This window comes from Rhodococcus sp. W8901, assembly GCF_013348805.1.
Lineage (GTDB): Bacteria > Actinomycetota > Actinomycetes > Mycobacteriales > Mycobacteriaceae > Prescottella.
On record NZ_CP054690.1, the window covers coordinates 3,998,873 to 4,056,543 of the forward strand.

The following is a 57,671-nucleotide window of genomic DNA, read 5'->3' on the forward strand; positions in this document are numbered from 1 at the left end:
CGGCGGCGACGCGAAGTTCGAGGGTCGGCAGTGGGTGATCGACCCGATCGACGGCACCAAGAACTTCGTGCGCGGTGTCCCGGTGTGGGCCAGCCTGATCGCACTGCTCGAGGACGGCGTCCCCGTCGTCGGCGTGGTGAGCGCCCCAGCACTGAACCGTCGCTGGTGGGCGTCGGCCGGTGAGGGCGCGTGGGCGTCGTACGACGGCGGCGACGCCCGACGGCTGTCGGTGTCGGCGGTGGGCGACCTGGCGTCGTCGAGCCTGGCGTTCTCGTCGCTGTCCGGGTGGAAGGAACGCGGCATCCGCGACCGCTTCGTCGACCTCACCGACGAGGTGTGGCGCATCCGCGGCTACGGCGACTTCTTCTCCTACTGCCTGTTGGCCGAGGGCACGCTCGAGATCGCGGCCGAGCCCGAGGTGTCGCTGTGGGACCTCGCGCCCCTGGACCTGCTGGTCCGCGAGGCGGGTGGCCGCTTCACCAGCCTCGAGGGCGCCGACGGCCCCCACGGCGGCAGCGCGGTGGCCACCAACGGCCTGCTACACGACGAGGTCCTGGCCCGCCTCCGCTGATTCCCCCGCGATTTGCGCACTAATCGGTGTGATTCGGGCTCCGCCGACACCGATAAGTGCGCGAATCAAGGGAAGGCAGGTCCAGCACAGACACGAGTAGCGACGGGAGTGACCGGGATGGACGCGGACGAGGTCGACTTCGCCCACACTGATCAGGCGAGCCGCAAGCGTCGGGAGAAGGCGCTGGAACTGGCGCGGTTCGTGTGGGACCGCTCGATCACCGGCGCCGAACTGCTCGACCTGCCCGACGATCGGCTCCGCAAGCTGGCACGGGCGGCCGGCGCGAACCCGCCGAGTACCCGCGAGACGTGGACGGTGGCCGCGGAGTTGGTCGACGAGAAGACCCGGTGGGCCCAGGCCCATCCCGACGATCCGCGCGCCGTACCCGCGCACGCCGACGAGAAGATCATGTGGGTCAAGCCGCCCATCGTTCCCTGGCACTGACGTCCGCCCTCACCAGGACCCGTGGGTACACGCCATCACCGGCCGGTCCCGCAGGATCTCCCGTGCCCGCGATCGGGCCGCGTTGTACTCGAACCACGCCGTACCGCCACCGACGTCGATGCCGGACAGCGCGCACGAGCGCACAGGTTCGGCGAGCCGGTCGAGCGCGGGCACGGCGTCGACGGACAACCCGCCCAGGTACGCGACGTCGATGTCGCCGGTCGCGGCGTACCGCTGCACGTTCCGTTCGGCGATGTAGCCGTCCGGGTTCAGCGCCGCGAACCCGAGCAAGCCGATCGCGGCCGACGCCAGCACCGCCCGGGGCAGCCACCGCGCCGACATCCGGATTCCCGCCAGGAGCAGCAGCACGAACACGACGCCGAGCCAAGCTCGGTCGCCATCACGCTCAGCCGCAGCCGGGTGAATCCGAACTCGTTCTCGTACAGCGACATCCGGTGCACCGCCGACGCCACGACGACGAGCCCGAGACCACAGAGCAGGCCCAGCAGCACCCGGGCGAGCGCCCGGTCCCCCGCGCTGCGGCGGTCCACTTTGCGCACCGCGACGGCGACGACGACCAACGTGAGAACGGTGACCGCCGCGAGCTGCCAGAAGCCCTGCCGCGCGTAGTTCGCGTAGGTCAGTCCGACGGTGTCCCGGACGTGCCGGTCCCCGCCGAACAGCACCCGCACCTGCACCGCGACGAAGCCCACGAACAGTGCGTCGAGCAGCGCGAGCGGCACCGCCCACTCCCACCGCGCGAGCGGGTGGCCGGGTCCGGGTGCGAGGGCATCGAATCGCGGCGTCCGCCTCCGCAGGTACGCCGACGCCGACGCCACGCCCACGACGAAGAGACCGAGGAGCACGCGCCCGGCGGGATTGCCGACCCGGACGTCGGGCAACGCGGCGTCGAACAGTCTGCCGAACTCCGGGTCCGCGCTGACGAACAGCGATCCGAACACCGCCAACAGTGCCACGCTGATCGCGGCCACGACGAAGACCCGAACCGGCTCGACCCTGCGCCCGGGCCGCAGCCGGGCACGACCGCGGCGCACCCAACCGGTCACCCGGACCGGGGTGAGCCACAGCGCGACGGACGCGAGCGCAAGCCCGGTCCACGTCCAGCCCCCCACCAGCGCAACCGATCCCACCACCCAACTCGCCACCACACACAGCGCCACCAGCCAGTCGGCGCCGCGGAGCGCCGCGACCGCGAGCAGGGCGAGCGCACCGACGACCACCACGAGCTGCAGCGGCGTCGGGCGCGGGCGCACGGTGACGAAGGCTGTCGCCGCCACCGCCGCTCCGGTGAGGAGGTACGCGATGCTCACCACCGTCACCTGCAGCGTCAGGGTCGCGATCGTGCCGGCGGTCAGCGCGGCCACCAGGGCCCCGCGGGGCGCCATCGATGTCCGGTCGCGCCGCCACACGTCGCGGCGCCAGCGCCACAGACCGTCGGGCGGGACGAACTCCGGCGGGATCGTCGTCGGTGCGGTCATGATGTCCTCCTCGTCTGTGCCCGGCCGTGGGCGGGCAGGCGTCATCGCGGGACCGGAAAGGTCCGGTCCCGAGCGGATGTCGATCGTGAGTGGGGTCTAGCCCTGGGGCAGTGTCACCCGGATACAGCAGCCGGACGCGGTGTCGAGGACCTCGATCCGGCCCGCGTGCAGATCCACCGCCCAGCGGGCGATCGCGAGGCCCAGCCCGGTTCCGCCGTCCTGGGCACCGCCGCGCGCGAAGCGTTCGAACACCCGGGAACAGTCCGCCGCGGGGATTCCGGGGCCGTCGTCGTGGACGTCGAGGATCAGCTCGCCGGCGTGAGGGTCGGCGCGGACCCGGATCCGGATCCGCACGGGCACGTCCTGCGAACCGTGCCGGGCCGCGTTGTCGACGAGGTTCGCGATCACCTGGTGCAGCCGGGCGGTGTCGGCCACGGCCCGCAGTCCGGTCGGCGAGACGTCCACATCCACCAGCAGCGGTCGTGCCGGGCTCGACGCCTGCCGGATCACCTCGCCCAGGAACGGCTCGACCTCGAAGGCGCTCTGCTGCAGCGGAACCGCACCTCCCTCGATCCTCGACAGATCCAGGAGGTCGGCCACCAGGCTGCCGAGCCGCTCGGTCTGCGCGAGCGCCGACCGCATCGTCGACTCGTCGGGCGACTCGACCCCGTCGACGACGTTCTCGAGCACCGCCTGCAGCGCCGCTATCGGCGTGCGCAGTTCGTGCGAGACGTTGCCGATCAGTTCACGGCGGTACCGGTCCTCGGCCTCGAGGTCCTCGGCCATCTGGTTGAACGCCGTGGCCAGTTGCCCGATCTCGTCCCGCGACGTGGACCGCACCCGGCGCGAATAGTCGCCGGTCGCCATCGCTTTCGCCGCGGCGGTCATCTCCCGCAGCGGCGAGGTCATGCCGTGCGCGAGGACCTGCGTCACCACCAGCGCCGCGACGAGCGCCGACAGGAGCGCGAACCGGAACTGCCACTGCGACGTGGCCCAGAACGTCAGCGAGGCGAGCAGCAGCGAGGCGACCACGAGCAGGCCGGTCTTGGCCTTGAACGAGCGCAGCGGGTCGAGGGGACGGGGCCAGTTCATCTCGGGACCTCGAGCGCGTAGCCCACCCCGTGCACGGTGCGGATCACGTCGCCACCGAGCTTGCGGCGCAACGCCTTCACATGACTGTCGACGGTGCGACTGCTCGCGGCGTCGCCCCAGCCCCACACCTGCTCGAGCAGGGTCTCGCGGGCGATCGCGGCGCGCGGCCGCGACGCCAGGTGCGCCAACAGGTCGAATTCGGTGCGGGTGAGGTGCACCTCGACGCCCGCCGCGCGGACCGAGCGGGCACTGAGGTCGATCGCCACGTCGCCGAGCACCAGCAGGTCCGACTCCGCCGCGCGGTCGGCCCGGCGCAGCAGCGCGGCGACCCGGGCGACCAGCACCCGCATGCTGAACGGCTTGCTCAGGTAGTCGTCGGCGCCCACCCCGAGCCCGATCACCATGTCCGTTTCGTCGGCCCGCGCGGTCAGCATCAGCACCGGAACCGCCCGAGACGCCTGGATGCGGCGGCACACCTCGAGCCCGTCGAAACCGGGCAGCATGACGTCCAGCACGACGACGTCGGGACCGAATGCCTCGCACTCCGACACAGCGGTCGGTCCGTCGTATGCGGCCCGCACCTCGTAACCCTCGGCGCGCAGCCGCGCAGCGATCGATTCGGAGATCGTGCGTTCGTCGTCGACGACGAGCACTCTCCGCCGGTTCGCCCCATCTCGGTTCGTCACGATCTCGACTGTATTGGGCGGTTGTGGGGATGCCCGGCAGGAGTTGTGAAGGTTGTGTGCAGGTTCTCGGCCGCAGCGCGAAATGCCCGACTCATGACACTCATCACTTTCGGGATTCGCTCGACTTCATATCTTACTCCGGAGTAAGGTGGTGAATCGTCCAAGACCGAACACCGAGAAATGGTGACCATGAGCAAGCAAGACGTTGTGAAGACGAACGGCGCCAAGCGTGAGCCCCGCGACACCTCGGCGGTCGGCTTGAACCCGGTCAAGCGCGATGCCATGGGCGCCGCGATGCGCGTGCTGACCCGGATCACGGGTTCCGACCTGGCCGAGAAGTACAACCTGCGCCAGACCATCGATCGCGTCACCTACGAGGGCACCAAGACCGGCTTCAAGACCCTCGGGGCCGCGACCCGCACGTTCAACCGGGTCTCCGGCGGCGGCGCACCCAAGCGCCTGCCCGACGGTGCCACCAAGAACGCCGGCTACTTCGACCTGACGCCCGACGACGACCAGAAGATGATCGTCGAGACGGTGCGCGAGTTCTCGGCCGAGATCCTGCGCCCGGCCGCGCACGACGCCGACGAGGCCGCCGCCGCACCCGCGGATCTGCTCAAGCGCTCCGCCGAACTCGGCATCACCCTCATCAACATCCCCGAGGAGTTCGAGGGTGTCGCCTCCGAGCGCGGCGCGGTCACCAACTCGCTCGTCGCCGAGGCCCTCGCGCACGGCGACATGGGCCTGGCGCTGCCGATCCTCGCCCCCAGCGGCGTAGCCGTCGCCCTCACCCAGTGGGGCACCGACGAGCAGCAGAAGACGTATCTGCCCGCGTTCGCCGGCGAGAACGTGCCCGCCGCCGCGGTCGTGGTGAGCGAACCGCGCGCGCTGTTCGACCCGTTCGCGCTGCAGACCAAGGCCGTCCGCTCCCCCAGCGGCTACCGGCTCAACGGTGTCAAGTCGCTGGTGCCCGCGGCCGGGTCGGCGGAACTGTTCGTCGTGGCCGCCGAACTCGATGGCCGCCCGGCGTTCTTCCTCATCGAGTCCGACACCGAGGGCCTGGTGGTGGAGGCGGATCCGAGCATGGGCCTGCGCGCCGCGGGCCTGGGCCGGCTGATCCTCACCGATGTCGCGGTGCCCGAGTCCGCGATCCTCGGCGACGGCGACGCCGACCAGCGTGCGCGCGAGTACGCCGACGCGATCCGTCTCGCCCGCCTGGGCTGGGCGTCGCTCGCGGTGGGCACCAGCCAGGCCGTGCTCGACTACGTGATCCCCTACGCCAACGAGCGGGAGGCGTTCGGCGAGCCGATCAGCCACCGCCAGGCCGTCGCGTTCATGATCTCGAACATCGCGATCGAGCTCGACAGCATGCGCCTGGTGACCCTGCGCGGCGCGTCCCGCGCGGAGCAAGGCCTCTCGTTCGCCCGCGAGGCGGCGCTGGCCCGCAAGCTCGCATCCGACAAGGGCATGCAGATCGGCCTGGACGGCGTCCAGCTGCTCGGCGGGCACGGCTACACCAAGGAACACCCGGTGGAGCGCTGGTACCGCGACCTGCGAGCCATCGGCGTTGCCGAAGGCATCGTCCTCATCTGACGCCGAACCGATCTGTCGAATCTTTCGACTAGGAGACCTTTTCGATGATCAATCTCGAACTTCCCAAGAAGCTGAAGGCCTCTGCGAACCAGGCGCATCAGGTCGCAGCGGAAATCTTCCGGCCCATCTCCCGCAAGTACGACCTGTCCGAGCACGAGTACCCCAAGGAACTCGACACCATGGCCGCCATGGTCGAGGGCCTGAACGACTCGGGCCAGGGCGCGTCCGGTGCGGCACTGGGTCGTACCAGCGACCAGAACGGTGACGAGCCCAAGGTCATCGGCAACGCCAACGGCGGCAACATGGCGTCGCTGATGAACGTGATCGAGACCTGTTGGGGCGACGTCGGTCTGACGCTGTCGATCCCCTACCAGGGCCTCGGCAACTCGGCGATCGCCGCGGTCGCGACCGACGAGCAGCTCGAGCGCTTCGGCAAGGTGTGGGCCTCGATGGCCATCACCGAGCCCAGCTTCGGCTCCGACTCCGCCGCCGTCACCGCCACCGCGGTGCTCGACGGCGACGAGTGGGTCCTCAACGGCGAGAAGATCTTCGTCACCGCCGGTGAGCGCTCCTCGCACATCGTGGTGTGGGCGAGCGTCGACAAGAGCAAGGGCCGCGCGGCGATCAAGTCGTTCGTCGTGCCGCGCGAGGCGCCGGGTCTGAGCGTGGCCCGCCTCGAGCACAAACTCGGCATCAAGGCGTCCGACACCGCGGTGCTGCTCCTGCAGGACTGCCGGATCCCGAAGGACAACCTGCTCGGCAGCCCGGAAGTGAACGTGGAGAAGGGTTTCGCGGGCGTCATGCAGACGTTCGACAACACCCGTCCCATCGTCGCCGGTATGGCCGTGGGCCTGGGCCGGGCGGTGCTCGAGGAGTTGCGCAGCGTCCTGGAGGAGGCCGGCGTCGAGATCTCGTACGACACCCCCGCCTACAACCAGCACGCCGCCGCCGCCGAGTTCCTGGCGCTCGAGGCCGACTGGGAGGCGTCGTACCTGCTGGCGCTGCGGGCGGCGTGGATGGCCGACAACAAGAAGCCCAACTCGCTCGAGGCGTCGATGTCGAAGGCGAAGGCCGGGCGCACCGGAACCGCGGTGTCGCTCAAGGCCGTCGAGCTCGCCGGCAGCTACGGGTACTCGCAGCGCCCGCTGCTCGAGAAGTGGGCCCGCGACAGCAAGATCCTCGACATCTTCGAGGGCACCCAGCAGATCCAGCAGCTCATCATCGCCCGACGACTGCTCGGCAAGAGCTCGGCCGAGCTCAAGTAGTCTGCGCGAGAACAACTCTCAACCGCAACGGTGCCCCCGCCGATCCCAGATCGGCGGGGGCACGGTTGCATTCACCGTGGACGGAAGAGGAACGCCGCCGCGCTGATGCTCAGCGCCGTCAGGATTGTCACCACGGCAGCGTCGAGAATCGTTCCGTAGACACGGAACGAGACGAGTCCGGGCAGCACCGACAGTGAGACGAAAAGCAGCGGAACCTTCAGTCGCCGTAGTCGGCGGCGCAGATTCGGACGGCGGCTGTCGCGGGCTGAGCTGTACAACGAATCAGGCATATCTCCCCTTGGCCTCCCCGCCGCAGGCTAACACGACGGTTCACCGCACAGGCTGATCCCCGCTGCCGAGTCGAGGAATCGGCGACGGCCCCCGCCGGCCCGTCAACGGCCGCGGAACACCTCGGCCAACTGCGCCACCGTCGGCACACCCGCGAGCCCGGACTCGGTCCGGTACACCCGGCACGCCAGGTCCGCGACCCGCTCCGCCGGGAACGGATCCACCCCGTCGACCAGGATCGTCGGAGAACCCGCGAACTGCGATGCCGCGGCCTCCGCGCTCGTGGCCAGTACCCGGTACTCGATCTCCACGTCCGCCCGGCCCACGCTGGCCAGCGCCGCCAGGACGCGCTCGCCCGCCTCCCGCGAGTTCGGGCACGCATCGACATACAGGATCTCGACCTTCACATACTCATTGTGACCCGTGTGCGCCGGATGTCCACGACCGAATCCGCGTACCGGCTCCGGAGCTGCACTCGGCATGTCATGATCCACCCGTTCCGATCCGGCGCTGGGGGCGCGTTACGGAATCGGTGGGGTACACGGCTGGGTAGACGCAAGACCCCGTCCGGGGTGTGGGCGTCACGAGGAGGGGGAATCCGCATGACTGAAGGACAGATCACGAACATCGGCGCACGGGTCGCGCTGGCCGACGGGCGGTACGCGTGGGAGGTACCGGTGTCGGCATTCTCCGGCTTCGACGCACTCGTCACGGATGTGGCCAGCGAACTGTTCCCGGCAGCGACTCTCGCTGCCGCACATACGCACGGCGACCTACCGACCGCAGGGACTGTCACCGCCACCTTGTCACCACACCTGGGCGGGGCCTCGGTGCAGGTGCACTGCCGGCCGGGCACGAGCGCCGAGTTCCGTACCAACGCAGCAGGGTTTGCCCTGCTGTTCGAGGCCGTCATCGCGTCGGGCGACGTGGTTCCGGCACCGATCATCACCGAACCGGCTCCGCCGCAATCCAGTTCGCCGATGGAGGAGCTTCCCGAGGTTGTCGAGACGTTCGGTGACCGGTGGGATCCGAGCAGCTCGCAGTCCCTCGAGGATCGGTTGACGATCATCGTCGCGGAGTCGATGGGTTACGCGCCGGAGGACCTGCCGGGGGAGATTCCGCTGGTGGAACTGGGTCTGGACTCGCTGATGGCGGTGCGGATCAAGAACCGGGTCGAGTACGAGTTCGACATTCCGCAGTTGCAGCTGGCGGCCGTGAAGGACGCGAGCATGCAGGACGTCGCGAAGTACCTGCACTACGCGGTCGAGAACCGCGAGGAGGTCGCGGCCCTGGCCGCGCAGCAGCAGGCCGAGCGCGAGGCTGCCGCGACCGAGGGCGACACGACCGAAGCTGACGCGCCGGAGGTTCCCGAGGCCGAGGTCGAGGATGCTCCGGCCGGGTCCGGCGATGTCGATGTGCCGCCGCGTGATGCGGCCGAGCGTCTGACGTTCGCGTCGTGGGCGGTGGTGACGGGCAAGTCGGCGAAGAGCATCTTCGCGACGTTGCCGATCCTGGACGACGAGTCTGCCGAGAAGTTGGCGGCCCGTCTGAGCGAGCGGTCCGGTGGCGAGATCACCGTCGACGACGTCCTCGACGCCGAGACCATCGAGCAGTTGGCCGAGACGGTGCGTCAGCATCTCGAGGACGGTCTGAAGATCGACGGTCTGGTGCGCACGTTGCGTCCTCGCGCCGAGGGTTCGGATGCGGTGCCGGTGTTCGTGTTCCATCCGGCGGGTGGTTCGACGGTGGCGTACGAGCCGCTGCTCAAGCGTCTGCCCGCGGACACCCCGATGTTCGGCCTGGAGCGGGTCGAGGGCCCGCTCGAGGAGCGCGCCAAGGTGTATGCGCCACTCCTCAGGCAGATGCAGGGCGACGGCCCGTACGTGCTGTACGGCTGGTCCTTCGGCGGAGCACTGGCGTATGCCGTGGCGAAACAGCTTCGACAGGATGGCGCCGACGTGCGGATCGTCGGACTGATCGACACCGTCATGCCCGGCGAGAAGGTCGAGAACACTCCCGACGAGATCCGGGCCCGCTGGCAGCGCTACGCCGCGTTCGCGAAGAAGACCTACAACCTCGACGCGCCGTTGCCCTACGACAAGCTGGCCGCCGCCGGCAGCGACGAGGAACAGATCGGGATCCTCATGGACCTGCTCAAGCTGAGCGGCACCACGATCCCCAGCGGCATCATCGAACACCAGCGCACGTCGTGGCTCGACAACCGGGCCGTTCCCAGCACCGACTTCGAAACCTACGACGGCGACGTGGTGCTCTACATGGCCAACACCTATCTCGATGACCAGATCGCACTCGAGCCCGCCTTCCGGACGCGGCGACCCGACGGCGGCTGGGGCGAGGCCGTGCAGAACCTCGAGATCGTCCACGTCGACTGCGACCACATCCAGATCGTCGACGAACCGTACATAGCGAAGGTCGGTGCGGACCTGAGCAAGAAACTCGCGGCCATCGCGGGCACGCAGTCGCCCCGCCCTGAGCCGGCCGGCAGCAGATCGGCCGAGTCGGAGTAGCCACGCCCGGTTGGTGTTTCGATCCCCCGCCGCCTGGGCGGCGGGGGATCTCTGCCGTTCGGGCCGGTGCTACGACCCCTCGGCCCCGAACAGCGCGGACCCCATGTACGCAAGCCCGAGGGCGGACTCCACCGACCCCAACGAACCGGTCAGAAGATTGACGATCATGCGAGAGTTCCTTTCAGACAACCACAGTCGGGGAGATCACGGATCATCGGAACATACCGAGGGCACTGGCCGTGCGCAGCCGATCCGGCTCTACGCACCGACGTACTCCCGTAGACACGACCCTGTTTCCGCCTGTTCGTTGTCGTCCCCGAAGACCCACGCCATGAACTCGGTCGCCCCGGCGTCGTGGAAGGCACGCAACCGATCGGAAACCTCACCGCGCGAACCGATCAGCGCGACGTCGGCCGGATCAGCGGCGCCCTCCTTGTCGAGCATCGCCCGGTACGACGGGGTGTTCGTGTAGGCGGCGAACTCCTCCCGGCACCGCTGCCGCGCCGCATCGACGTCGGCCGTCACGCAGATCGGCAGGCCCACCACGATCCGCGGCGCGGGTCGGCCCGCGGCGGCCGCGGCCACGCTGATGGTCGGCACGATGTGCTCGGCCACGGTGCGGATCCCGGTCATCAGCGTCACCGTCCCGTCGGCGTGTTCGCCGGCCAGTCGCAGCATCGCCGGGCCGAGCGCCGCGAGCAGCACCGGCGGCGCCGGGGTGTCGAAAGTGTCCAGCGGGCGCGGCAACTCGGCCCGGAGCCGGACACCGTCGAACTGCGTCCGTTCGCCGCGCAGTGACGGGATCAGCGCCGACGCGGCCAGCAGCAGCGGATGCGTCGGATGCGTGGGCAGCACCGCGGTGCCCAACCGGATCGACGACGTCCGCTCCCCCGCCAGCGCCAGGACGGTCAGCGCATCCCACCCGAAGATCTGCGGCACCCACGCCGCCGCCAGCCCGTCGGCCTCCACTCGCGCCACCCGCTCGACCACCTCGTCGAGCCGCACCGATGGCCACACCATCCGACCGATCTCCATCACCGATCACCTCGCCTTCCGACGCCGGGTCCGCAGCTGCAGTGTCCCAGCTCGAGGTCCGATCAGGAGTGGTTCCGGCACAACGAAAGCGCGGACCCCGCCGCCCGACGGCGACGGGGTCCGCGCTTTCACTCACCGCTCCAGCAGGTTGCTCCGTCCGGCCACCACCGGAATCCACAGCACCGCCAGCACCGCCATCGCTGCCCACTCGACGAGCAGGCCGTAGCCGAGGCTGCCGGTGTGGGCGTCGCGGACGCTGTGCTGCGACCAGTACATCAACACCCCCAGGGCGGTCCCGACCGTCACGCCGGCCATCGCGACCCACGCGAAGACCCAGCGACGGGTCCACGCCGCCAGCGCGGACACCCCGATCCCGAACACCACCACGAACCAGGTGAACAGCCGAGCCAGCGCCGCGACCTCGTCATGCCCGCCGGCGAGCACGTTCCACGCCCGCAATCCGTCGACCTGCGGCGCGGCGAGCGCAATCAGCAGGATCATCACGGCGGCCGCGATGAACGGTCCGCGCCCGCGCGGATCGACCTCGCGCGCGACCCGCGCCTCGATCATGGACAACTCACGCCGCAGCAGCGACAGATCCTCGCTCATTCGGTCACGCCGGTCGATGCTCGTCTGCGTTGAAACACGACGACGACGATATCGACGGCCACGAATCCGATCAGGCTCAGCCCCAGCAGCGGCACGAACCATCCGACGAGTACGGTGCACGCCACCAGCGCGGCCGCGGCTGCCGGATGCAGGCCGCGGACGGCGCCACGGGTCGGCGGCCGACCCCACCGCTGCGCACCTCGCGTCGGTCGGCGCCGCCACCACATCGTGTACCCGAGCACGATCATCACGAGCAGCGCCGCCGCCAACGCCACCAGCACGATCTGATTCAGCAGCCCGAACAGGATGCCCATGTGCACCCCGATGCCCCAGAAGGTGAGCTTCGCGGCCAAGGGCCAGTCGGCGAACCGGGAGGTGTCGGTGATCTGGCCGGTGGCACCATCGACGGCCACCACGTCGGTGGCGAACTGCCACGGCTGCCGCGTCTGCGCGACGGTGAACGCGGTGTCCGGCGCGGACGGGATGGACGCCTCCACCGCGCCCGTCACGCCCGCGCCCGCGGCGACCGCGAGCACGTCGTCGAGCCGTCCGACGTTGGCGTCCAGCATGCCGCTCCCCGCAGCGGGGGCCTCGTGCCCGCCATGGCCGTCGTGCCCACCTGCCGGCGCAGTGTCGGTGGCGCCCAGCTTCTTCGACACCGACGGAGTGGTCCAACCGAGCGAGGTGCGCAGGTCGGTGACGTGCTCACCGGCGTACTTCGACCAGGTCAGACCGGTCGCGGACAGGAACACCAGGCCCACCGCGATCCACAACCCGATCGCGCCGTGCCAGCCGAGTGCGCGATTGCGGCCGCGTGCACCGTGTTTCACCGTCCACAGCCGGGGTGTGGCCGCGCCGGCTCGCGCCCGCGCCGTCCGGTACCGCCGCACCCACAGGTAGACCCCGCCGAGGGCGATCACCCACAGCCACGACGCCGCCAGTTCGCTGTAGATGCGACCCGGCTCACCGAGGTGCAGGTGCCGGTGCAGCTGCGAGATCCACGTCCGCATCGGCAGGGCGCTACTGCTGCCGTAGACGACTAGTTCGCCGACCGGCCGCGCGGTGACCGGATCCACGAAGACCGCCAGCCGCTCCGACTCGCCCAGCGTGGGATCGGTGAACAACACCCGGGTGGTGTCCCCTGACTCGACGGCCGGGCGGACCGCCGACACCGCCAGATCGGGCCGCTGCGCCCGGGCCGCCTCGACTTGGTCGCTGACCGGTGCGGCCGGTCCGGTCGTCTCGACGTGCAGGTAGTCGCGGTAGACGAACTGCTCGAGAGTGGGAGCGACGGCGTACAGACCACCGCTGACGGCGGCGACGATCAGGAACGGCGCCACCAGGATGCCGGCGTAGAAGTGCAGCCGCAGGACCAGCCGGCGCAGCGCACCCGGCGGCGACGAGTCCTTCGAGTCGGACTCGGCGGACGGATCGTTCGGAAGATGCGCAGGGGTGATCCCCACGCTCTCGGGAGCATTCATCACAAAGGCTCTTTCCCTGAAGAGGTTTCGGTTCGGCGCACGCGGACCACGCGGTTCACGCGGGTCTCCGGAGGTGGCGCCGAGAAAGACACGCCGATCACGCCCGGCACGAGAGGTGACCGGGCGTGGACAGCGGTGAAGGTGAGAGCCGACGCGGGCACGCGAGGGTGCGGGCGGCGGCTACCGGGAAAGAGTCGGAGGTCCCCGTGTGCCGCCGGCCGACCGGGTGATCCAACCGATCGTGGGGTCGAGACGACGGACGACGGTGGGTGTCCACCGTCGGACGTCCGGGACGGGCGGCGCCGACAGCACCGCGACGACGATGCGCAGCACCGACGTGATCACGCCCAGCAGCGCGCGCTCGGCGGCCCGGATCGGCATTGCGCCGACCACCGTGGCCGCCGCGTGCGCGGCGAGCATCTGCGGCGTCAGGTGCAGACCGTGACCGTGGTCGGATGCCAGGGTGAGCGTGAGGTGCCCGATGCCCTGACCGGCCGCGAGCACAGCACCGAGGAACAGCAACGGATGTCCCACGGTTCGTGCCGACGCGGTGATCGCACCCACCACGGCGCTGCCGGCCAGGAGTAGCACCACTGCCTGCTCACTGGGGACGGCGACCCCGCCGCCGAGTCCGTGCGCGGCGATACTGACCGCGCCGGACGCCGATCCGACGAACATGCCGCGCGTGCGCGCGACAGCATCGGTCCGGGAATTCACCCCGAGAGATTAGCGCCTACTACAGCGGCTAGTACACACGTCGGGAGCAGCGCACCGGACCAATCACCCCACTGTGACGTGCATCACCATTAGGCTGGGGCTGCCCGCAGGTAGACCGACGTCGCTCTTTGGGGGTAACCATGCAGGACGCACTGACGAAGATCACCGACACACTCAGCGCGGTGCGGGTGATGGCGCGCTCCGGCCTTATCCCGTTCCCACGCGTCGACGAGGGCGTCGGAGTGCTGTTGGCCGTCAGCAAGTACGGGCCGTTCGCGGGATCCGTCCACGCCCGCGCCGCCCACGGCCACGGTCGCGTCGCGATCATCGACGAACGCGGTCCACTTACGTACCGGCAACTCGAGGAACAGTCCAACGCGCTGGTTCGGGCATGGCAGGCCGAGGGCATCGGCGTCGGCTCCTGCGTCGGCGCCATGTGCCGCAACCACCGCGGCCTCATCCTCACGATGCTCGCCGCCGCGAAGAGCGGGGTGCGTCTGGTCATGATGAACACCGGCTTCGCCCGCCCCCGACTGGTCGACGTCGCGGCGAGGGAGGGCGTGCACCACTTCGTCTTCGACAGCGAGTTCGCCGACATCGCCGACGCGCTGCCCTCCGACGTCACCCCATTCCTGTCGTGGGTGGACCAGGCGCCGCCCACTCCCCCGGCCGAGACACCGCTGCGCGCCCTCGACGCCCTCATCGCCGGGCAGTCCACCGAACCGGTGCCCGCGCCGAAGGACCACGGCGTCTTCATCCTGCTCACCAGCGGAACAACGGGCACCCCCAAGGGCGCGCCCCGCGGGCGCACGTCACCGTTCGTCACCGCACAGTTCCTCGATCGAATCCCGTTGCGCCCCAAGCAGACCATGCTGATGACCGCGCCCGCATTCCACGGCACCGGCATCTCGCAACTGGGCCTGGGCCTGGCACTCGAGAACACCGTCGTCATGCAGCGTCGCTTCGACCCCGAGACCACCGTCCGCCTGCTCGCCGAACACCACGCCGACACCATGGTGCTGGTGCCGACCATGCTGCAGCGGATCATCGATCTCGGCCCTGAGGTGCTCTCGAAGTACGACACCTCCTCACTGAAGGTGATCTTCGCGGCCGGTTCGGCCATCGCCCCCGACCTGTCCATCCGCACCCAACAGGCGTTCGGGAAGGTGCTCTACAACTTCTACGGCTCCACCGAGGTCGCCGCCGTCACCATCGCCACCCCCGACGACCTCGAGCGCGCGCCCGGCACCGCCGGACGCGTGCCGGCCACCTGCCACATCGCGCTGATCGACGACGACGGCAACAAGATCACCGAACCCGACGTCGTCGGCCGCATCTTCGCCAAGAGCGGACTGAGCTTCGAGGGCTACACCGACGGCCGCGACAAGCAGCGGATCGACGGCATGCTCTCCACCGGAGACGTCGGGCACTTCGACCGCGACGGCCTGCTGTTCGTCGACGGCCGCGACGACGACATGATCGTCTCCGGCGGCGAGAACGTGTACCCGCTCGAGGTGGAGAACCTCATCACCGAACGCCCCGACGTCCTCGAGGCCGCGGTGATCGGCGTCGAGGACGACGAGTTCGGCCACCGCCTACGCGCATTCGTCGTGCCCGCGGCGTCGTCGGCGCGGGACGCGAGCGAGATCCGCACGCACGTGAAGTCGAACCTGGCCCGCTACAAGGTGCCGCGCGACGTCATCTTCATCGAGGAGCTGCCCCGCAACGCCACCGGCAAGCTTCTGCGCCGGGTGCTGATCGAGATGGAAGTCGAGCCCGAGTAACACTCCGGGACACACAAAAGCGAAGAACCCCCGTCCAGAATCCGGACGGGGGTTCTCCATTGGTAGCGGGGACAGGATTTGAACCTGCGACCTCTGGGTTATGAGCCCAGCGAGCTACCGAGCTGCTCCACCCCGCGTTGCATGAACGAAGTTACACGAGCCGGGGAACGGAAGGCAAATCGCCTGCGGCAGGACCGAATCGAGTGTCCGGCAATCCGAGATTGCACCCGCGGTCGTGACGCAGTTCACGAAAACCCGGTAATCCATCTCACATAACGCGCATGTAACGCTCCGGCCGCGATACGACAACGGGCCGTCACGACCTGCGGAAACGCGCCGACCGCCGGCCGGGAAACGGGTCGACCGGCCCGTTTCATCGAGGTGACCGGCCGCGGATCACTAACGTACGTTCGTGATCAGCTCGTGATGTTCGAGTGGAGGACCGACCCGCCGCTGCCAGCTCTGCCCCCGCGGGATCGGACACAACCAAACCCTTCGAGGGGCAGGGACGCGAAAGATCGCACGCCCGGGAAGACGACCACGTCGCCCGCAGGCCGCTCGCGTCGGCGCAGGAGAGGATCCACCCCGCATGACCAACGTCAGCTTCAGTAAGCGCGCCCTCGGCTGGGCCGCCATGACCGGCGCCCTCGTCGCCGTCCCGTTCGGCCTGTCGACCGGCACCGCCTCCGCCGCCACCCACAACTGGGACGGCGTCGCGCAGTGCGAGAGCGGCGGCAACTGGGCCATCCACACCGGCAACGGCTACTCCGGCGGCCTGCAGTTCTCGCAGAGCACCTGGACCGCCAACGGCGGCACCGGCTCACCGCACAACGCGTCCAAGGAAGAGCAGATCCGCGTCGCCGAGAACACCCTCGCCTCGCAGGGCCCCGGCGCCTGGCCCACCTGCGGCCAGTACCTGACCGAGGCCGCCCCCGAGCCCGCTCCGGCACCCGCACCCGCACCGATCGCCGAGCCCGTCCCGGCCCCCGCCGTCGTCGGCCAGGTGCCCGCGGAGTGGCGCGTCGCCGCCGCCGGATACGTGGACCAGGCCCTGCAGGTCGCCGGCGACACCGCCGCCCAGCACGGCTACGCCGACCAGTTCCAGCAGCTCCTCGATCAGCACGGCAGCACCATCGCCGACGTGAAGGCCGCGCTCACCAACTAGGCCCGCAAGCTGAAGGGACCCTTCGCGCGCTCGCAGCGCACGAAGGGTCCCTTCAGCTCGTCTCGGGTCGGGATCTACCGATCAGCGACCGGCCGTCTGGTAGTCCTGAACAGCCTTCTGCAGCCGGTCGAGCGCGTCACCGTAGGCCTTGAAGTCGCCGCCCTGCTGCGCAGTCTGCAGATTCTTCAGCGCCGCATCCAGTTCCGCGACCGCGGCCTCCTTGTTCGGGGCCTGGCCGCCCTGCGGCGGTGCCGGCGTCGGCGTGGTCGGGGCAGTCTGCCCGTTCTGTTCCGGCTGGGACGGACCCTGTTCGCCGCTCGGCGCCGTGGCCACGTTCCCGGTCCCGGAGCCGAACACCTGATCCAGGGCCTCCGCCAGCGTCGGCGCGTAGCCGACCCGGATGCCCGTCGTGTCGGTGAAACTGACCAGGACGCGCGCCAACTGCGGGAAGGCATTGGCCGAGTTGCGCTGCGTGTACAGCGGTTCGACGTACAGGATGCCGCCGTCCGCGATCGGCAGCGTCAGCAGGTTGCCGTAGATGAGCTTGTTGGACTGCTTGAGCAGCGACAGTTCGCTCGCCACTCGCGGATCCGACGTCATCGCCGACTGCGCCTGCTGTGGGCCCTGTGTCTGGGTGTTCGTCGGCAACTGCAACACCCGGAACTTGCCGTAGTTCTCCGGGTCCGACTGCACCGAGATATAGGCGGACAGCAACTCACGCTGGTAGCCCACCATCGGGCTGGTCAGCACGAACTGCGGCTTCGCGGTATCCGGGTTGCCGGACAGCACGTAGTACGGCGGCTGGTTCTTGTCGGTATCCACCGTCGGATCACTCGGCACCGACCAGAACGCGTTGTTACTGAAGAACTCGCCCGGATCGTCCACGTGGTACTTCGCGAGCATCTCGCGCTGGACCTTGAACAGATCCTCGGGGTAGCGGAAGTGCGCACGCAGGTCGTCGGTGACCGCGGACTTGGGCTGCACCGAGTCCGGGAACACCCCCATCCACGCCTTGAGCACCGGGTCCTGGTCGTCCACCTGGTACAGCGTGACGGTGCCGTCGTACGCGTCGACGGTCGCCTTCACCGAGTTCCGGATGTACGAGACCTCCTTCTTCGGCAGCATCCGTCCCGTTGCCTGGTTGGTGCTGTCCTGCACCAATCCCTCGAGCGACGAACGCTGCGCGTACGGGTAGTTGTCGAGCGTGGTGTACCCGTCGACGATCCACTGCATGCGCCCGTTCACCACGGCCGGGTACACGGTGCCGTCCGTGGTGAGCCACGGCGCCACCTTGTTGACGCGCTCCGCCGGGTCGCGGTTGTAGATGATCTTCGAATCCGACCCGATTGCACCGGAGAACAGGATGTTGCGCTCGGTGTACTTGGCAGCGAAGGCAAGCCGGTTGAACCAGTTACCGATCCCGACGCCGCCCTCACCGGTGTAGGTGTACTTCTGCGAGTCGGTGTCGTATTCGCGCGGCGCGCTGCCGGGCGCGCCACCGACGATCGCGTAGTCCGCATCCGACGACGCGATGACCGGGCCGTAATAGGTGCGAGGGTTCTCGACCTCGAGCGCCGGGTCCGCCGGCTTGGTCTCCAGGTCGCTGACACTGTAGATCGGGTAGCCGCCGGTGTTGTTCTGGGTGTCGCCGCTGACCGCCGTCACCTGGTTGGCGTAGGCCGCGACGAAGCCGTTGCCGTGTGTGTAGACGGTGTGCTTGTTGATCCAGTCCGTCTGGTTGCCCTGCAGGCTCGACGGGGACAGCTCACGCGCCGCGACCACGAAGTCACGCAGCTCACCGTTCATCTCGTAGCGGTCGATGTTGAGGGACTTCGGGAATCCGTAGAAGTTCTTCAACTGCTGCTGCGCGGTGAACGTGGGCGAGAGGACGTTGGGGTCGAGCAGACGCGTGTTCGCGATCGTCGTGACGTCCGCCGGCACGTCCTTGGGTTGCTTCTTCGTCGAGCCCGGGTAGGGCACGTATTCGACGGTCTCGTCGGTGATCCCGTACGCCTGCCGGGTGGCCGCGATGTTCCGTTCGATATACGCGCGTTCCTTGTCGGCCGCGTTCGGCTTGACCGAGAACTGCTCGACGATCAGCGGGTACACCGCACCGACCAGGATCGACGAGAACACCAGCAACACCACTGCCATCGCCGGGATGCGCAGGTCACGCAGGAAGATCGCCGCGAAGAACGCGATGGCACAGATGATCGCGATCGCCATCAGGATCAGTTTGGCCGGCAGGACCGCGTTGATGTCGGTGTAACCGGCACCGGTGAACGTGGGCTCCTTACGACTACTGGAGAGCAGCGCGTACCGGTCGAACCAGTACGACACCGCCTTGAGCAGTACGAAGGTGCCCGCGAGGACCGCCAACTGCACCCGCGCCGACCGCGTCAGCGCGCCCTGACGGCCGCTGAGCCGCAGCCCGCCGAAGATGTAGTGCGTCACCAGGCTCGCGAAGAACGCGATGACCACCGCAACGAACAACCAGTTCAGGACGAACTGGTAAAACGGCAGGTCGAACGCGTAGAAGCCGATGTCCTTGCCGAACTGCGGGTCGGTGATCCCGAACGGGGAGCCGTTGAAGAACATCTGCACGGTCGACCAGCTCGCCTGCCCGACCAGACCCGCGAACAGGCCGATCACGACCGGAATGCCGATCCCGAACAGCTTCTGGCGGGTCATCACCGCAGTGCGGTACCGCGCCACGGGATCGTTCGCGCCCGGCGAGGGCAGGAACATCGGCCGGGACCGGTAGGCCAGCAGCAACGCCAGCCACACGATCGCGCCGACGACCAGCCCGACGATCAGGAACAACGCGATCCGGGTGATCAGTACTTTGCTGAACACAGTCCGGAAGTCGACCTCACCGAACCACAGCCAGTCGGTATAGATGTCGATGAATCGAGGGCCGACCAGCAACAGTGCTGCGGCGACCAACGCCAGAACCAGCAGCACACGTGTGCGTTTCGACAACGAAGGTAAACCGGCGGGGGGCCGCATGCCCACTTGCCACTCTCCCAACAATCCGGCGACGCCTTCGCGCCGCAGCCAATGGCACCGTCCAGCGTCACCTGGGAGTGACCGTTTCGTCCCACTCTACGTAACCGACCGGCCATGTCGCGCCAGCGACCGAGCCGCGCCTCCGTTACGCCATGGTGCAAGGATAAGGACGTGATCGATAGCGATGGCGGGTTCTACGGGGATCACTTCCCCGGGAACGGCGCGAATGTGAGCCTGTCCAGCGAGTCTTTGAGCCGATGTGTGCAGGAAGTGGTGGAGTTCGTCGACGCCGGCGGCTGGGGTCAGCCGCCCACGATGTTCGCTATCGTCCCCACCGCACTGGTCGCCGCGGCCGAGCCCGCGCTGCTCGATCAGCTCGCCGACGGCGCCGAACTGACGCCCATCGAGCAGGCCGCCCTGCCCGACGACGTCGAAGGCGGCTCCCCCGCACTCGACGAGTTCCTCGCCACGACCAGCTGGCCGTCGGAGGTGGTCGGCTGCGCCCTCGTGCAGGAGATCATCGTCCTACCGCCCGACGCCGAGTCCGACCTCGACGATGCGCTCACGCCGCTACTCGCCGACCGGCACGCCGCCGACGCGGCCACGCGGGCAGCCGCCGAATCCCATCCGGAGCGCCGCGAGGCCCGGCTGATCGCCGCTGTCCTGCGCGACGGTCCGTCGCTGGCGCTGCTCCAGATGCGCCCGGACGAGGACAGCGACCCGTACGAGGGCATCGAGCTGCTCACCTACGACAACCTGGCACCGAACCTGGTCGGCGCGCTGTACACGACGCTCGACGCCACCGAGGATTAACGAGGATCGAGCGGCCTGAACGGGCTGGACAGTCCAGGCCGCCCGAGCCGCGCCGCCGGGCCACTCAGCAGCTCGGGGCGGTGCCGCCGGTGTTGATCGCGGCGAGGGCGTCGATGGCACCGCTCAGGGTCTCGACCTTCACCAGCGTCAGCCCGTCCGGCTTGTTCGCGAGAGCCTCGTCGCAGTTCTTGGCGGGGACCAGGAACGTCGTCGCGCCCGCCTCCTCGGCCGCGGTCAGCTTGTACGGGATGCCGCCGATCGGTCCCACGTCGCCGTCGGGGTCGATCGTGCCGGTACCGGCGACGAACTTGCCGCCGTTGAGTTCGCCGGGGCTGAGCTTGTCGACGACGGCGAGGCTGAACATCAGACCGGCCGAGGGGCCACCGATGTCGGCGAGGTTGAAGTCGATCGTGAACGGCACGTTCGGCACCTCCTTGGCACCGACGCCGAGATAGCCGCGGTTCGCGTCCTCGGCGGAAGCTCCGTCGGCCTGCGGCTTGGACCCGAGCGTTACCGGCGTCGTGGTCTCCACTCCGTCGCGCACGTACGTGATGTCGACGGTGGTTCCGGCCCCGGCGGCGCCGACCGCGTCCTGCAGTCCCTGCACGGTGTCGACCGGGGTAGCGCCGACGCGCAGCACCACGTCGCCCTCACGCAGCACACCGGCGGCCGGCCCGTTCGGGCCGACCGTCCCGATCTCCACCGCGACCGGCAGGTTCAGGTACCGCAGCGCCGCCAGTTCGGCGGCGTTCTCGGAGTTGGCGAACTGCGCGGCGTTCTCCTCCTGCACCTCGTCCTTCGACTTCTGCGGCGGGTACACCTCCTCACGCGGCACCAGCCCCTGACGTCCGCTCGCCCACAGGCCGAGCGCGTCGAACAACGTGAGCTTGTCGCGCACCGCGACCGTCGTCATGTTGAGGTTTCCGCTGGTGGGGTCCACCGCGGTGCCCTCGATGTCGACCACCGGTTCGTCGTCCACCTCGCCGAGCGTGTTGAACGTCGGGCCGGGACCGAGCGCGACGAACGGCACCTTCACCGTCGTCCCGAGGACTCCCAGCGCCACAACCGGGGTCAACGCTGCCAGCAGGGTTACGATCCGTCGGTTCACCAGGCCCAGGATAGAGCGCCTGCGGTGACGACCCTCGGAACCCTCGGCGGTGTTCGCCGTGAGCGTGATCTCCGTACGGGCCATGCGCGGTCGCGCCTTGTACCGTTGAACTATGAGCGATCTGCCCTTTGGCTTCTCCAACTCCGACGACGACCCGGACCACAAGAAGGATCCGACGGGCCGCGAACAAGGCGGGGGTCAGGGTGGACCGGGAGGGATGCCGTTCGGCTTCGATCCGAGCGCCTTCGGCGCCGCCGGCGGACCCGGCGGTGGTGGTTTCGATCCGGCCGCGCTCGGCCAGATGCTCAGCCAGTTCGGCCAGATGCTCAGCGGCATGGGCAGCGCGATGGGCACCGGCCAGGCCGGTCCCGTCAACTACGACATCGCGAAGAACCTCGCGCGCCAGCAGATGGGCACGATCACCCCCATCACGGAGGGCACCGCGTCGGCCGTCGCCGACGCCTCCCGCCTCGCCGAGCTCTGGCTGGACGGCGCCACGACGCTGCCGGCCGGCGCCACCCGGACCGTCGCGTGGACGCCCAACGACTGGCTCGACGGCACCCTCGACACGTGGAAGCGCCTGTGCGACCCCGTCGCCGAGCAGGTCTCCGGCATGTGGGTCCAGGGTCTGCCCGAGGAAGCCCGCAACATGATCGGCCCGATGGCCGGGATGCTCACCCAGATGGGCGGACTCACGTTCGGCTCGCAGCTCGGTCAGGCACTGGGCCAGCTGTCGAAGGAGGTTCTCACCTCCACGGACATCGGGTTGCCCCTCGGCCCCGCAGGGACCGGCGCGCTGCTACCCGCCGCGATCGAGGCGTTCAGCGAGGGTCTCGAGCAGCCGCACCGCGAGGTGCTCGTCTTCATCGCCGCCCGCGAGGCCGCCTACCAGCGCCTCTACGCGCACGTGCCGTGGCTGCGGCAGCGTCTGCTCGCCACCGTCGAGGACTACGCGCGCGGCATCAAGATGGACTTCTCCGCGATCGAGGAGGCCGCACAGGGCCTCGACCCGTCCGCGCTGACCGACCCGTCGCAGATCGAGAAGATCCTGCAGCAGGGCGCCTTCGAGCCGCAGACCACGCCCGAGCAGAAGCAGGCACTCGAACGTCTCGAGACGCTGCTCGCGCTGGTCGAGGGCTGGGTGGAGACCGTCGTCACCGAGGCTCTCGGGGAACGGCTCCCCGGCGTCGCCGCCCTCACCGAGACCCTGCGCCGTCGCCGCGCCACCGGCGGGCCGGCCGAGCAGACGTTCGCAACCCTGGTCGGACTCGAACTGCGGCCCCGCAAGGTGCGCGAGGCCGCGCAGCTGTGGCGTCGACTCACTGCCGACACCGGCGTCGACGCCCGCGACGGCGTGTGGGCGCACCCGGACCTGTTGCCCGACTCCTCGGACCTCGACAACCCCGCCGCGTTCGTCGACCGGATCCTCGGCGGCGACTCGGGCACCTTCCACGACCCGATCGCGCAGCTCGAGCAGACCGAGGCCCGTGAGCGGGAAGAGAAGAACCGTGAGAGCGGCACCGGCACCACCGATACCGAGGGCGACTCCTAACCTGTAGGGCTCGCGATGTCGTCGGCGGCTGCGCAGTCGTCGACGACGTCCACCAGACCCGGCTGCCGGGTGACGACGGCGTACGCCTCCAGGTAGCCCATCGCGCGCTCCGTACGCGGGTAGCGGCGCACCTCGCTCCAGAACCGGTCGTTGTGCCCGCCCGCCACGTACAGGTGTACCAGTTCGTGGACCAGCACATAGTCCAGGACGTACGACGGCACCGTCCGCAGCAACTCGCTGACCCGGATGGTGCCGTCGGTGGGCGTGCACGACGCCCACCGGGTCTTCATCGACGGCACCCAGCGCACCGAGACCGGGGCCGCGGCGCCGCCCAGCCACCGCGCGGACAGCCGGGCGCACCGCTCGGTCAGCTCGACGTCGCTGCGTTCGGCCCACGCCGCGGCACGGCGGTCGGCGCGCTCGAGCTTTCCGAGCATCTCCGCGACCAGGTCGGCCTCGGCCCTCTTCGACAGCCCGGTCGGCATCAGCACGACCACCTTGTCGCCCTCGCGGCGCGCGCTCACCGTCCGTCGTCGGCGGGCGCTGCGCCGGATCTCGACCTCCGGCAGGTCGCCGTCGATACTCGCTGGCCCAGTCACGGGGCACCACGCTAGCGGCCCGCTCCGACACCGCCGTCGGCGCATTTCGGACGAATCCGCGCCGGCACCCGAAACCCCACGTCAACCTGCGTGCAGACCTGTGGACAACGCGTCCCGTGCGGGTGTTCGGCGGGCCCGGAGGTGAGATCGTCCCCCACATGACACGCGTATCCGTCGCGCGCACCAGCCGACCCGCACTCGATCCGCGGCTGCCCATCGTGATCCGTCCCAGCGGCCGCATCCAGATCGGCTGGGACCCCGACACCGCGCTGATCCTCACCCCACCCGAATCGGTCGAGCCGTCGGCGCTCGTCGCCGTGCTCCACCTGCTCGACGGCCGCACCTCCCGCCCCAACGTCGTGTGGCGCGCCGTCGAGCACGGCATCACGCCCACCGACATGTCGATGCTGCTCGCAGAGCTCGACGACGCCGGGCTGCTCCGGGCCTCGGTCCCCCGCGAGGACGCGCCCCCGGCCATCCGCGTCCACGGGCGCGGCCCGCTCGCGGACACGATCGCCACCGGCCTGGGGTCGGGCCGGGCCCGGGTGTCCCGATCCACCCACTTCACCGCCGACACCGACGTCACGCGGTGGAACTGCACGTGTGTGGTCCTCACCGACGATCTCATCGCCGACCCGCGCCTGGTGGAGGCGCTCCTCGACGCCCGCATCCCGCACCTGCAGGTGCGGCTGCGCGACGGCCGGGGCGTGGTGGGGCCTCTGGTCCTGCCGGGCAGCACCAGCTGCCTGCGGTGCGCCGACCTCACCCGCTGCGCCGCCGACGAGGAATGGCCGCACGTGGCGGCGCAACTGCTGGGCCGGGTCGGGCACGCGAGCCCGGCAACCGTCATGGCCACCGCCGCCGTCGCCCTCGGGCAGCTGGAGCTCGCGCTGTCGGGCGCGTCCCACCCGGTGCCCGCGAGCCTCGACGCGACCCTGGAGATCGACCTGGTCAGCCACCGATTCTCGGTCCGGCCGTGGCCACGGAACCCGCGGTGTGGATGCTCACGTTCGGCAATGTTCTTGGACGAACCCCCGAATCTTCGGCCATGATGGTCTGGTGCCCGACATTCCCCGCAGAAGCTCCGCCCGCACCGCCAAGCTCGCGAGCATTCCGCTGGGTATCGCCGGACGGGCCGCGATGGGCTTCGGCCGAAGGCTCGCCGGAGGCGACAAGGACGAGATCGACGCGCAGCTGACCGCGAAGGCCGCCGAGCAGCTGTTCACGGTGCTCGGCGAGCTCAAGGGCGGCGCGATGAAGCTCGGGCAGGCGCTCAGCGTGATGGAGGCCGCGATCCCCGAGGAGTTCGCGGAGCCGTACCGCGAGGCACTCACCAAGCTGCAGGCCGAGGCGCCCCCGCTGCCCGCGAAGCAGGTGCACCGGGTGCTGGACCAGCAACTGGGCACCAAGTGGCGCGAGCGGTTCGCCGAGTTCGACGACACCCCCACCGCGTCCGCCAGCATCGGCCAGGTCCACCGCGCCGTGTGGTCGGACGGTCGCGAGGTGGCGGTCAAGGTCCAGTACCCGGGTGCCGACGAGGCCCTGCGCGCCGACCTGAAGACGCTGTCCCGGTTCGCGGGCCTGTTCACCTCGGTGATGCCGGGTACCGATATCAAGCCGGTCCTCGACGAGCTCAGCGCCCGCACCGAGGAGGAACTGGACTACCGCATCGAGGCCGACAACCAGCGCGCGTTCGCGAAGGTGTTCGACGGCGACCCGAAGTTCGTGGTGCCGCACGTGGTGGCCAGCGCGCCGAAGGTGGTCGTCACCGAGTGGATGGCCGCGACCCCGCTGTCGGCGATCATCAGCAGCGGCACCACCGAGCAGCGCAACACCGCGGGCGCGCTGCTCGCGGAGTTCCACTTCGTCTCCCCCGCCCGCGTCGGACTGCTGCACTGCGATCCGCACCCCGGCAACTTCATGCTGCACGACGACGGACGTCTCGGGATCATCGACTTCGGCGCCACCGCGCCGATGCCGGAAGGGCTGCCGCCGGTGCTGGGCCGGATGGTGCGCCTGTCACTGAACGAGCAGTTCGACGAACTCACGGAACTGTTGCGCGACAACGGTTTCGTGCTACCCGGACGCACCGTCACCGATCAGGAGATCGCCGACTACCTGCGCCCGTTCACCGACCCGATCCGCACCGAGTCGTTCCACTTCACCCGCGCCTGGCTGCAGAAGGCCGCCGGAACCGCGACGGACTTCTCGAGTGCACAGTTCCGCACCGCCCGGGCGCTCAACCTGCCGGCCGAGTACGTGATGATCTTCCGGGTGCTACTCGGCTCCGTCGGCATCTGCGCACAGCTGGACGCCTACGCGCCGTACATGGCGATCCTCACCCGATGGCTGCCCGGGTTCACCGACGATCCTGGAAACGCCCCTGTCGACGATCTCACCGAGAGCCTCGACGGCGCGTAGGCCCCGATACCCGAGACTGCTGCGCCTCCGACCGTGCCCGTGGGCATCCGGAGATGGATGCCCACGGGCACGGTCGTTGCTCGCTGTCAGGCACACACCAGGGTCTTCCCGGGCGTCGGGCTCTTCCGTGGCCGACCTCGTGGCCTCTTGCGTGCGATGACGACTCCCTGATCGAAGATCTCACCGCCCCAGACACCCCACGGCTCGGCACGGTCGAGCGCCGCGCTCAGGCACCGGCTGCGGATCGGGCACTGCGCGCACAGCGACTTGGCCTGCTCCAGGTCGGCGGGTGTCTCGGCGAACCACAGGTCGGGGTTCCCGACTCGGCAGGGCAACTGCTCCCGGAGTGCCGAGCCGACGACTGACAATCCGTTCGAAACGGTGCTGTTCTCGGTCTGTACTCGGCATGTCACGGTAGACACGTCTTCTCCTCTGTTTCGTTCGCGTATTTCGTTCGCGGCTGGTGCCGGCTGTCGGGGTTTCGCGAACCGCGGGCGAAGGCCTGGAGCGATGAAGCTCGAAACACGAAGGCCACGGTTCGCTGTGCGATCCGTGGCCTCGGGAGGAAGGGCGGGAGTGCCTACCGAACGAGAGTTCGGTGCCTGCTCCTGGACACGGATGCGGGGGCTGCTGCTGCACGTGCTGCTGCGCGGATCTCTGCTGCGCGCAGACGGATGGCGTGCGGTGCGCTCGCCGCGTACCTCGCGGCGGCCTCTTCGGCTGCGGGGAGGTATGCGCATGCGAATGCGGGCACCGATGCACGTGCCGCAGTTGCGTTCCAGTCGTTCATCGTTGCCACCTCCCTTTCATCTCGTTGCCGACATTGTCACCGCACACGAGTCTCCCCGTGGCGTGCAGTCCAGAGTATGCAACCCGAACAGACCACACAAGTTATTTTTGACCTGCGGTTTTACCGCGACGTAGCCGTCATGTCAGATCCAGCGCCGGCGCCGGGCGCTCGCCGCGGACCACCGCGAGGACCTCCTCGCCGAACCGTTCGAGCTTCTTGGCCCCGATCCCAGGGATCGCGACGAGGGCCTGATCGTCCTTCGGCTGCTGCTCGGCGATCGCCGTCAGCGTGTTGTCGCTGAACACCACGTACGCGGGAACCTTCAGCTCGCGCGACTTCTCCCGGCGCCAGTCCTTGAGCGCCTCGAACAGCTCGAAGTCCAGGTTCGACGGGCACGCCTCGCAGCGTCCCAGCATGGTGGACGCGGTCCCCATCAGCTGCTTGCCGCACACCCGGCAGCGTGGACGCTGCTTGCGGGACGGCGGCGGGGCGGCGACCTTCGACGCCGGCGAGTCGTCCGGGATCAGTCCGTGCAGGAACCGCGAGCGCCGGCGCGACTTGCGTCCGCCCTCGTTGCGGGCCAGCGCCCACGACAGCGCCAGATGCTCCCGCGGTCGCGTCACACCCACGTAGAGCAGGCGCCGCTCCTCCTCCACCCCGGCCTCGTCGTCGGGCGACTTGGAGTCGCCGAGGACGTGCGCGATCGGCAGGGTGCCCTCGGTGAGCCCGACCAGGAACACCGCGTCCCATTCGAGGCCCTTCGCGGCGTGCAGCGAGGCCAGCGTCACGCCCTGCACGACCGGTGGGTGCCGGGACTCGGCGCGCGCCGCGAGCTCGGTCAGCAGCCCACCGAGCGTGAGCTGCGGGTCGTGCGCGAGCTGTTCCTCGGTGAGCGCCACCAGCGCGGTGAGCGATCCCCACCGCTCCCGCGCCTGCACACCGGCGGGTTCCTCGTCGGTGAGACCCAACGGGACGAGCACCGCCCGCACCAGGGTCACCAGCGACTCGCCGGTGTCGGCGCCGTCGGGGAGGTCGTCGCGGCCCGCCACCTGACGGAGCGCGTTGATGGCCTGCCGTACCTCCTGGCGGGTGAAGAATCCTTCGCCGCCGCGCACCTGGTACGGGATCCCGAGTTCGGTGAGCGCCTGCTCGTGGACCTCCGACTGCGCGTTGATCCGGTACAGCACCGCGATCTCCGCCGGCTCGACACCCTTGTCGATGAGCTTCTTGATCTGCCGTGCCACCGCGGCGGCCTCGGCGGGCTCGTCGTCGTACTCGGCGAACGTGGGCTCCGGCCCCGACGGCCGCTGCCCGATCAGTTGGAGCCGGGTTCCGGCGATGCGTCCGCGCGCGGCGCCGATGACCCCGTTGGCGAGCGCGACGACCTCCGGCGTGGACCGGTAGTCCCGTTCGAGGCGGACGACGGTGGCGTCCGGGAACCGACGCGAGAAGTCCAGCAGGTACTTCGGGGTGGCGCCGGTGAAGGAGTAGATGGTCTGGTTCGCGTCACCGACGACGGTGAGGTCGTCACGGTCGCCGAGCCACGCGTCGAGCACGCGCTGCTGCAGCGGTGTCACGTCCTGGTACTCGTCGACGACGAAGCAGCGGTATCGGTCCCGGAACTCCTGCGCGACCGCGGAGTGCTCCTCGAGCGCGGCGGCGGTGTGCAGCAGCAGGTCGTCGAAGTCGAGCAGCATGCCGTCGTAGTTGCGGGCCTTGAGTTCCTCGTAGCCGGTGTAGACCGCGGCGACCTTGGCGGCGTCGGCCGGAATGTCGCGTCGGGCACGCGCGGCGGCCGCCGCGTAGTCCTCGGGTGCCACCAACGAGCCCTTGGCCCACTCGATCTCGCTCGCGAGGTCGCGGATCGATTCGGTGCTGGTGGACAGTCCCGCCCGGCTCGCGGCCTGCCCGACGATCTGGAACTTGCGGTCCAGGAGCTGCCAGTCGGTGTCGCCGATCACCTGCGGCCAGAAGTACTTGAGCTGGCGCAGGGCCGCAGCGTGGAATGTGCGGGCCTGCACCTGCGGGCCCCCGCCCCCGATGCCGAGGGCGCGCAGGCGTCCGCGCATCTCCCCGGCCGCACGCGCAGTGAACGTCACCGCCAGTACCTGCCCCGCCGACACGTGCCCGCCCGCGACGAGATGCGCGATCCGCCGCGTGATGGTCCGGGTCTTGCCGGTGCCGGCTCCCGCGAGGACGCAGACCGGGCCGCGCGGCGCGAGGACCGCGGCCGACTGCTGCGGATCCAGACCCTCGTCGGGCCGAGTTTCCGGGAAGGCATCCGCTGACATGCCGTCCATACTCTCAGGGCGCACCGACAGGGGCCGATCTCACCCGCTCGGATGTGACGTGCGCCCGCACGGGAACAGTCCGAACCGACCGTGGTGTTATAGGCGCCGTGACTACCGAAGCTCCCGCCCTGACCATGTACTCGACCACCTGGTGTGGATACTGCCGTCGCCTCAAGAAGCAGCTCGACGAGAACGGCATCTCGTACACCGAGATCGACATCGAGCACGATCCCGCGTCCGCCGACTTCGTCGGCAGCGTCAACGGCGGCAACCACGTCGTCCCCACCGTCAAGTACGCGGACGGCAGCACCGACACCAACCCGTCGCTCTCGCAGGTCAAGAAGGCCCTCGGGCTCTAGTCGGCTTTCGCCCAGGACTCGACCATCACCCGGGCGATCGAGATCGACCCGGGCAGCAGCAGTTCGGCATCGGACGCCTCGCGGGCACCGGATGCCCAGTCGCCCGCACCGAGCGCGGCCCGGACCTGGTCGCGGGTGAACCAGTGGGCCTCGGCGATCTCGCCGTCCGCGAACGTCAACGCGGCGGCGGGGTCGCCGACGGCCGCGAAACCGATCATCACCGACCGAGGGAACGGCCAGGGCTGGCTGCCCAGGTAGCGGACGTCGTGAACCTCGACGCCGACTTCTTCGCGGATCTCGCGGATCACGCACGTCTCGAGCGACTCCCCGGCCTCGACGAACCCTGCCAGGACCGAGAACATCCGCGGCGGCCAGCTGGGCTGGCGTGCCAGCAGCACCCGGTCCGCGCCGTCGTGGACGAGGCAGATCACGGCGGGATCGGTCCGCGGGAACTCCTCGTGCCCGGTGCTGCTGCTGATCCGCGACCATCCCGACATCGTCGGGGTGGTCGGTGCGCCGTCGATGGCACTGAATCCGGCGTGGTCGTGCCAGTTCAGCAACGCGACAGCGGTGGTGGCCAGGCCGGCACTGGAATGGTCGAGACGGTGCCCGAGCATCCGCAGATCCCCCAGCTCACCGGTCATCGCCGGAACGCGGACCGCCCACACGTGGCGGTCACCGCGCAGTCCCAGGAACACTGCACCCGCGACCGGTTCCGCCGCCAGTGAGGTCGCCGGTTCCAGGACCATGTCGCCGTCGGCCACCCGGAACTGGCCGCGGTGGTTCACCCGCAGCAGCAACGCATCCGCCCAGTCGGCACGCAAAGCGTCGGTGTCCGAACGCAATTCCTCGGCTCGGTCGACGGCCGCGCGGGACAGCAGGGGTGTTTCGGTCAGTGTGAAGTCGGGCACGGCAAAGACCCTACTGCGGTGCCCCGCGAGCAACCCGCATCCGACCCGCATCCGACCCGGACGATCAGTTGGCGACGCGCCGGATGTAGAGCAGAAGGTCGTCGGCCTCGACGGCGTCCACCTCGGGCGAACCGACCCGCAGCAGGCGGCCGTCGCGCACCACGCCGAGCACGATGTCCGACAGGTGCCGCGGCGAGCCGCCGACCTCCTCGGGCTCGACCTCGCGCTCGGCGATCGCGAACCCGGCCTCGGGCGTGAGCAGGTCCTCGACCATTTCCACGACACTCGGGGTGGTGCGGGCGATACCGAGCAACCGGCCGGCCGTCTCCGACGAGACCACCACCGAGTCGGCACCGGACTGGCGCAGCAGGTGGGCGTTGTCGGTCTCGCGGATGGCCGCGACGATCTTCGCCTTCGGCGCCAACTCGCGGGCGGTGAGCGTGACGAGCACCGCGGTGTCGTCGCGGTTCGCGGCCACGATGATCGACGCGGCGTTCTGCACCCCGGCGAGCCGCAGGACGTCCGACTTGGTGGCGGAGCCGTGCACGGTCACCAGCCCGAGACCGGCGGCGGTGTCCAGGACGGCCTGATCGGTGTCGACGACCACGATGTCCGACGGCACGATGCCGTCACCGAGCATCGCGTCGATGGCGGTGCGGCCCTTGGTGCCGAATCCGACGACGACGGTGTGGTTGCGCACGCGATGCCTCCAACGCTGAATCTTGAATGTCTGGCGGGAACTCTCGGTGAGCGCCGAGAGGGTGGTACCGACCAGCACGATGAGGAAGAAGATCCGGAGCGGCGTGATGACCAGGACGTTGATCAGTCGCGCTTCCGGGGTGATCGGGGTGATGTCGCCGTATCCCGTGGTGGACAGGGACACCGTCGCGTAGTAGATGCAGTCCAGCAGCGACAGGGGGTTTTCCTGCGCGTCCTTGTAGCCGTCCCGGTCGATGTAGACCACCACCACCGCGAGCGCCAGCGCTGCGAGGGCGTACGAGACGCGGCGCGCGATGGCCCGGGCCGGACTGGTCTGCATCTCCGGCACCTTGAGGACGCCGACGAGTGCAAAGTCCGGCCGATCCGTCAGCGTGTCCGAGTTCCGGAAACGCGCACTCAACCTACCGGGCATCCACTCGTTCCTATCGCCTTCTGGGTGTCGAACATCGGATCGCAGCCTAGCCGCGGTTGCCGGGATTGCGGAATGCCAGCCAAAAACACAGCAAAACCCAGCAAAACACACCAGAACCCGGCAGAACCCGAGCAATCCCGAACGTGCGGTGGCGGGTCGGCGCCCGGTCGGGCAGGGTGTCGGTATGCCGTCGAACCGGGACCGTTCGGGTCAAGTCCCCGCCATCCGCCTGGCCGCGCTCCTGTTCGGCTCGGGGATCCTCCATTTCGCGAAGCCCCAGCCGTTCGACGCGATCGTGCCCGCCGCACTGCCGGGCCGGGCGCGCACCTACACCTACGTCTCCGGCGTGGCCGAACTCGCGACCGCCGCCGCGCTCGCGGTGCCGCGGACGCGCCGACTCGGCGGCGCACTCGCCGCCGCCCTGTTCGTCGCGGTGTTCCCCGCGAACGTGCAGATGGCCGTCAGCTGGCTGCGGTCCGACCGTGTCTCGGCGCCCGCGAAGGCCGCCGCGGTGGCCCGGCTCCCCCTGCAGATCCCGCTGGTCACGCAGGCGCTGAAGGCCCGCCGCAACGCCCGGTGATCGGGCGGGCTCTCACTGTTCGAGTTCCTTCTCCGCGCCCGCCGTCCTGATCAGCCGCGCCAGTTCGTCGGCGTCGGGCAGGTTCTCCGGTGCGATGGTTCGCCCCGTGCGCACGTAGTGGAAGGCTGCCCGCACCTTGTCGAGCGGCAGGTCGGCCGGGCGGCCCGTGACCTGCGCCTGTCGCGCCGCCATCAGTTCCGCCCACGCCAGCCGGTAGGCCGCGAGCTGCATCACGACGGCCTTCTCGTTCGCGGCCGACGGCTCCGCACCGGTCTTCCAGTCGATGACGGTCCAGCCGCCGTCCGGGTCGGCGAACACCGCGTCGATGCGGCCGCGCAGCACCGTCCCGGCGACCGACGTCTCGAACGGCACCTCCACCTCGACGGGGTTCCGGTCGGCCCACGGCGACCGCAGGAACGCGTCCTGCAGCAGCGCCAGTTCCGTCTCGGTACCCACCCCGGTGTCGGCGGCGCCGGGCAGCTCGTCGAAGTCGAGGAGCCGCGTGGCACCGAACCGCTGTTCCACCCACGCGTGGAACGCGGTTCCCCGCCGTGCCAACGGGTTCGGCGGGAACGGCAGCGGCCGACGTAGCCGCGCGGCCAGCTCGTCCGGGTCCGCCGCGAGATCCACGAGCTGGCTCACCGACAGCTGTGCGGGCAGCTCGACGTCCGCCGTGCCCGACACCCGCGCGTTGCGCTCGGCGAGCAGCGCGTCCACGTCGGCGGCCCAGTTGTCGGGGTCGTCGAGTGGATCGGGCGCCGACTCGGACTCCGCCGGTCCGGGCTTGTCGAGATCCGCGAGGGCCTCGCGCACCGAGTCGGCACCGCGCTCGACGTCGGCGCGTCGCCGGCCCAGTGGGTCCCGCGGCCACATCGCGGTCCGAGGCGTGGCGGTCAGCGGGTTCTCGCTGCCGTCGTCGGGGGCGGGGGCCCACACGTCGATCACGCCGAGCGACTCGCCCGGCGCGCTCGCGGCCGCGGACACGAGGTCCTCGAGCTCGAGCAGGAACGGCGAGGGCCCCTTCGGTTCGGAGCCGGTCTCGGTCCAATGGTGCCCGGACACGAACAGCGCCCGCTCGGTGCGGGTGAGCGCGACATAGAACAGGCGGCGGTCCTCGTCGAGCCGCCGGGTGCCCAGTGCCTTCTTGTGGCCGGTGATCGCGTCCTCGAGGTCCTTGCGGTTGTACAGGTCCTCGAGTCCGAGAACCGGTACCCCGTCGGCGGATTCACCGTCGAAGGCGCGGTCGCCGCGCAGCGCCGGCGGCAGCTCGGCCACCGAGCCGAGCCACGTGGCCGACGCCTGCGTGGACGGGAACACGCCCGCGGTGAGGTGCGGCACGGCCACCACCTCCCACTCGAGCCCCTTCGCGGAGTGCACCGTGAGGATCTGCACGCGGTCCGGCGCCACCTCGATCTCGCCGGGAGCGAGCCCGTTCTCGACGTGTTCGGCGGCGGCCAGGAACGACAGCAGACCGGTCAGCGTCGCCGACGTGCGGTTCGCGTAGCCGGACACGACGTCGGCGAACGCGTCGAGGTGCTCGCGGCCGGCGCCGCCCACCTCCGACGACCGGGTCCGGGCCTGCGCCTCGATCCCGATGCCGATCACCCGTTCCACCTCGGCGACCAGTTCGGTGAGGGGCTGGCCGAGCCGCTCGCGCAGCGACGCCAACTCGGCCGCGACCGCGCAGATCCGCACGTAGCCGGCCTCCGAGTACCGGCCGGCGGGGCCGGGATCGGCGAGGGCGTCGGCCAGTCCCGCCTGCTCGGCCTGCTCCCCCGGCAGCGCGCTGCCGAGGGCCTCGTCCAGGGCGGCGCTGTCGGTGACGGCCCCCGCGGCGCCGAAGCCGGTGCGGATGCCCAGTTCGCCGGCCCGCTTCCACAGCGCCCGCAGGTCGGCGGCGCCGATCTGCCAGCGGGCGCCGGTGAGGACGCGCACCGCGGCACTGCCGGCCATCGGGTCGGCCACGAGCCGCAGCATCGCCACGACGTCCGCGACCTCCGGGGTGTGCAGCAGACCACCGAGGCCCACCACCTCCACCGCCAGTCCGCGGGCCCGCAGTTCCTCCGCGATCGGTGCGGCGTCGGCGTTGCGGCGCACCAGGACAGCCGCGGTGGGCGGCTTCCCGCCGTCCGCCCGGGCCGCCTCGTACTGCTCGGCGATGCGGTCGGCCACCCACGACCGTTCCGTCTCGACCGTGTCGAGCAGCGCGAGGCGCACATCGCCGGGTACCGCGCCCGGGCGGGCGCGCAGCATGCTGACCTCGACACCCCTGTCGCGCAACGGATCCGACACCATGTTCGCGAGCGTGAGCGCCTCCGGCGGGTTGCGCCAGCTGGTGAGCAGCTCGAGCTTGGGTGCCGGGGTACCGTCGGCGAGGGGGAAGTCGGTGGCGAACCGCGGCAGGTTGGCGGCGGAGGCACCGCGCCAACCGTAGATGGACTGCATCGGGTCGCCCACCGCGGTGAGCGCCAGACCGGCGTCCTCGCCGCCGCCGAACAGCGACGACAGCAGCACCCGCTGCGCGTGGCCGGTGTCCTGGTACTCGTCGAGCAGCACCACTCGGAAGCGGTCACGCTCGCTGCGCCCCACCTCGGGGTGCTCGGACGCGACCCGCGCCGCGAGCGACATCTGGCTGCCGAAGTCCAGCGCGCCCTCGCGGCGCAGCGTGTCCGCGAGCCGCCGCACCAGCGGCAGCAGGTCGAGGCGCTGGTGCTGCACCTCGAGGATGTCGAGCAGCGTCTTCGACGGTCCCCCACGCTGTTTCGGACCGGCCGGCAGCGTGTGGATCAGCTTGTCGAGTTCGGTGTGTGCCTCCCGCAGATCGTCCGGTTCGACGAGGTGCTCGGCCAGCTGGCCCGACAGCGCCAGCACCGACTCGGTGATGGACGCCGGGTTGCGGTCGGTGTCGAGGTCGCCGTCCCACGCGCTCACCACCCGGTACGCCAGCTGCCACAGCTCGGTCTCCGACAGCAGCGTCGCGGACGGTTCGATCGGCAGCAGCAGGCCGTGCTCGGACAGCAGCCGTCCGGCATACGAGTGGTACGTGCTGACCTCGGGTTCGCTGCCCAGGATCCGGGACCGCAGACCGCCGCTGGGGTCGAGGTCACGGACCAGCGTGGAGCCGGCGAGCTTGGCGAGCCGCTGCCGGATCCGGCTGGTGAGCTGCTGTGCGGCCTTGCGGGTGAACGTCAGACCCAGCACCTGCTCGGGCTCGACCAGACCGTTGGCGACCAGCCACACCACCCGGGCCGCCATGGTCTCCGTCTTCCCCGCACCGGCCCCGGCGACCACCAGGGTGGGACCGAGCGGCGCCTCGATGACGGCGGCCTGCTCGTCGGTGGGCGGGAACTGTCCGAGCGCCTCCGCCAGCACGGCGGGGCTGACGCGGCGCCCGTTCTCCGGTGCACTTGCTGCCGTACTCACTCCGACGTCACCTGCCGTCCCTCGTCGTGCGCCGGGCAGCTCGAGAGCACCGGGCAATGCCTGCAACTGTCGTTGATCCGCGCCAGGAACGTGGGCCCGCGCGTGGCCGCGGCGGCTGCGTGGATCGTGTTCTCCCACAACGCGAGCCCCTCGTCGTCCAGCGGCTCCTGGACGCGCTGGGTGGCACCTTCCTTCTTGTGCGGCTTCGCGACGAACACCAGACGTGCGCCGCCCGGCCGTGACGCCGGTTCGCCCTCGACCGCGCCGTGAGCGGCCGCCACCTGGTACGCCGCGAGCTGCGCGTGCTGCTGCGCCTGGTCCTTCGTGACCGCGGCCTTCGCGGTCTTGACGTCGATGATCACCGGGCGGCCGTCGGGGTCACGCTCGAGCCGGTCGATGCGCCCGCGAATCCGCACCTGTGGGTCGCCCTCGACCCGCGGCTCGAGCACCCCGTCCACCGCGACCTCGACGCCCACCTCGGTGAGCTCGGAACGCGTACTGCGCAACCAGTTCGCGAAGGCGTCGAGCATGCCCCGGGTGCGTTCGAGCTCCCGCCGCGAATACCACTGCGAACCGAGGTCCACCGAGTCCCAGGCCGATTCCAGGGCACGATCCACCTGGTCCGGCGGGATGTGCCCGGCGAGCGCCTGCACCAACGTGTGGACGAGCGTGCCGGCGATCGCGTGCGTGGTGTCGCCGTCGCTGCCGCCGTGCCGCTCCAGCATCCAGCGCAGCGGACAGTTGTTGAGCAGCTCGATCGTGGACGGCGACAACGGCACGGGCCCGTCCTCCGGATCCCACAGTCCGGCATCCGAACTCGGGTCCGCGGTGCCGTACCACTGGTCCGGGTGCGCCCCGCGGACCCCGGCCTGCGCGAGCCGCGCGAGTTGGTGCGCCGCCCGCCGCTGCCGCTGCGGGTCGGTCTCGGCGATGTCGGGATCGCACACGACGCTGCGCAGTTCCGCCACGAGCGCCGGCAGCGCGAGAACACGCGGGGTGTCCTGCGCGACGGGCGGCACGTCCGCGTCGTCGTCGTTCTCGTCGCCGCGGAGCAGATCGTCGACGAAGCGGGAGCGGACCAGGTCGGCGTCCCCACTCGACGAGTCCACCGCCGTCACCAGCAGCGAACTGCGCGCGCGGCTGCACGCCACCAGGAACAGGCGACGTTCCTCCGCCAGCAACGGTGCGGTTCGCGAGAGCGTCCTGTCGATCTCCCCCACACCGCTGGTGAGGTCGATCAACTCCTCCGTACCGAGCAGCGTGCCCCGGGCACCGAGGCTGGGCCACAGCCCCTCCTGTACACCGACGACCGCGACCACCTGCCACTGCCGACCCGCCGCGGAGTGCGCGCTGAGAACGGTCACGGTCTCCTGTTCCGCGACGGCCCGCGACCGCGGCGAGCCGGGAATCGCCTGCTCCACCAGGTAGTCCACGAACCCCGACAGCTGCGCCCGCGGCAGCCGGTCGACGTAGTTGGCGGCCGCGTCGAACAGTGCGACCACCGCGTCGAGATCACGGTCGGCCTGCGCGCCGATGGGTCCGCCGAATGCCGACGCCGCGGCCCAGCGGCGCTCGAGCCCCGTCGCCTGCCATGCCGCCCACAGCACTTCCTCGATGCCACGGCCGCGCTGCAGCGGCACCCGGGCACGGCGCAGCACCTTCAATACCCTTCGCAGGGACAGCGATTCGACGTCGGTGAGCCCTCGGAGCAGGTGCGCGACACCCTCCGCGTCGGGACCGTCGACGATGATCTGCCGCAACAGCTCCGCCGAGTCCCGGTCGCCACCCGACGCGAGTTCCACGCGCCGCAGTCCGCGGCGCAGGCGCCGCAGGCTCACCGGCTCGGCACCGCCGATGGGGCCGGTCAGCAGGGCCAGCGCGTCCTCGCCGGTGAACTCGCCGCCGACCAGTGCGCGCATCACCGACAGCAGCCCGGCCACACCGTGCCGGCGGGCCAGCGGCAGCTCGCTGGCCGCGGTCGTCACGGGCACCCCGGCGGCGAGCAGCGCACGCCGCAGCGGCGGCAGCACCCGGGGCACCGAGCGCGCGATGATCGCCATCTGCGACCACGGCACTCCGTCCACGAGGTGTGCCCGGCGCAGGGTGTCCGCGACGAGCGCCGCCTCCTTGGCCGGCGTGGTCAGCACCCGCACCACGACCCGGCCGGGTGCCTCGTCGTATTCGGGGCCGGCCGCGGGCACACTCGCCCCGCGATGCGGCGGATTGCCGGGCAGGCGCGCGGCGACCCGCGCGGACACGGCCGCGACCGCGGGCGCCGCGCGGAAGTTGACGTCGAGGACGACCTGCGCCGGATCGCCGCGGTCCGCGAGTTCGGTGAGGAACCGCGGGTCGGCGCCGCGGAAGGCGAAGATCGACTGGTCCGGATCGCCCACCACCGCGGTCATCGCGGTTCCGGTGCCGATGAGCCGCACCAACTGCGCGGCCTGCGGGTCCAGGTGATGCGCGTCGTCGACCAGCAGGTGCCGCACCCGCACCCGTTCCCGCTGCAGCAGATCGCGGTCGGTCGCGAACGCGGTGAGGGCCGCGCTGATCAGTTCGGCGGCGTCGAGGGCGGGTGCGGTGGCCTCGGGCGCCTCCATGCCCACCGCACCGCGCAGCAGCATGCCCTGCTCGTAGTGCATCGCGAACCGCCCGGCGGCCACCCACTCGGGCTTCGCATGCGCCCGGCCCAGCTCGATGAGGTCCTCCGGGCCCAGCCCCCGCTCGTTGGCCCGCAGCATCAGGTTCCGCAGCTCCACCGCGAAACCCGTCATGCCGAGCGCGGGCCGCAGCCGCTCCGGCCACATGTCTCCGCCGTCGGCGATGTCACCGCGCAGCAACTCGCGCAGCACCGCGTCCTGCTCGGCTCCGGTGATGAGCCGGGGCGGCGGGTTGCCGTGCGCCGCGGCCTGCAGTCGCAGCACCGCGAACGCGTACGAGTGCACCGTCCGCACCAGCGGTTCCCGCGTCGCGCGCGGGCCGGCATCCGTGCCGGTCTCCGCTTCCGCCGCGAGCAGCCCGGCGGTGATCTGCTCGCGGACCGCGGTGGCGGCGCGCCGCGACTGCGTCAGCACCAGCACCGATTCCGGGTCGGCGCCGGCCGCGATCCGGGCCACCGCGGCGTCCACGATCAGCGACGTCTTCCCGGTGCCCGGCCCGCCCAGGATCTGCCACGGGTGCCACCCGCGCCCGGGCGGCGCGCCGGTCAGCACCCGCGCCGCGTCGGGCCCCCACGTCCGGACCGCCGGCGCCGTGGCCGAGCGGCCGACGAGCCGCGCGGCCGGGGCCGCCGACTGTCGGGTGCGGGTGCCCGGTTCGGTCATGAAAGGAATCTCACCAGACGGGTCCGACATCGACCACATCCGGCATAGTGGACGCCATGCGCGGTCTCCACACCTACCTGTTCGGTACCCCGGGAGCGTCGGAGGTGCTCGCAATCCACGGCCTCACCGGGCACGGCCGCCGGTGGGAGGCCCTCGGGTCCGGCCAGCTCAGCGACACCCGCATCATCGCCCCCGACCTGCGCGGGCACGGCCGCTCGTCGTACACGCCGCCGTGGGGCCTCGACACGCATGTCGACGACCTCCTCGCGGTGCTCGACGAGCACGCGACCGGCCCGGTGGTCGTGGTCGCCCACTCCTACGGCGGCGCGATCGCGCTGCACCTCGCGCAGGCCGCGCCGGAGCGGATCCGGGGACTGGTCCTGTTGGACCCGGCGCTGGGCCTGGACCCCGAGACGATGAGCCGCATCGCGGAACTGGTCGTGGCGCACCCCGACTACACCGACGTCGCCGAGGCCCGGGCCGAGAAGCGGCACGGCGCCTGGGCCGACGTGCCCGCCGACGTGCTCGACAGCGACCTCGACGAGCACCTCGTCGAACTCGACAACGGCCGCTTCGGCTGGCGCATGTCGGTGCCCGCGGTCGTCGCGTCGTGGGGCGAGATGGCCCGCGACTTCGTCCTCCCGCCACGCGGCATCCCGACCGTGCTGGTGCAGGCGCTGCGCGTGCAGCCGCCGTACGTGACCGCGGAGTTCCGCGGCGCGCTGTCCGAGCACCTCGGTGCCGACCTCACGCTCGCCGACCTGGATTGCGACCACATGGTCGCGCACGCCAAGCCGGACGAGGTCGCGACATTCGTCCGCAAGCTGCTGTAAGGACCGTCCTGCATGGCCGCCACCACCGACGAACAGATCGAGCGCGTCCGTGAACTGGTCGCGTCGATCCCGTCGGGCAGGGTGGCCACGTACGGCGACATCGCCTCCGCTGCAGGACTTTCCAGCCCGCGAACGGTCGGATGGATCATGCGTACCGACTCCTCCGACCTGTCGTGGCACCGGGTGCTGGGCGCCTCGGGCCGACCCGCACCGCACCTCGCGCACCGTCAGCTGGCAAAGCTCGAGCTCGAGGGTGTCCCGATCCGGGACGGACGAGTCGATCTCGCGGCGGCACGGCACAGGTTCTGACCACCGATCCACACACACGTCGTCGATGCGGCAGCATTGGGCCATGACCTCCCTCGGCCTGCCCGGCGAGCCCACGGACGCGATCGTCCTCGCCGGCGGACGTGCCACCCGCATGGGCGGTGTCGACAAGCCCGCGATCACCGTCGGCGGTCGCCGCCTGCTGGACACCGCGCTCGCCGCCGCCGCCGACTGCGACCGGACCGTTGTGGTCGGGCCCCGTCGCGACGACCTGCCGCCGACCGTCGTGCAGACACAGGAGACCCCGGCCGGGTCCGGACCGGTGGCCGCGCTGTCCGCCGGACTGTCGGCGCTCCCCGGGTCGACCGACGGCCTGGTCCTCGTCCTCGCCGCGGACCTGCCGAGCCTGGACCGGGCAACGGTGCGCACGCTGGTGTCGGCTCTGCTCGACCGCCCGGACGCGGAGGCGTCGTTCGCGGTGGACGAGTCGGGCCGGATGCAGTTCCTCCTCGGCGTGTGGCGCCGCGCGTCGCTCACCGCGCGCCTCGACGCCCTCGCGGGCCGGGAGAACCAGCCGATGAGGGCCCTCGTGCCGGACCGCCGCGTCACGGTCGAATGCACCGGCGTCACCGACTGCGACACCCCCGCCGACGTCGAGCGCGCCCGGGCCGCCCACGTGCCCGCCCCGATGACCGTCACGGAGGCACGGGCAGCCGTCCGAGAGTTGCTCTCGCCCTTGCCCGTCCGTCAAGCACCGTTGTTCGAGTCCCTCGGGGCCGTCCTCGCCGCCCCGCTGGTGGCCGCCGAGGCACTGCCGCGTTTCGACGTCTCCGCGATGGACGGGTACGCGGTGGCCGGTCCGGGACCGTGGCGGCTGCGGACCGAGATCCGCTACGCCGGCGAGCCCACCGCCCTGGACCTGGGTGACGGGGATGCCGTGCGGATCGCGACCGGCGCCCAGGTCCCGAGTGGAGCGACCTGCGTGATCCGTGACGAATTCGTAGACGTCGCACCGGATTCCGTCGGCAAACTCGTGGTGCGACGACCGGGCACACCGGTGCGCGACGACACCCGCCGCCGCGGTGAGGACTGGCAACCCGGGCACCACCTCGCGAACGCCGGTACCGCGATCGGTCCGGCCGTCGTGTCCGCGGCGGCGAGCGCGGAGGTCACCGCGGGTGCGGTGCGCGGGCCGGTCCGGGCACACGTCGTGGTGACCGGTGACGAGATCCGACGCGACGGTCCGCTCCGCGACGGGCAGACCCGCGACTCCCTCGGACCGGTGCTACCGGACGTGCTGGCCCACTGCGGTGTTCGCACTGTGGCGGATACCCATCTGCGGGACACCGCGGACGGATTCGACGCGCTGCTGCGCGACGCCCGCGACACCGACGTGATCGTGGTGGTGGGCGCGACGGGCGGCGGCGCCGCCGATCAGCTGCGGGGTGCCCTGCTCCGCGCGGGCGCCCGGATCGTGGTGGCCCGGGTGAAGTGCCGACCCGGCGGATCGCAGGTGACGGCGCTGCTGCCGGACGGTCGCGTCGTGCTGGGACTGCCGGGCAACCCGGTAGCGGCGGTATCGACGCTGCTGATGATGCTGCCCGCGGTCGTCGACGGGCTCACCGCACGCGCACCGTCGGCGCCGGCGACCGGCACGGTGGTCAACGCCCCAGACGCCGCGGCCGCCGGAGTTGGAGTCACCCGGATCGTGCCCGTCGTGCGACAGTCGGACGGCACGTGGCGCGCCGACACGGTCGTCCGCACCGCACACCTGGCCGGGCTGATCGGGCGGGAGGCGCTCGCGCTCCTCCCGCCCGGCCCGCTCGACGCTCAGACCGTCGAGTTGCTGCCGCTCCCTCAGTGATTCACTGTCAGCGGTTTGCGACCATGTCCTTGGCCGCGAGGTGGCTGAACAGCATGCTGGCGCCCACCGGGTTACCGCCGCCGGGGTAGGCGTTGCCGCTCGCGGGGGCCATCGAGTTGCCCGACGCGTACAAACCCGGGATCGGGTTGCCGCTCGTGTCGAGGACGCGCGCGGTCGTGTCGGTGACCAGGCCGCCCTTGGTGCCCAGGTCGGAGATGCCGAACGTGGCCGCGTAGAACGGGCCCTGCTCGAGCGGCACCAGCGCGTTGCCGTCCTCGTTGAATGCGCGGTCGTACGGCTCGTTGCCGCGACCGAAGTCCTCGTCGACGCCGTTCGCCGCGAGCTTGTTGAACCGCTCGACGGTGGCGACCAGCGCGTCGGCCGGAACACCGATCTGCTCGGCGAGCTCGGCGATCGTGTCGGCCGTCTTCCACAGGCCGGCCTCGTAGTACTTCTCCGGCTCGACCATCGGCTGAGTGCACGAATCGATCGGCGGAATACCGCCGGTGCGGTTGTCGTAGATCATCCAGAACGGCAGCGTCGTCGTGCCGGCTTCCATCTGCTCGATGATGTCGCGGCCGGCGCGATCGTACGGCGCACCCTCGTTGGTGAACCGGACGCCCTCCTGGTTGACGAAGATGCCCGACGTGAAGCACAGCGAGAACGCCGAGTTGCCCTCAAGATGCGTCAGACCCGGCGACCACCATGCCTCGCTCATCGACGCGATGTCCGCGCCGATCTCGATCCCGGCCTGGATCGGCTTGCCCAGGTTGGCCTCCGGACCCATCGTGTCGCGACCGACACCCGGGACGCCGTACTTCGAGCGCATCGCGTCGTTGCGCTCGAAACCACCGGCGGCGACGATCACACCCCGACGCGCGCGGATCGTCTCACGCTTGCCGGCGTGGTCGACGATGACACCGACGACGGCGCCGTCCTCCACCACGAACTCCTCGAACGAGGTGCCCAGCTGCAGGTCCACACCCTGGTCGGTGAGCGCCATCAGGAAGCGGCCGATCAGCGACTGCCCGCCGAACATGTCGCCCTCGGGCAGCGGCATACCCAGACGGTCCGGCCCCGGCTGCGGACGCAGCACGTCGCGCAGCGTGCCGAGGCGGGCCGGATCCAGCAGCGCCGGCATGATGTGGCGGCCGCCGGGGCGCGACTTGGGCGCGTCGTGGAAGTAGTCGGGCCACGGGTAGGCCATGAACTCGAAGTAGCCGCCGGCGTCCTCTTCGAGGTAGTCGATCAGCGCGGGACCGTTGTCCAGGTACGCGTCCTGCAGTTCAACCGGAGCGGTGTCACCGACCACGGCACGGAAGTACTCGCGGGCGTCCTCGGGGGTGTCGTCGTCACCCGCACGCTTCAGAACGGCGTTGTTCGGGTAGTACAGGCCGGCGCCGGAGTAGGCGGTAGTGCCACCGAACTTGTCCGTCGCCTCGATGACCTTGACCGAAAGACCCTCGCGCGCAGCGGTGTAGGCGCCGGCGAGGCCGCCACCCGACCCGATCACGACAACGTCGGTCTCTTCGTTCCAATCCACCATTCAGGATCCTCCTGCTCGAGCGTCGATCCGATTCCGGACCACAGCCCGGCCGGTGGACCGACACGCTAATCCCGAAAGGCGTTGTGGTGTAGGTCATGTTCCGCTGGACGGTAATCACACAGGGAACCCTCAGGTGGGCTCCTTGTCGGCATCGGCGTCGGCGGACAGGGCCAGGTGCGGCCAATGCGCGAGGTCGGCGAGCATCTGCCGGTCGTGAGTGGCGACGACGACGGCGGCCGGCGTGTCCGACAGTGCGGCGGTGAGGTCGTCGACCAGAGACCCGGACAGGTGGTTCGTGGGTTCGTCGCAGATGAGCAGCATGGGGCGCCCGGCGAGCTGCATCGCGAGATGGAGCCTGCGCTGCTGTCCCTGCGACAGTCGCCCCACGGGCGTCCGGCGTGCCTGATTCTCCAGCAGGCCGGTCGACGTCAGCGGTATCGGTTCGACGTCGTGCCCGAGCCCCCGGATGTGGCGGTCGTAGAGTTCCTGCGCGGTCAACTCGGACTCCCAGTCGGGCACTTCCTGGCCGATCAGCGCGATCCGGGCGGCGGCTCGGCGGTGGACGCTGCCGGTGGACGGCTCCAGCACACCCGCGAGCACGTCGAGCAGTGTGGACTTGCCCGCACCGTTGCGGCCAGTCACCAGGAGTCGCTCCCCCGCATCCAGCGAGAGCGTGACGGGGGAATCCAGCCGACCCGCCACGGTGACGTCGTCACACCGCAGCAGAGGTGCGCCGGGTCGGACGGTCAGGTCCGGGAACCGCAGCCGCAGTGGCGGTTCGGGCACGGTGACGGTGTGCGCATCGAGGTCGGACCGGCGGCGGTGAAGCGCCCGGACCAGGCCCGGCGCCCGGGACTGGCGCTGGTGCTTGCCGTGGCCCTTGTCGGGTCGCCATCCGGTGCTCAGCCGATCGCGGGCGTCGGCGACGGCGTCCTGCAGGCGCGCCCGCTCGGCGAGTTGGTCCTCGTACTCGCGTTCCCATCGCTCGCGGGCGCGACGACGACCCTCCTGCCACCCCGCACGGCCTCCCGCGAAGAGTTGCGGACGGCCGTCCTGGCTCGGATCCAGGTCGAGGACCTCCTCGGCGACGTCGCGCAGGAGCGCGCGGTCGTGACTGACGACGGCCAGCCCGCCGGAGTGGGCACGTAGGCGGTCGGTGAGGAAGTCCAATCCGCCCCGGTCGAGGTGATTTGTCGGCTCGTCGAGCAGCAGTATGTCCGGTGCGGCCCCGAGCAGGCACGCCAGGCGAACTCGATAGCGTTGCCCCACCGAGAGCGTCGCCAACGGGCGCTCCCGGTCGGTGCACGCGTCGAGCGCCGACAGCGCGATGCCCACTCGCCGCTGCGCGTCCCAGGCGTCGAGCCGGGTCGCGGCTTCCAACGTCGACGCGTAGGCGTCGTCGGCTCCCGGCGCTCCGTCGGCGAGCAGGATCGTCGCGGCGTCGAGTTCCCGCAGTGCCCGCACCGCGGGCTCCACCGAATCGGCGACGAGTGCGCCGACGGTCTCGCCCTCCCGAAAAGGTATGGCCTGCTGAGCGATACCGACGGTGCCGGCCCGACTGACGGTTCCGCTGTCGGGTTGCAGGATTCCGGCGAGAACGTGCAGCAGCGTGGTCTTGCCGCGCCCGTTCTCACCGACGACCGCAAGGCGCGATCGGGAGGACACCGTGACGGAGACGTCCGCCAGAACCGGACGCGACCCGAGCGCGACACGGACCGAGGTTGCTCGCAGGTGTGCATGTGCGCCCGCGGGTAGGTGATCCGTGGACGAGAGGTGGTCATGTGTGTGGTCGGGTGTGGACAGGCCTCTTCGGCCCGTGTGGGAAACAGACACTGATACTCCGCAGCTCGAGGAAGGAGCCGGGGCAGCACGAATTACCGCCCGGCATGTCTACTCGGACGGCGGCGTGGAAGAAGTCGTCGGAATTCGGGTCGTCGCCGCCGTCAGCGGAGCGACCACGGCTTCATCGACACAGTGCCTGCATACATGCGGAGAACCTAACCGAGGCGCCGACACGGTGCCAACGAGTTTTCGGGCACAGCCGAGCGTGGACAGCGCAACCCCGACCGGGATCCCGCGGAGGTCAGCCGTCGGAGAGACCCTCCCGCTGCTGACGACCGATCCGACGCTGCTCCTCCGCGCGCTCGCGGCAGCGGCGCAGGAACTCCTCGTCGTCCTCCGACCGCTGCGCCACCTGCCGGCCCGGACGGTCGTATTCGGGGAACCCCGACGACGCCCCGGCCCGGCGCGGCGCGTACCCGCCGTCCGGCCGTCCGGCAACGAGCCACAGCACCGAACCGATCAGCGGCAGCAACAGCACGATGATCGCCCAACCGACCTTCGGGATGTTCCGCACCGCGGTCTCCTCGGCGACGATCACGTCGACGAGACACACGATCCACAGGACCATCACGATCAAACCCAGATACGGCATCCGACGCCGACCCTCCCCAGTCATCCCCGACCACAGTGAAGTCCCCGACCACACGTGCCCGACGATGAAACCAACCCGAAGGTACGTAGCGCAACTATCGGACGCGGACATTCCGGGCGCGACGCCCTCCCCGTGGCGCCTCGAAACGCAGTGGCAAGGGCCGCGCGGCGCCGTTAGAGTGGTCGCCGAACGTTCTGAAGCGAGTGAGACAGGGAGGTGAGTCGATGATTGCGGTGAAGACCACTGCCGCGGGCAGTGCCCGGACCATCCTCACGTCCCGGGTCCCGGTCTGAGACGACTCCCCTTCTCGTCGACGGTGCGCACGTGTGCGTTCCGAGGGTGAAGCGCGTCGTCCGACAGGGCCCGAATCCCGAAGGGTCTCACCATGTCTTCATCACCGTCTTCACCACGATCCACCTCCACTCCCGAGTTCGACCTCGCCGCACTCGGCTGGGACGGCAGGTTCGCCGCCATGTTCACCGGGCACGCCGAACACGGACTGGTCCCGGCCCGTGTCACCCGCGTCGACCGTGGTCGCTGCGACACACTGACCGAGGCAGGCGCGGTTCGCGCCGACAGCACTGCGGTCGTCGCTCCCGACCCCGAGCACACGGTGTGCACGGGAGACTGGGCAGCGCTCCGTCCGGGTCCACGGCCCGAATTGGTGGCACTACTCCCCCGGCGCAGCACGATCGCACGTGCGTCGGCGGATCGAACGTCACATCGACAGGTCCTGGCCGCCAACATCGACACCGTCGGCGTCGTCGCCTCGCTCGCGGCACCGATCAAACCCGGCCGGATCGAGCGGTTACTGGCCCTCGCCTGGGATGCCGGCACGACGCCGGTGATCGTGCTGACGAAAGCCGATGCCGCCGAATGTGATCCGGAAGTGGCGGCCGCCGAAACGTCCACCGTGGCGCCCGGCGTCGACATCGTCACCGTCAGTGTCCACACCGGTGCGGGCATCGAGGGCCTGGTCCGGTCGTTGTCGGGAACCACGGTGCTGCTCGGACCGTCCGGCGCCGGGAAGTCCTCGCTGGCGAACGCTCTGCTCGACACCGACCGGATGGAGACGAGCGAGGTCCGCGCGACGGACGGCAAGGGGCGGCACACCACGGTGCACCGGGAACTGCTTCCGCTTCCGGGCGGGGGCGTGATCATCGACACTCCAGGACTGCGGGGCATCGGCCTGCACGACGTCACCGACGGCGCCCGGCACGTGTTCGCCGACATCGAGGAGCTCGCCCAGGGCTGCGCATTCCGGGACTGCGAGCACCGCACCGAACCGAGATGCGCCGTGCAGGACGCGGTGACGGACGGTCGACTCGACTTCGGCCGACTCGACCGCTACCGCAGAATGCTGCGCGAGACCCAGTGGGCGGCCTCCCGTTCCGACGCACGACAGGCCGGCAAGCGCACCGCGACCGACAAGGCCATCACCCGCGACATTCGGGCCCTCTACCGGTTCCGCGACCGGCAGCGCTGACATCCACCCGAACCACAGAAATGGAAGTACGACATGAACACTCGCTCACACTGGACGACACGTCCGGAAACCGACGAGGACATCCAGACTGTCCGACAGATCACCCTCGCTGCCTTCGAGACCGCCGAGGAAGCCGACCTCGTCGACGCGTTGCGCGAGGAACCGGCATGGATCGACGGGTTGTCGATGCTCACTCTCGACGAGGGTGGCAACGCCGTCGGGCATGCCCTGCTCACTCGCTGCCACATCGGCGATACCCCTGCACTGTGCCTGGCACCGTGTTCGGTGCTCCCGGCGTATCAGCGAACCGGCGCCGGCTCCGCCGCCATCCGCGCCGTCCTCGAGGCCGCGAAGACGCGCGGTGAGCACTTCGTCACCGTCCTCGGGCATCCGACGTACTACCCGAGGTTCGGGTTCGCCCGCGCGTCCGAGCACGGCGTCGGGATGAACGTCGACGTCCCCGACGACGCACTCATGGTGCTCGCCCTCGACGGACGCCGGATCCCGAGCGGCACCATCCGGTACGCCGCAGCGTTCGGCGACATCTGACCCAAGAACCGGCACGATTCCCCGAGGGGCGCGGCTCCGGCCGCGCCCCTCGGGGCCGGCGGAACCTGGGAACGTACTCCGCACACTCCCCGGCGCGTGGCGACGGCCCCGGACGAAGGAAACGCGAGCGACCACCGCCACCACGAGCAGCAGTGCAAGAACACCGATCTACCGCAGCGCGTCGGCCTGGGTATTGCGCTCGGTGTTCACGAGCGCACCGTCGGTGGCGAGGGCGTAGTCGGTACCGAGGAAGACCTCCTTCGCCGCGGCCGAGTCCTTCGTCACGTAGTCGAGGAAGGCGACTTCGAGGGCCGGGAACACGGAGTTGGCGGGGCCGTCCATGGGCTTGCCGTGACTCGCGCCACGCACCGTTGTCAGCCACGCGGGCGCTTGCACCTGCGGATACTGCACGAGCGACGGCCAGCCTGCCGGGTGAACGATGAAATCCGCGCTGCCGGTGACGATCAGCGTCGGAACCGTCGACGGCGGCACCCCGATGCCGAGCGTCGCGGGACCGGGCTCGACCGCAAGGGCACCGACGACACGGAAGTCCGGGTCGAACTGCGTGCCGACCTCTTGCAGGCGCCCGCCGGAGATCAGCGCGGAGCCACCGCCGGCGGAATGGCCCGCGACGACCGTGCGGGTCAGGTCGATGTGGCCGTACAGCGGGCCGGCCTCGTCGGCGTTCGCCGCCGCCGCGGCCTGCGCGCCCATCTCGTGCGTGAGGCCGAACCAGTTGACGAGCGAGTAGTTGACCGCGACGACGTAGCCGTGGCTCGCCAGGTGCCGGGCGGTGGAGTCGTAGATCCCCGGTTCGACCAGGATGCCGGGCGTCCACAACACGAGCGGCACCGCGCCGAGTTCGGCAATGTCGTCGGGGTAGTAGAACTCCACACCGACGGGGCTGCCCAGACCGGAGTCGGGGAAGGTGCCGAAACACTTCATCTCGTCCTGCACGTCGAAGCCGAGGCGGACGACACGCACGTACAGCTCGGTCAGGCCCGCGCAGTCCTGCGGGTTACGGGACTGGGTAACAGGATGCGGGCCCGCAACGCCGAACTGCTGCTGGATCGCCGACTCGGAAGCGGGGACCACACCCATCGGTGTGAGGCCCAGCGAGCCCGTGCCCGAAGCGGCGGCGAACGGCGCAGCGAGGGCCGGTGTGAGGACGAGGGCAGCAGCCGTGAGGCCCGTACCGAGCATGCGGGCGACGGTGTGACGCATGAGTGCCTTCCTGCGATGGTGGCTGATCACGACCATCTTGATCACGACCATCTCGATCACGACCATGCTGCCATGCGCGTTTCACCCCACGTGACTCACGGCTTCGCAACTGATCGACGACCCAGGACGAAGGAGCCCCACGCAATGGCGGCTCCGAGTAGAACCACAAGCACCACAACGACATAGAGCCACGCAGGTAAGCCGGCCTCGTCGGCCTCCACCGCGGCCTGGGGCTCGGCGTCGGCGCCCGACGTCGGCGCCTGGGCCGACGGCAGCGCCTTCGACGCGTCCGAGACGTTCGTCGAGAGCCCCTGGACCACACCGGTGATCGGTCCGGTGCCGTCCACCAGCTGGCCGGTTCCGTCGGCGAGGGCCTTGCCGCCGTCGTCGAGGAGAACCAGCCCGTCACTGAGCTGCCGCGCGCCGTCCGCGATCTGGCCCACACCGCTGACGAACTGAGCCGACGGATCGTTGAGTTCGTACGACAGCTGACGTGCCCCGTCCTCGAGCATCGTGAGCTGTGCGAGGGTGTCCGGCCCCATCCCTTCGGCGTCGAGTTGCGCGACCAGGTCGGTGACCCGGGCGGACGCGCCCTGCGCCACCGGGTCCGGGGACGCCGACAAGGCCGCCGCGACCTGGCGCAGCGAGCCGGTGACCTGACCCTGGATCTCCCCCAGCCCGCTCAGGCGGTCGACCACCTCGTCGACACCGCCGCTGATCTGCTGCGCGCCGTCGCCGAGAAGCCCGACGCCGCCGCTGAGTTCAGTCAACCCGCTCGAGAGTTGACCAGCCCCGTCGCGCGCCTGCCCCAGCCCGACCGAGAGTTGGTTGGCACCGTCGTCGAGTTGGCGGCCGCCGTCGACCAACTGGCTCACGCCGCCGCTGAGCAGCGACAGCGGCAGGCTCGTCTGCTGCAGGCTGCGCCGAGCCTGCGCCAGCGCGTCCGCGCCCGGATCCGCCTGCGGCGCCTGCTCGGCGGACCCGGGGTCGGCGGTCGAGCCGGGGTCGTCGGCCGTCGCGGTGAAGTAGATGACGGCGCCGACCACGGCAACGACGAGGAGACCGAAGATCATCGCAACCTGCCGAGCCGAGAGCCTGCGGCGGGCATTTTCGTGTTCGCTCATAGGTCCGCGAACGGTAGTCGCGCCGATTAAGCGATCTCTGAGATGGAGATTCAGCTCACGCGGTCGCGGCCTCCGCCGCGGCATCGGTGATCGCCGCCGCGTCCTCCGCCCCGAACTTGTCCTCGAGGGTCTCGGGCGAGTAGTCGAGGTCGATCTCCTCGACCGAGCGGCCCCGGGCGGATTCGATCGCTCCGAGGCGCCGCTGCGCGCGGTCCGCGGCGTACGCGACGAACTCGTCGGGGTCGAGGCCGAACGGCTGCTCCTCGAACTGGTCGTTGACCCACTGGATCATGCCGAGTGCGTGCGGGAGCAACTCCCCCATCCGCTCCTGCACCAGATCCCAGTTGCGGTCGTCGGCGGCCACGTGCCGACGGCAGGTGAAGGTGCCCCACGCCATGTGCCGGCGTTCGTCGTCGCCGATCCGTTTGATCAACTCCTGCATGCCCGGCAGGATTCCGCGCTTGGTACATACCCTCTGCCACGCGTAGTAGCCGGTGAGCGCGAGGCTGCCCTCGATGACGTGGTTGTAGGTGACGGACGCCCGGATCTGGTTCGCCGGACTCGGATCGGTCTCGAGGGCCCGCAGCGATCGGGGCAGTTCCTCGTAGAACAGCGTGCGGTAGAAGGGGTTCTCCGCGACGAAGGGATGCAGGTCGCCGGTGAGCCCCACCGCGTCCATCCACAGCCGGAACACCTGGGTGTGCTTGGCCTCCTCGAAGCAGAACTGCGTCAGGTACATCTCGTCGCCGAAGCGTCCCTCGGCGGCCATCGCCCTCATGAACGGCTGGATGTCCTCGGTGACGGCTTCCTCGCCGGCGATGAACTGCGCGCACAGGTACGTCGCGCTGCGCTGCTGTTCGCTGTTGAGTTCCAGCCAGTCCTCGGCGTCCTGCGTGAAGTCGAGGTCGGTGGGATTCCAGAACTTGGCGTTGCCCTTCACGAACAGCCTGAGGGGAAACGCGTCCCAGTTGAGTCCGCCCTGGCGGAGTGAACTGAAGCCCTGCCTGTCGACTGATGTCGCGGTCATCTGAAGAACCTTCTTCCCGGCCTGCGCCGACGTCCGCCTCGCACGCTCCGAGTCCTGGACCTGGAAGTGTCGGTCGGCCGAGCGTGCCCGGTCGTTCTTCACCGTAGTCCGGTACCTGCGGAATCGGGGCAGTTCCTGCACACCACTGCGCAAGATCCGTGCGTCCCCCGGGTACGCCGATGTGCCGCCCGTCACTTCCCTTGTCGTATGTTCCAGGAAGGCACATACCGAAGAAGGAGTGGGCGCACCCATGAACGAATCGATCGCTTTCCTCACCCGCGACGGGGACGGTTTCTCGCCGCTGCCACTGGGGATCAGCAAATGGTCGTCCGACATGATCAACGGGCCCGCACTCACCGGACTGCTCGCCCGCGACATCGAGAACGATCACGGCGCAGAGGGATTCGTTCCGGCCCGGCTCACGGTCGACCTGTTCCGGCCCGCGCGCGCCGAGCGGATCGACGTCGTGACCCGCAGCGTGCGGACCGGCAACCGTATCCGCGTCGCCGACGGCGAACTGCTGCAGAAGGGTGAGCCCGTCGCACGGGCAACGGTGGTCTTCCTGCGCCGCGGCGTCCAGCCGCCGGGGGAACTGTGGACCCGGCCCGAGAGCCCGCAGCCGCCGCCGCTCAGCCTCCTCGAACCGCTGCAGGCGCCGTCACATCCGTGGATCGGAAGCGACGACCACCCCGCCGGCTGGTCACCGTCGCTGGGAGATCACGAGGGGGCGAGCCGGAAGCGCATATGGCAGTACCAGGTTCCCGTGGTCGCGGGCGAGGAGCCGTCACCGTTCGTGCGTGCCGCGATGGTCGGCGAGACGACGAGCCTGATGACCAACTGGGGAACCGAGGGAATCGGCTTCATCAACGCCGACCTCACGTTGGCGCTGTCGCGGCTGCCCGAGGGACCGGAGATCGGCCTCGAGGCCGACAATCACATCAGCGTCGACGGCATCTCCATCAGCAGCACCACGATGTTCGACCGGCTCGGGCCGATCGGTACCTGCATCGTCAGTGCACTGTCGAACGCGCAACGCCAACTGGGCTTCGCGCGCTGAACCGCTCCGCGATCAGGTCGACGATCGCCGGGTCCGCACCCAGCGGCGCGGCGACACCGTCGGCGCCGGCCTGGTGAAGTCGGGCATGGAACAGACCCGGCGCGAGCAGGTAGGACGCGACGAACACCCGACGCTCCCCCTCCGATCGCAGGCGCTCGACGACCTCGGGCACTGTCGGCGACCTGGTCGCGATGTAGGCGACGGGGACCTCGCGGCGCACCCGAACCGAGAGCATCGCGGCGGCTCGCCGGACGTCGTGGCGGGCCCGCGGATCCGACGAACCGGCGGCGGCCAGCACGATGGCGTCTCCTGGCCGCCAACCGGATTCGCGTACGCGTAGCTCCAGGACCTTCGCGAGGACCGGGTGGGGGCCGAGCGCCTTCGTGACGGTCACACCGGGGTGCCGACTCTCGGCGACGAGGCGCGGCACGTCGGTGTGGACGTGGTAGCCCGACGCCAGGAACGCCGGGACCAGCACCGCGGGACCGTGGACGTCGCGCAGCACCTCGGCCGGCGAGGGCCCCACCACGTCGACGAACGCGGTGCGCACCGGCCCGATCCGATCGGCCACCGCGGCAGCGAGTTCCGCGACGGTGTCGACCCCGACCCGACTGCGGGTGCCGTGCGCGACCAACACGAAGGCGGGGCCGGTCACGGTCGGCTCGGCTCGAGCAGTCGGTCGTAGTCCGCCGGATCCAGCGCCAACCGATACCCACGCTTGACGATCGTCTGCACGGCCTTGGGCGCACCGAGATGGCCGCGCAACCGCGCGATCGCCGTCTCCACCGCGTGCGTGTCGTCGCTGCCACCGGGCAGCGCCGCCAGCAGATCCGCACGAGAGACCACCAACCCGGGCCGTTCGGCCAGGCGGCGCATCAACACCATGCCCGCGGGTGGCAGTTGCCGGACCTCACCGTCGACGACGACGCAGTTACCCCGCACGCTGATCTCGTGCCCGCCCGCACGAAGCCGGCCGGCCCGCCGCGGCAGTTCCTCCGCGATGTGCCGGGCCAGCGACCCCAGCCGCGACCGGCCCGGAGCGGTGGTCGGCACCCCCAACGAGGCGAGCGGTGCCGCCGTCACCGGACCCACGCACACCGCCGCGACACCGCCACCGAGCGCCCGCAACAGCGGCTCGAGCATCCCGGTCTCCTTGGCCCGCCCCAGGATCGAGGCCACGGCGGGCGCACTGGTGAAGCTCAGGGCGTCGAGTCCGCCCGTCGCGGCGCAGTCGATCATCCGGTCCAGCGCGGTGCAGTCGTCGGGCGGTGTCCAGCGGTACACTGGCACCGCGATGACGTCGGCGCCGGCCGACCGCAGCGCGGCACAGAAGTCCGGGATCGGTTCCCACTCCGTCGTCGCGCCGTGCAACTGGACCGCGATGCGCCGCCCGGCCACGCCCTCCGCGAGCAGATACTCGAGCACCTCGGCCGACGATTCCGACTCCGGCGACCACTCCTCACGCAGGTCGGCCGCCCGGACGGCGCCCTTCGCCTTGGGGCCGCGGGCGATGATGCGGCTGGCCCCCAGCGCGATGAGCAACTGCTCGGCCCGGCCCCAGCCCTCGGCCGCCCCCATCCAGCCGCGGAACCCGATGCCGGTCGTCGCGACCACGACGTCCGGAGGATCGCCGACGACCGCATCCGTCACCCGCGCCAGTTCGGCGTCGTCGGCGAGCGGGATGATCCGGATCGCGGGCGCGTGCACGACGTCGGCCCCGCGCCGCGTCAGCAGTGTCGCGAACTCGTCGGCCCGCCGCGACGCGGTGATCCCGACCGTGAATCCACGCAGTTCGTCGCCGGTCGGCGGGACCCCTGCCGTCACGGTGAACCTTCCCTCGTCGGGATCACACACACCTGCACGACGTCGTCGCCGCGACCGCGAACCACCCGCACCGGGTACACGGGCAACCGGACCCCGTCGTCGTCGAGGCAGCGCCCGTCGTTGAGCGAGAACACCTGTTTGAGCAGTGGAGACGCCACCGTCGGCTCGCCACCGCGGTCCCCCACCAGGCCGCGGGACATCACCGCGGCCCGCCCGAACGGATCGATGTTGCCCACCGCCCGCAGGCTCCCGTCCGCCAGCAGGAACAGCGCCGCCTGCGCACCGCCCCGCAGCAGCACGGCCACGCCGCGGCCGGGGATCAGGTGCCCCCGCGCGCACGCCGACGTCCAGTGCCGCTCCTCCGTGACGAAGGCCGTCTCGTGGGTGTCGGTCGTGCCGGACACCCAGCTTTCCATCACCGTCATCGCAGTCCTCCCTGTGCTGTTGCTCATTGAACGGTCGGGTTGTTTCTTCGGGGTTACCCGGCGATTACCGGCGCGAGGAGCTTTCCCGCCTCCCGTCCGGAACGTCCGGAATGCCGATCAGGACCGGGATCCTGCGCGGGCCGGAGTCGTCGAACGCCACGGTCGGATCGGGCACCTCGGGGGCGTTGACGAAGGAGACGAACCGCGACAGCTTCTCGGGATCGTCGAGCACGCCCGCCCACTCGTCGCGGTAGCCGGCGACGTGCCGGGCCATCGCGTCCTCGAGCTCGTCGGCGATGCCGAGGCCGTCGTCGCACACCACCGCGGCCAGGTGTTCGAGGCCGCCCTCGAGCGACTCGATCCACGGCGCGGTCCGCTGCAGCCGGTCGGCGGTGCGGACGTAGAACATGAGGTAACGGTCGATGTACCGGATCAGGGTGGCGTCGTCGAGCCCACCGGCCAACAGCTGCGCCTGCCGCGGGGTCTGCCCGCCGTTGCCGCCGACGTAGAGGTTCCAGCCGCTCTCGGTCGCGATGACGCCGACGTCCTTGCCGCGCGCCTCGGCACACTCGCGCGCACACCCCGACACCCCGAACTTGATCTTGTGCGGCGCCCGCAGCCCGCGGTAGCGGTTCTCGAGCCGCACCGCCATGCCCACCGAGTCCTGGACGCCGTACCGGCACCACGTGGACCCGACGCAGCTCTTCACGGTGCGCAGCGACTTGCCGTATGCCTGACCGGATTCCATACCGACGTCCACGAGCCGGCGCCAGATCTCCGGTAGCTGCTCCACCCGCGCGCCGAACAGGTCGATGCGCTGACCGCCCGTCACCTTGAGATACAGACCGTAGTCCCGCGCGATCTCACCGATCGTGATGAGCTGTTCCGGCGTGCACTCCCCTCCCGGCATCCGCGGCACCACAGAGTAGGTACCGTTGCGCTGGATGTTGGCGAGGAAGTGGTCGTTGGTGTCCTGCAGCGACGCCTGCTCGCCGCCCAGTACGTGCTCCGACGACGTCGACGCCAGGATCGACGCGACGACGGGTTTGCAGATGTCGCAACCCGTTCCGGTGCCGTACTGCCCGATCAGCCCGGAGAACGTGCGGGTACCGGTGGCGCGGACGATCTCGAACAGCTCGGCCCGCGACTGCGTGAAGTGCTCGCACAGCGCCTTCGACAGCTCCACGCCGGACGACGCGAGCAGCGCCTTCACCGTCGGCAGGCACCCGCCGCACGTGGTCCCGGCGCCGGTGCACGACTTCACCGCCGCGACGTCGCACGCCCCGCCGGTGATCGCCGCGCAGATCGCCCCCTTGGTCACGGCGTTGCACGAGCACACCTGGGCGTCATCGGGAAGTGTTCCCGCGCCGGGCTTCTCACCGGCCGGCGAGATCAGCGCGGCCGGGTCGCCGGGCAGTTCCCGGCCGACCAGCGGACGCAGCGAGCCGTACGCCGACGCGTCGCCGACCAGGATCCCGCCGAGCAGGGTCCTCGCGTCGTCGGAGACGACGAGCTTGGCGTACGTCCCCTTCGCGGCGTCGCTGAGCACCACCTCGAGGGCGCCCGGTGTGACGGCGTGGACGTCGCCGAAGCTCGCGACGTCCACGCCGAGCAGCTTGAGCTTGGTGGACAGGTCGGCGCCGGGGAACACCGCGTCGCCGCCGAGCAGGCGGTCGGCCACCACCTCGGCCGTCGTGTAGCCGGGTGCGACCAGGCCGTAGCAGCGCCCCTCCACCGCGGCGCACTCTCCCACCGCGAATACCGCGGGATCGGATGTGACGCAACCGCTGTCGGTGAGGATGCCGCCGCGTTCGGCGATGTCGAGACCGGCGTCGCGGGCCAGCCGATCCTGCGGGCGGACACCCGCCGAGAACACCAGCAGCGCGGCGTCGATCACCGACCCGTCGGACAGTTCCACCCGGACGCCGTCCGATCCGTCGGTGATCGAACCGATTCCCGTTCCGGTGTGCAGTGTGAGCCCGAGGTCGGTCACGAGGCGGGCCAGCACCGCACCACCGCCCTCGTCGACCTGCAACGGCATCAGCCGGGCGTTGTGCTCCACGACGTGTGGAGACATCCCCAACTGGCGCAGCGCGTTCGCGGCCTCGAGCCCGAGCAGGCCGCCGCCGACCACGACGCCGACGGCGCCCGGCCCGGCGGCCTCCGCGCGGGCCCGGATGCCGTCGAGGTCGCCGGGGGTGCGGTAGACGAAGCACAGGTCGTGATCGTGTCCGGACACCGGCGGGACGAACGGGTACGAACCCGTCGCCAGCACCAACGCGTCGTAGGCCAACGTCTCGCCCGTCGACGTCGTCACGGTGCGCGCGTCCCGGTCGATCGCGTCCGCCCGCACCCCCACCCGCAGGTCCACGGCGGGATCGCCGGCGAAGTCGTTGCCCGCCAGGGCGAGTTCCTTCGCATCCCAGGAGCCGACGTACGACGACAGCGCCACCCGGTCGTACGCCGGCAGGGCCTCCTCGCACAGCACGGTCACCGACCAGGCGTCGGCCTCGTCGCGCGCCCGCAGCGCCTCCACGAAGCGGTGGCCCACCATGCCGTGTCCGATCACGATCGCGGTCCGTTCGTTCATGCCGCACCTTCCTTCCGGGCCGGTGTTTCTCGTTCGTCGTGGGTCTCGTCGTCGTTGTGGGGATCCCCGACCTGGGGGTCACTGCTCCGCAGCCACTCGCAGATGCCCTCCACCGCGGCACTGCATCCGCCGCACCCCGTCGTCGCGCGGGTCGCGGTCGCCAGCGCGGCCGGCGACCGCGCCCCGGACCGCCACGCGACCGTGAGATTCGATTTGGTCACCGAGTTGCAGCGGCAGATCACCGCGCCGCCCGGCATCCCGGCGGGGCTCACCGATTCGGTGGCCGCGGCGCCGCGGCCGGTCAGCAGCACCATGCGGTCGTGCGGCACCGGCAGTCCGGCGTCGAACAGTTG

Annotated in this window: 46 protein-coding genes, 1 tRNA gene and 2 pseudogenes (2 of these 49 running past the window's edge); 19 read left to right on the forward strand and 30 right to left on the reverse strand. The window is 70.3% G+C overall.

Annotated elements, in window-relative coordinates; translation table 11 throughout:
* Both hisN and HUN07_RS18735 read left to right on the forward strand, forming a co-directional pair.
* On the forward strand, positions 1–571 hold the 3' portion of the coding sequence (gene hisN / locus HUN07_RS18730; protein ID WP_114722591.1) for a histidinol-phosphatase. 212 nt of this gene lie to the left of the window's left edge; 571 of the gene's 783 nt are visible here — the last part of the coding sequence; the start codon falls outside the window, past its left edge; its stop codon occupies positions 569–571.
* Between the two features lie 117 nt (positions 572–688).
* Entirely contained in the window at positions 689–1,015 is a 327-nt protein-coding gene (locus HUN07_RS18735) for a hypothetical protein (protein WP_174911825.1), read from the forward strand.
* A 9-nt stretch (positions 1,016–1,024) separates the two neighbouring features.
* On the opposite strand, the pseudogene HUN07_RS18740 reads toward HUN07_RS18735, so the two are convergent.
* From HUN07_RS18740 to HUN07_RS18750, 3 genes and pseudogenes are all read right to left on the reverse strand, one after another.
* A pseudogene (locus tag HUN07_RS18740) lies at positions 1,025–2,559 on the reverse strand (DUF4153 domain-containing protein).
* Between the two features lie 51 nt (positions 2,560–2,610).
* Entirely contained in the window at positions 2,611–3,606 is a 996-nt protein-coding gene (locus HUN07_RS18745) for a HAMP domain-containing sensor histidine kinase (protein ID WP_174911827.1), read from the reverse strand.
* Complete coding sequence (locus tag HUN07_RS18750; RefSeq protein ID WP_114722594.1) at positions 3,603–4,259, reverse strand: response regulator transcription factor; 657 nt, start codon at positions 4,257–4,259, stop codon at positions 3,603–3,605. Before HUN07_RS18750 ends, HUN07_RS18745 begins: the two co-directional genes overlap by 4 nt.
* Before the next feature lie 216 nt (positions 4,260–4,475).
* Between HUN07_RS18750 and HUN07_RS18755 the strand changes: the two genes are divergently transcribed.
* Both HUN07_RS18755 and HUN07_RS18760 read left to right on the forward strand, forming a co-directional pair.
* Positions 4,476–5,885 carry an acyl-CoA dehydrogenase family protein gene (locus HUN07_RS18755; RefSeq protein WP_441346828.1) on the forward strand — a complete coding sequence of 470 codons (1,410 nt, stop codon included), beginning with the start codon at positions 4,476–4,478 and terminating at the stop codon, positions 5,883–5,885.
* Between the two features lie 44 nt (positions 5,886–5,929).
* Positions 5,930–7,150 carry an acyl-CoA dehydrogenase family protein gene (locus tag HUN07_RS18760; protein WP_114722596.1) on the forward strand — a complete coding sequence of 407 codons (1,221 nt, stop codon included), beginning with the start codon at positions 5,930–5,932 and terminating at the stop codon, positions 7,148–7,150.
* A 71-nt stretch (positions 7,151–7,221) separates the two neighbouring features.
* Here HUN07_RS18760 and HUN07_RS18765 read toward each other — a convergent pair whose 3' ends face one another.
* Positions 7,222–7,440 (reverse strand): hypothetical protein, encoded by a 219-nt coding sequence (locus HUN07_RS18765; RefSeq protein ID WP_114722597.1) that lies wholly within the window; start codon positions 7,438–7,440, stop codon positions 7,222–7,224.
* A 102-nt stretch (positions 7,441–7,542) separates the two neighbouring features.
* Positions 7,543–7,845 carry an alkylmercury lyase gene (locus tag HUN07_RS18770; protein WP_114722622.1) on the reverse strand — a complete coding sequence of 101 codons (303 nt, stop codon included), beginning with the start codon at positions 7,843–7,845 and terminating at the stop codon, positions 7,543–7,545.
* Between the two features lie 222 nt (positions 7,846–8,067).
* Between HUN07_RS18770 and HUN07_RS18775 the strand changes: the two are divergent.
* Positions 8,068–9,966, forward strand: a pseudogene (locus tag HUN07_RS18775) (thioesterase domain-containing protein); the annotation flags it as partial.
* A 258-nt stretch (positions 9,967–10,224) separates the two neighbouring features.
* On the opposite strand, the gene HUN07_RS18780 reads toward HUN07_RS18775, so the two are convergent.
* From HUN07_RS18780 to HUN07_RS18795, 4 genes are all read right to left on the reverse strand, one after another.
* Positions 10,225–11,001, reverse strand: a complete 777-nt coding sequence (locus HUN07_RS18780) for an LLM class flavin-dependent oxidoreductase (protein ID WP_254622595.1) — start codon at positions 10,999–11,001, stop codon at positions 10,225–10,227.
* Positions 11,002–11,133: 132 nt separating this feature from the next.
* Complete coding sequence (locus tag HUN07_RS18785) at positions 11,134–11,610, reverse strand: Rv2732c family membrane protein (protein WP_114721997.1); 477 nt, start codon at positions 11,608–11,610, stop codon at positions 11,134–11,136.
* On the reverse strand, positions 11,607–13,091 hold the full coding sequence (locus HUN07_RS18790) for a PepSY-associated TM helix domain-containing protein (protein ID WP_174911836.1): 1,485 nt from the start codon (positions 13,089–13,091) through the stop codon (positions 11,607–11,609). Before HUN07_RS18790 ends, HUN07_RS18785 begins: the two co-directional genes overlap by 4 nt.
* Before the next feature lie 180 nt (positions 13,092–13,271).
* Positions 13,272–13,808: a hypothetical protein gene (locus HUN07_RS18795; RefSeq protein WP_174911839.1), complete on the reverse strand. Its 537-nt coding sequence runs from the start codon at positions 13,806–13,808 to the stop codon at positions 13,272–13,274.
* A gap of 140 nt (positions 13,809–13,948) precedes the next feature.
* Here HUN07_RS18795 and HUN07_RS18800 point away from each other — a divergent pair, with 140 nt between their 5' ends.
* A complete protein-coding gene (locus HUN07_RS18800) occupies positions 13,949–15,592 on the forward strand; it encodes an acyl-CoA synthetase (protein ID WP_174911842.1) in 1,644 nt (547 codons plus the stop codon).
* Positions 15,593–15,652: 60 nt separating this feature from the next.
* On the opposite strand, the gene HUN07_RS18805 is transcribed toward HUN07_RS18800, so the two are convergent.
* Positions 15,653–15,729, reverse strand: a tRNA-Met gene (locus tag HUN07_RS18805).
* 452 nt (positions 15,730–16,181) lie between these two features.
* On the opposite strand from HUN07_RS18805, the gene HUN07_RS18810 reads away from it, so the two are divergent.
* Entirely contained in the window at positions 16,182–16,757 is a 576-nt protein-coding gene (locus HUN07_RS18810) for a transglycosylase family protein (protein ID WP_114721993.1), read from the forward strand.
* A gap of 81 nt (positions 16,758–16,838) precedes the next feature.
* Here HUN07_RS18810 and HUN07_RS18815 read toward each other — a convergent pair whose 3' ends face one another.
* Positions 16,839–19,766, reverse strand: a complete 2,928-nt coding sequence (locus tag HUN07_RS18815) for a UPF0182 family protein (RefSeq protein WP_254623016.1) — start codon at positions 19,764–19,766, stop codon at positions 16,839–16,841.
* Between the two features lie 228 nt (positions 19,767–19,994).
* Between HUN07_RS18815 and HUN07_RS18820 the strand changes: the two genes are divergently transcribed.
* Positions 19,995–20,579 (forward strand): PPA1309 family protein, encoded by a 585-nt coding sequence (locus tag HUN07_RS18820; protein ID WP_254623017.1) that lies wholly within the window; start codon positions 19,995–19,997, stop codon positions 20,577–20,579.
* 64 nt (positions 20,580–20,643) lie between these two features.
* Here the strand turns inward: HUN07_RS18820 and HUN07_RS18825 are convergent, their stop codons facing one another.
* Positions 20,644–21,687 (reverse strand): YlbL family protein, encoded by a 1,044-nt coding sequence (locus HUN07_RS18825; protein ID WP_217487149.1) that lies wholly within the window; start codon positions 21,685–21,687, stop codon positions 20,644–20,646.
* Positions 21,688–21,799: 112 nt separating this feature from the next.
* Between HUN07_RS18825 and HUN07_RS18830 the strand changes: the two genes are divergently transcribed.
* Positions 21,800–23,239 carry a zinc-dependent metalloprotease gene (locus HUN07_RS18830; RefSeq protein ID WP_174911851.1) on the forward strand — a complete coding sequence of 480 codons (1,440 nt, stop codon included), beginning with the start codon at positions 21,800–21,802 and terminating at the stop codon, positions 23,237–23,239.
* Here the strand turns inward: HUN07_RS18830 and HUN07_RS18835 are convergent.
* Entirely contained in the window at positions 23,236–23,838 is a 603-nt protein-coding gene (locus tag HUN07_RS18835) for a M48 metallopeptidase family protein (protein WP_254622596.1), read from the reverse strand. The two genes, HUN07_RS18830 and HUN07_RS18835, sit on opposite strands and share 4 nt — an antisense overlap.
* Positions 23,839–23,996: 158 nt before the next feature.
* On the opposite strand from HUN07_RS18835, the gene HUN07_RS18840 reads away from it, so the two are divergent.
* Positions 23,997–24,890 (forward strand): hypothetical protein, encoded by an 894-nt coding sequence (locus HUN07_RS18840; protein WP_174911856.1) that lies wholly within the window; start codon positions 23,997–23,999, stop codon positions 24,888–24,890.
* A gap of 7 nt (positions 24,891–24,897) precedes the next feature.
* Positions 24,898–26,259: an ABC1 kinase family protein gene (locus tag HUN07_RS18845; protein WP_114721987.1), complete on the forward strand. Its 1,362-nt coding sequence runs from the start codon at positions 24,898–24,900 to the stop codon at positions 26,257–26,259.
* Positions 26,260–26,345: 86 nt separating this feature from the next.
* Here HUN07_RS18845 and HUN07_RS18850 read toward each other — a convergent pair whose 3' ends face one another.
* Positions 26,346–26,681: a WhiB family transcriptional regulator gene (locus HUN07_RS18850; protein WP_397484712.1), complete on the reverse strand. Its 336-nt coding sequence runs from the start codon at positions 26,679–26,681 to the stop codon at positions 26,346–26,348.
* A 505-nt stretch (positions 26,682–27,186) separates the two neighbouring features.
* Positions 27,187–29,349 (reverse strand): ATP-dependent DNA helicase UvrD2, encoded by a 2,163-nt coding sequence (locus tag HUN07_RS18855; protein WP_302675460.1) that lies wholly within the window; start codon positions 29,347–29,349, stop codon positions 27,187–27,189.
* A gap of 125 nt (positions 29,350–29,474) precedes the next feature.
* Here HUN07_RS18855 and HUN07_RS18860 point away from each other — a divergent pair, with 125 nt between their 5' ends.
* A complete protein-coding gene (locus HUN07_RS18860) occupies positions 29,475–29,699 on the forward strand; it encodes a mycoredoxin (RefSeq protein WP_114721985.1) in 225 nt (74 codons plus the stop codon).
* Here the strand turns inward: HUN07_RS18860 and nudC are convergent.
* Positions 29,696–30,661: an NAD(+) diphosphatase gene (nudC, locus tag HUN07_RS18865; RefSeq protein ID WP_441346777.1), complete on the reverse strand. Its 966-nt coding sequence runs from the start codon at positions 30,659–30,661 to the stop codon at positions 29,696–29,698. The two genes, HUN07_RS18860 and nudC, sit on opposite strands and share 4 nt — an antisense overlap.
* A 13-nt stretch (positions 30,662–30,674) precedes the next feature.
* Entirely contained in the window at positions 30,675–31,742 is a 1,068-nt protein-coding gene (locus HUN07_RS18870) for a potassium channel family protein (protein WP_114721983.1), read from the reverse strand.
* Between the two features lie 184 nt (positions 31,743–31,926).
* Between HUN07_RS18870 and HUN07_RS18875 the strand changes: the two genes are divergently transcribed.
* Positions 31,927–32,322, forward strand: coding sequence for a DoxX family protein (locus HUN07_RS18875; RefSeq protein WP_174911864.1), 396 nt, complete (start codon positions 31,927–31,929; stop codon positions 32,320–32,322).
* 12 nt (positions 32,323–32,334) lie between these two features.
* Here the strand turns inward: HUN07_RS18875 and HUN07_RS18880 are convergent, their stop codons facing one another.
* Together HUN07_RS18880 and HUN07_RS18885 are read right to left on the reverse strand one after the other, a co-directional pair.
* Positions 32,335–35,745, reverse strand: a complete 3,411-nt coding sequence (locus HUN07_RS18880) for an ATP-dependent helicase (RefSeq protein ID WP_441346778.1) — start codon at positions 35,743–35,745, stop codon at positions 32,335–32,337.
* On the reverse strand, positions 35,742–39,068 hold the full coding sequence (locus HUN07_RS18885) for an ATP-dependent helicase (RefSeq protein WP_174911867.1): 3,327 nt from the start codon (positions 39,066–39,068) through the stop codon (positions 35,742–35,744). The genes HUN07_RS18880 and HUN07_RS18885 overlap by 4 nt, the downstream gene beginning before the upstream one ends.
* A gap of 56 nt (positions 39,069–39,124) precedes the next feature.
* On the opposite strand from HUN07_RS18885, the gene HUN07_RS18890 reads away from it, so the two are divergent.
* From HUN07_RS18890 to HUN07_RS18900, 3 genes are read left to right on the forward strand one after another with little or no spacing between them, the layout of a single operon-like run.
* Positions 39,125–39,901, forward strand: coding sequence for an alpha/beta fold hydrolase (locus HUN07_RS18890; protein WP_174911870.1), 777 nt, complete (start codon positions 39,125–39,127; stop codon positions 39,899–39,901).
* 12 nt (positions 39,902–39,913) lie between these two features.
* A complete protein-coding gene (locus tag HUN07_RS18895; RefSeq protein ID WP_114721979.1) occupies positions 39,914–40,210 on the forward strand; it encodes an MGMT family protein in 297 nt (98 codons plus the stop codon).
* A gap of 43 nt (positions 40,211–40,253) precedes the next feature.
* Positions 40,254–42,032 carry an NTP transferase domain-containing protein gene (locus HUN07_RS18900; RefSeq protein WP_254622597.1) on the forward strand — a complete coding sequence of 593 codons (1,779 nt, stop codon included), beginning with the start codon at positions 40,254–40,256 and terminating at the stop codon, positions 42,030–42,032.
* A 7-nt stretch (positions 42,033–42,039) separates the two neighbouring features.
* Here HUN07_RS18900 and HUN07_RS18905 read toward each other — a convergent pair whose 3' ends face one another.
* The 3 genes from HUN07_RS18905 to HUN07_RS18915 all read right to left on the reverse strand — a co-directional run bounded on the left by HUN07_RS18905 (position 42,040) and on the right by HUN07_RS18915 (position 46,012).
* Entirely contained in the window at positions 42,040–43,578 is a 1,539-nt protein-coding gene (locus tag HUN07_RS18905; RefSeq protein WP_174911873.1) for an FAD-binding protein, read from the reverse strand.
* A gap of 129 nt (positions 43,579–43,707) precedes the next feature.
* Complete coding sequence (locus HUN07_RS18910; protein ID WP_302675491.1) at positions 43,708–45,381, reverse strand: ABC-F family ATP-binding cassette domain-containing protein; 1,674 nt, start codon at positions 45,379–45,381, stop codon at positions 43,708–43,710.
* Positions 45,382–45,661: 280 nt separating this feature from the next.
* Positions 45,662–46,012 (reverse strand): PLD nuclease N-terminal domain-containing protein, encoded by a 351-nt coding sequence (locus tag HUN07_RS18915; protein ID WP_114721975.1) that lies wholly within the window; start codon positions 46,010–46,012, stop codon positions 45,662–45,664.
* A gap of 385 nt (positions 46,013–46,397) precedes the next feature.
* Here HUN07_RS18915 and rsgA point away from each other — a divergent pair, with 385 nt between their 5' ends.
* Positions 46,398–47,498: a ribosome small subunit-dependent GTPase A gene (gene rsgA / locus HUN07_RS18920; RefSeq protein ID WP_114721974.1), complete on the forward strand. Its 1,101-nt coding sequence runs from the start codon at positions 46,398–46,400 to the stop codon at positions 47,496–47,498.
* A gap of 33 nt (positions 47,499–47,531) precedes the next feature.
* Positions 47,532–48,047, forward strand: a complete 516-nt coding sequence (locus HUN07_RS18925; RefSeq protein WP_174911879.1) for a GNAT family N-acetyltransferase — start codon at positions 47,532–47,534, stop codon at positions 48,045–48,047.
* A 168-nt stretch (positions 48,048–48,215) separates the two neighbouring features.
* Here the strand turns inward: HUN07_RS18925 and HUN07_RS18930 are convergent, their stop codons facing one another.
* From HUN07_RS18930 to HUN07_RS18940, 3 genes are read right to left on the reverse strand one after another with little or no spacing between them, the layout of a single operon-like run.
* Entirely contained in the window at positions 48,216–49,337 is a 1,122-nt protein-coding gene (locus HUN07_RS18930; RefSeq protein WP_174911882.1) for a poly(ethylene terephthalate) hydrolase family protein, read from the reverse strand.
* Positions 49,338–49,366: 29 nt separating this feature from the next.
* Positions 49,367–50,395: a hypothetical protein gene (locus HUN07_RS18935; RefSeq protein WP_174911885.1), complete on the reverse strand. Its 1,029-nt coding sequence runs from the start codon at positions 50,393–50,395 to the stop codon at positions 49,367–49,369.
* A 55-nt stretch (positions 50,396–50,450) separates the two neighbouring features.
* The gene (locus HUN07_RS18940) at positions 50,451–51,422 is read right to left on the reverse strand and encodes a R2-like ligand-binding oxidase (protein WP_114722016.1); all 972 of its coding nucleotides are present in this window, start codon (positions 51,420–51,422) and stop codon (positions 50,451–50,453) included.
* Between the two features lie 250 nt (positions 51,423–51,672).
* Here HUN07_RS18940 and HUN07_RS18945 point away from each other — a divergent pair, with 250 nt between their 5' ends.
* Positions 51,673–52,479: an acyl-CoA thioesterase domain-containing protein gene (locus tag HUN07_RS18945; protein WP_174911888.1), complete on the forward strand. Its 807-nt coding sequence runs from the start codon at positions 51,673–51,675 to the stop codon at positions 52,477–52,479.
* Here the strand turns inward: HUN07_RS18945 and HUN07_RS18950 are convergent.
* From HUN07_RS18950 to HUN07_RS18970, 5 genes are all read right to left on the reverse strand, one after another.
* Positions 52,433–53,134 (reverse strand): sirohydrochlorin chelatase, encoded by a 702-nt coding sequence (locus HUN07_RS18950; protein WP_114721969.1) that lies wholly within the window; start codon positions 53,132–53,134, stop codon positions 52,433–52,435. The genes HUN07_RS18945 and HUN07_RS18950 overlap by 47 nt on opposite strands.
* Entirely contained in the window at positions 53,131–54,303 is a 1,173-nt protein-coding gene (locus HUN07_RS18955; protein ID WP_114721968.1) for a uroporphyrinogen-III synthase, read from the reverse strand. Before HUN07_RS18955 ends, HUN07_RS18950 begins: the two co-directional genes overlap by 4 nt.
* Positions 54,300–54,728, reverse strand: a complete 429-nt coding sequence (gene nirD, locus HUN07_RS18960; RefSeq protein WP_114721967.1) for a nitrite reductase small subunit NirD — start codon at positions 54,726–54,728, stop codon at positions 54,300–54,302. Before nirD ends, HUN07_RS18955 begins: the two co-directional genes overlap by 4 nt.
* Positions 54,729–54,792: 64 nt before the next feature.
* Positions 54,793–57,318 carry a nitrite reductase large subunit NirB gene (gene nirB, locus HUN07_RS18965; protein ID WP_174911891.1) on the reverse strand — a complete coding sequence of 842 codons (2,526 nt, stop codon included), beginning with the start codon at positions 57,316–57,318 and terminating at the stop codon, positions 54,793–54,795.
* Positions 57,315–57,671 carry the 3' portion of an FAD-dependent oxidoreductase gene (locus HUN07_RS18970; RefSeq protein WP_302675461.1) on the reverse strand. 1,155 nt of this gene lie beyond the right edge of the window, so 357 of the gene's 1,512 nt are visible here — the last part of the coding sequence; its start codon lies off the right edge, out of view — the gene reads right to left on this strand; its stop codon occupies positions 57,315–57,317. The genes nirB and HUN07_RS18970 overlap by 4 nt, the downstream gene beginning before the upstream one ends.

What these genes read in the sequence shown, in the direction of transcription:
- HUN07_RS18785 (WP_114721997.1), bottom strand. Translation starts at nt 11,610, where the DNA reads ATGAGCGAGGATCTGTCGCTGCTGCGGCGTGAGTTGTCCATGATCGAG.
- HUN07_RS18860 (WP_114721985.1), top strand. Translation starts at nt 29,475, where the DNA reads ATGTACTCGACCACCTGGTGTGGATACTGCCGTCGCCTCAAGAAGCAG.
- HUN07_RS18760 (WP_114722596.1), top strand. Translation starts at nt 5,930, where the DNA reads ATGATCAATCTCGAACTTCCCAAGAAGCTGAAGGCCTCTGCGAACCAG.
- HUN07_RS18930 (WP_174911882.1), bottom strand. Translation starts at nt 49,337, where the DNA reads ATGGTCGTGATCGAGATGGTCGTGATCAAGATGGTCGTGATCAGCCAC.
- HUN07_RS18840 (WP_174911856.1), top strand. Translation starts at nt 23,997, where the DNA reads ATGACACGCGTATCCGTCGCGCGCACCAGCCGACCCGCACTCGATCCG.
- HUN07_RS18890 (WP_174911870.1), top strand. Translation starts at nt 39,125, where the DNA reads ATGCGCGGTCTCCACACCTACCTGTTCGGTACCCCGGGAGCGTCGGAG.
- HUN07_RS18855 (WP_302675460.1), bottom strand. Translation starts at nt 29,349, where the DNA reads ATGGACGGCATGTCAGCGGATGCCTTCCCGGAAACTCGGCCCGACGAG.
- nirB (WP_174911891.1), bottom strand. Translation starts at nt 57,318, where the DNA reads ATGAACGAACGGACCGCGATCGTGATCGGACACGGCATGGTGGGCCAC.
- nirD (WP_114721967.1), bottom strand. Translation starts at nt 54,728, where the DNA reads ATGACGGTGATGGAAAGCTGGGTGTCCGGCACGACCGACACCCACGAG.
- HUN07_RS18830 (WP_174911851.1), top strand. Translation starts at nt 21,800, where the DNA reads ATGAGCGATCTGCCCTTTGGCTTCTCCAACTCCGACGACGACCCGGAC.
- HUN07_RS18935 (WP_174911885.1), bottom strand. Translation starts at nt 50,395, where the DNA reads ATGAGCGAACACGAAAATGCCCGCCGCAGGCTCTCGGCTCGGCAGGTT.
- HUN07_RS18745 (WP_174911827.1), bottom strand. Translation starts at nt 3,606, where the DNA reads ATGAACTGGCCCCGTCCCCTCGACCCGCTGCGCTCGTTCAAGGCCAAG.
- HUN07_RS18900 (WP_254622597.1), top strand. Translation starts at nt 40,254, where the DNA reads ATGACCTCCCTCGGCCTGCCCGGCGAGCCCACGGACGCGATCGTCCTC.
- HUN07_RS18780 (WP_254622595.1), bottom strand. Translation starts at nt 11,001, where the DNA reads ATGGAGATCGGTCGGATGGTGTGGCCATCGGTGCGGCTCGACGAGGTG.
- HUN07_RS18885 (WP_174911867.1), bottom strand. Translation starts at nt 39,068, where the DNA reads ATGACCGAACCGGGCACCCGCACCCGACAGTCGGCGGCCCCGGCCGCG.
- HUN07_RS18870 (WP_114721983.1), bottom strand. Translation starts at nt 31,742, where the DNA reads ATGCCCGGTAGGTTGAGTGCGCGTTTCCGGAACTCGGACACGCTGACG.
- HUN07_RS18765 (WP_114722597.1), bottom strand. Translation starts at nt 7,440, where the DNA reads ATGCCTGATTCGTTGTACAGCTCAGCCCGCGACAGCCGCCGTCCGAAT.
- HUN07_RS18945 (WP_174911888.1), top strand. Translation starts at nt 51,673, where the DNA reads ATGAACGAATCGATCGCTTTCCTCACCCGCGACGGGGACGGTTTCTCG.
- HUN07_RS18790 (WP_174911836.1), bottom strand. Translation starts at nt 13,091, where the DNA reads ATGAATGCTCCCGAGAGCGTGGGGATCACCCCTGCGCATCTTCCGAAC.
- rsgA (WP_114721974.1), top strand. Translation starts at nt 46,398, where the DNA reads ATGTCTTCATCACCGTCTTCACCACGATCCACCTCCACTCCCGAGTTC.
- HUN07_RS18915 (WP_114721975.1), bottom strand. Translation starts at nt 46,012, where the DNA reads ATGCCGTATCTGGGTTTGATCGTGATGGTCCTGTGGATCGTGTGTCTC.
- HUN07_RS18800 (WP_174911842.1), top strand. Translation starts at nt 13,949, where the DNA reads ATGCAGGACGCACTGACGAAGATCACCGACACACTCAGCGCGGTGCGG.
- HUN07_RS18810 (WP_114721993.1), top strand. Translation starts at nt 16,182, where the DNA reads ATGACCAACGTCAGCTTCAGTAAGCGCGCCCTCGGCTGGGCCGCCATG.
- HUN07_RS18905 (WP_174911873.1), bottom strand. Translation starts at nt 43,578, where the DNA reads ATGGTGGATTGGAACGAAGAGACCGACGTTGTCGTGATCGGGTCGGGT.
- HUN07_RS18815 (WP_254623016.1), bottom strand. Translation starts at nt 19,766, where the DNA reads ATGCGGCCCCCCGCCGGTTTACCTTCGTTGTCGAAACGCACACGTGTG.
- HUN07_RS18735 (WP_174911825.1), top strand. Translation starts at nt 689, where the DNA reads ATGGACGCGGACGAGGTCGACTTCGCCCACACTGATCAGGCGAGCCGC.
- HUN07_RS18875 (WP_174911864.1), top strand. Translation starts at nt 31,927, where the DNA reads ATGCCGTCGAACCGGGACCGTTCGGGTCAAGTCCCCGCCATCCGCCTG.
- nudC (WP_441346777.1), bottom strand. Translation starts at nt 30,661, where the DNA reads ATGCGGGTCGGATGCGGGTTGCTCGCGGGGCACCGCAGTAGGGTCTTT.
- HUN07_RS18925 (WP_174911879.1), top strand. Translation starts at nt 47,532, where the DNA reads ATGAACACTCGCTCACACTGGACGACACGTCCGGAAACCGACGAGGAC.
- HUN07_RS18895 (WP_114721979.1), top strand. Translation starts at nt 39,914, where the DNA reads ATGGCCGCCACCACCGACGAACAGATCGAGCGCGTCCGTGAACTGGTC.
- HUN07_RS18940 (WP_114722016.1), bottom strand. Translation starts at nt 51,422, where the DNA reads ATGACCGCGACATCAGTCGACAGGCAGGGCTTCAGTTCACTCCGCCAG.